General features: G+C 60.6%; 60 protein-coding genes, 3 tRNA genes, 1 other RNA gene and 1 pseudogene (1 of these 65 cut by a window edge). 41 read left to right on the top strand and 24 right to left on the bottom strand.

What is annotated here, in order from left to right; translation table 11 throughout:
- The 10 genes and pseudogenes from AB3Y40_RS12015 to AB3Y40_RS11970 all read left to right on the top strand — a co-directional run.
- Nucleotides 1-714, top strand: partial view of a LysR family transcriptional regulator gene (locus AB3Y40_RS12015; protein WP_369439025.1) — the 3' portion only. Its footprint begins 111 nt before the window's first position; only the last 714 of its 825 coding nucleotides appear in the window; its start codon lies off the left edge, out of view; it ends in the stop codon at nt 712-714.
- A gap of 410 nt (nt 715-1,124) precedes the next feature.
- Complete coding sequence (locus AB3Y40_RS12010; protein WP_369439024.1) at nt 1,125-2,114, top strand: taurine ABC transporter substrate-binding protein; 990 nt, start codon at nt 1,125-1,127, stop codon at nt 2,112-2,114.
- A 92-nt stretch (nt 2,115-2,206) separates the two neighbouring features.
- Nucleotides 2,207-3,013, top strand: a complete 807-nt coding sequence (locus tag AB3Y40_RS12005) for a taurine ABC transporter ATP-binding protein (protein ID WP_369439023.1) — start codon at nt 2,207-2,209, stop codon at nt 3,011-3,013.
- Between the two features lie 5 nt (nt 3,014-3,018).
- Entirely contained in the window at nt 3,019-4,320 is a 1,302-nt protein-coding gene (locus AB3Y40_RS12000; protein WP_459553993.1) for an ABC transporter permease, read from the top strand.
- A 395-nt stretch (nt 4,321-4,715) separates the two neighbouring features.
- Nucleotides 4,716-5,078 (top strand): hypothetical protein, encoded by a 363-nt coding sequence (locus AB3Y40_RS11995; RefSeq protein WP_369439021.1) that lies wholly within the window; start codon nt 4,716-4,718, stop codon nt 5,076-5,078.
- 117 nt (nt 5,079-5,195) lie between these two features.
- Nucleotides 5,196-5,375, top strand: a pseudogene (locus AB3Y40_RS11990) (IS5/IS1182 family transposase); the annotation flags it as partial.
- 231 nt (nt 5,376-5,606) lie between these two features.
- A tRNA-Gly gene (locus AB3Y40_RS11985) sits at nt 5,607-5,680 on the top strand.
- A gap of 100 nt (nt 5,681-5,780) precedes the next feature.
- Entirely contained in the window at nt 5,781-7,574 is a 1,794-nt protein-coding gene (locus AB3Y40_RS11980; protein WP_369439020.1) for an ABC transporter transmembrane domain-containing protein, read from the top strand.
- Nucleotides 7,575-7,594: 20 nt separating this feature from the next.
- Nucleotides 7,595-8,311, top strand: coding sequence for an alpha/beta fold hydrolase (locus AB3Y40_RS11975; RefSeq protein ID WP_369439019.1), 717 nt, complete (start codon nt 7,595-7,597; stop codon nt 8,309-8,311).
- A gap of 123 nt (nt 8,312-8,434) precedes the next feature.
- Nucleotides 8,435-10,333 (top strand): acyl-CoA synthetase, encoded by a 1,899-nt coding sequence (locus AB3Y40_RS11970; protein ID WP_369439018.1) that lies wholly within the window; start codon nt 8,435-8,437, stop codon nt 10,331-10,333.
- Nucleotides 10,334-10,409: 76 nt separating this feature from the next.
- Here the strand turns inward: AB3Y40_RS11970 and AB3Y40_RS11965 are convergent, their stop codons facing one another.
- Entirely contained in the window at nt 10,410-10,904 is a 495-nt protein-coding gene (locus AB3Y40_RS11965) for a ClbS/DfsB family four-helix bundle protein (RefSeq protein ID WP_369439017.1), read from the bottom strand.
- 344 nt (nt 10,905-11,248) lie between these two features.
- Here AB3Y40_RS11965 and AB3Y40_RS11960 point away from each other — a divergent pair, with 344 nt between their 5' ends.
- Genes AB3Y40_RS11960 through AB3Y40_RS11945 form a run of 4 tightly spaced genes read left to right on the top strand, consistent with a single transcriptional unit; the run spans nt 11,249 to nt 15,029 of the window.
- Nucleotides 11,249-12,568: a reverse transcriptase family protein gene (locus AB3Y40_RS11960; RefSeq protein ID WP_369439016.1), complete on the top strand. Its 1,320-nt coding sequence runs from the start codon at nt 11,249-11,251 to the stop codon at nt 12,566-12,568.
- 18 nt (nt 12,569-12,586) lie between these two features.
- Nucleotides 12,587-12,991, top strand: a complete 405-nt coding sequence (locus AB3Y40_RS11955) for a thiol-disulfide oxidoreductase DCC family protein (RefSeq protein WP_369439015.1) — start codon at nt 12,587-12,589, stop codon at nt 12,989-12,991.
- Nucleotides 12,988-14,589 (top strand): DUF4166 domain-containing protein, encoded by a 1,602-nt coding sequence (locus tag AB3Y40_RS11950; RefSeq protein WP_369439014.1) that lies wholly within the window; start codon nt 12,988-12,990, stop codon nt 14,587-14,589. Before AB3Y40_RS11955 ends, AB3Y40_RS11950 begins: the two co-directional genes overlap by 4 nt.
- Nucleotides 14,586-15,029: a hypothetical protein gene (locus tag AB3Y40_RS11945; protein WP_369439013.1), complete on the top strand. Its 444-nt coding sequence runs from the start codon at nt 14,586-14,588 to the stop codon at nt 15,027-15,029. The genes AB3Y40_RS11950 and AB3Y40_RS11945 overlap by 4 nt, the downstream gene beginning before the upstream one ends.
- Before the next feature lie 10 nt (nt 15,030-15,039).
- Here AB3Y40_RS11945 and mnhG read toward each other — a convergent pair whose 3' ends face one another.
- The 7 genes from mnhG to AB3Y40_RS11910 form a co-directional block, all read right to left on the bottom strand.
- Nucleotides 15,040-15,414, bottom strand: a complete 375-nt coding sequence (mnhG, locus tag AB3Y40_RS11940) for a monovalent cation/H(+) antiporter subunit G (RefSeq protein WP_369439012.1) — start codon at nt 15,412-15,414, stop codon at nt 15,040-15,042.
- The gene (locus AB3Y40_RS11935) at nt 15,411-15,695 is read right to left on the bottom strand and encodes a K+/H+ antiporter subunit F (protein ID WP_369439011.1); all 285 of its coding nucleotides are present in this window, start codon (nt 15,693-15,695) and stop codon (nt 15,411-15,413) included. The genes mnhG and AB3Y40_RS11935 overlap by 4 nt, the downstream gene beginning before the upstream one ends.
- Nucleotides 15,692-16,192 (bottom strand): Na+/H+ antiporter subunit E, encoded by a 501-nt coding sequence (locus AB3Y40_RS11930; protein WP_369439010.1) that lies wholly within the window; start codon nt 16,190-16,192, stop codon nt 15,692-15,694. The genes AB3Y40_RS11935 and AB3Y40_RS11930 overlap by 4 nt, the downstream gene beginning before the upstream one ends.
- 1 nt (nt 16,193) lies before the next feature.
- Nucleotides 16,194-17,744, bottom strand: a complete 1,551-nt coding sequence (locus tag AB3Y40_RS11925) for a monovalent cation/H+ antiporter subunit D (protein WP_369439009.1) — start codon at nt 17,742-17,744, stop codon at nt 16,194-16,196.
- Nucleotides 17,741-18,097 (bottom strand): Na+/H+ antiporter subunit C, encoded by a 357-nt coding sequence (locus tag AB3Y40_RS11920; protein ID WP_369439008.1) that lies wholly within the window; start codon nt 18,095-18,097, stop codon nt 17,741-17,743. Before AB3Y40_RS11920 ends, AB3Y40_RS11925 begins: the two co-directional genes overlap by 4 nt.
- 2 nt (nt 18,098-18,099) lie before the next feature.
- Nucleotides 18,100-20,979, bottom strand: coding sequence for a monovalent cation/H+ antiporter subunit A (locus tag AB3Y40_RS11915; protein WP_369439007.1), 2,880 nt, complete (start codon nt 20,977-20,979; stop codon nt 18,100-18,102).
- A 502-nt stretch (nt 20,980-21,481) separates the two neighbouring features.
- Nucleotides 21,482-21,556, bottom strand: a tRNA-Thr gene (locus tag AB3Y40_RS11910).
- Nucleotides 21,557-21,642: 86 nt separating this feature from the next.
- Here AB3Y40_RS11910 and AB3Y40_RS11905 point away from each other — a divergent pair.
- The 9 genes from AB3Y40_RS11905 to AB3Y40_RS11865 all read left to right on the top strand — a co-directional run bounded on the left by AB3Y40_RS11905 (nt 21,643) and on the right by AB3Y40_RS11865 (nt 27,972).
- Nucleotides 21,643-21,819: a hypothetical protein gene (locus AB3Y40_RS11905; protein ID WP_369439006.1), complete on the top strand. Its 177-nt coding sequence runs from the start codon at nt 21,643-21,645 to the stop codon at nt 21,817-21,819.
- Nucleotides 21,820-21,824: 5 nt separating this feature from the next.
- Nucleotides 21,825-23,093: a UDP-N-acetylglucosamine 1-carboxyvinyltransferase gene (murA, locus tag AB3Y40_RS11900; protein ID WP_369439005.1), complete on the top strand. Its 1,269-nt coding sequence runs from the start codon at nt 21,825-21,827 to the stop codon at nt 23,091-23,093.
- Nucleotides 23,090-23,563, top strand: a complete 474-nt coding sequence (locus AB3Y40_RS11895) for a DUF2948 family protein (protein ID WP_369439004.1) — start codon at nt 23,090-23,092, stop codon at nt 23,561-23,563. Before murA ends, AB3Y40_RS11895 begins: the two co-directional genes overlap by 4 nt.
- 198 nt (nt 23,564-23,761) lie before the next feature.
- Nucleotides 23,762-25,075: a histidinol dehydrogenase gene (hisD, locus tag AB3Y40_RS11890; protein ID WP_369439003.1), complete on the top strand. Its 1,314-nt coding sequence runs from the start codon at nt 23,762-23,764 to the stop codon at nt 25,073-25,075.
- Nucleotides 25,072-25,551, top strand: a complete 480-nt coding sequence (locus AB3Y40_RS11885; protein WP_369439002.1) for a UPF0262 family protein — start codon at nt 25,072-25,074, stop codon at nt 25,549-25,551. The genes hisD and AB3Y40_RS11885 overlap by 4 nt, the downstream gene beginning before the upstream one ends.
- Nucleotides 25,552-25,553: 2 nt before the next feature.
- Nucleotides 25,554-26,027, top strand: coding sequence for an arsenate-mycothiol transferase ArsC (locus AB3Y40_RS11880; protein ID WP_369439001.1), 474 nt, complete (start codon nt 25,554-25,556; stop codon nt 26,025-26,027).
- Nucleotides 26,028-26,030: 3 nt separating this feature from the next.
- The gene (locus AB3Y40_RS11875; RefSeq protein ID WP_369439000.1) at nt 26,031-26,429 is read left to right on the top strand and encodes a nuclear transport factor 2 family protein; all 399 of its coding nucleotides are present in this window, start codon (nt 26,031-26,033) and stop codon (nt 26,427-26,429) included.
- Nucleotides 26,426-27,013, top strand: a complete 588-nt coding sequence (locus tag AB3Y40_RS11870; RefSeq protein WP_369438999.1) for a GNAT family N-acetyltransferase — start codon at nt 26,426-26,428, stop codon at nt 27,011-27,013. Before AB3Y40_RS11875 ends, AB3Y40_RS11870 begins: the two co-directional genes overlap by 4 nt.
- 86 nt (nt 27,014-27,099) lie before the next feature.
- Nucleotides 27,100-27,972 carry a carbon-nitrogen hydrolase family protein gene (locus tag AB3Y40_RS11865; RefSeq protein WP_369438998.1) on the top strand — a complete coding sequence of 291 codons (873 nt, stop codon included), beginning with the start codon at nt 27,100-27,102 and terminating at the stop codon, nt 27,970-27,972.
- Here the strand turns inward: AB3Y40_RS11865 and AB3Y40_RS11860 are convergent, their stop codons facing one another.
- On the bottom strand, nt 27,973-28,815 hold the full coding sequence (locus AB3Y40_RS11860) for a DUF5765 domain-containing protein (protein WP_369438997.1): 843 nt from the start codon (nt 28,813-28,815) through the stop codon (nt 27,973-27,975). It lies immediately after the preceding gene.
- A 44-nt stretch (nt 28,816-28,859) separates the two neighbouring features.
- Here AB3Y40_RS11860 and infA point away from each other — a divergent pair, with 44 nt between their 5' ends.
- The 9 genes from infA (at nt 28,860) to AB3Y40_RS11815 (ending at nt 36,940) form a co-directional block, all read left to right on the top strand.
- Complete coding sequence (gene infA / locus AB3Y40_RS11855; protein ID WP_010137880.1) at nt 28,860-29,078, top strand: translation initiation factor IF-1; 219 nt, start codon at nt 28,860-28,862, stop codon at nt 29,076-29,078.
- A 125-nt stretch (nt 29,079-29,203) separates the two neighbouring features.
- Nucleotides 29,204-29,809 (top strand): Maf family protein, encoded by a 606-nt coding sequence (locus tag AB3Y40_RS11850; protein ID WP_369438996.1) that lies wholly within the window; start codon nt 29,204-29,206, stop codon nt 29,807-29,809.
- The gene (locus AB3Y40_RS11845; RefSeq protein WP_369438995.1) at nt 29,806-30,828 is read left to right on the top strand and encodes a ribonuclease E/G; all 1,023 of its coding nucleotides are present in this window, start codon (nt 29,806-29,808) and stop codon (nt 30,826-30,828) included. The genes AB3Y40_RS11850 and AB3Y40_RS11845 overlap by 4 nt, the downstream gene beginning before the upstream one ends.
- Nucleotides 30,828-31,010: a DNA gyrase inhibitor YacG gene (locus AB3Y40_RS11840; protein WP_369438994.1), complete on the top strand. Its 183-nt coding sequence runs from the start codon at nt 30,828-30,830 to the stop codon at nt 31,008-31,010. The genes AB3Y40_RS11845 and AB3Y40_RS11840 overlap by 1 nt, the downstream gene beginning before the upstream one ends.
- Before the next feature lie 193 nt (nt 31,011-31,203).
- Nucleotides 31,204-32,430 (top strand): aminopeptidase P family protein, encoded by a 1,227-nt coding sequence (locus tag AB3Y40_RS11835; protein WP_369438993.1) that lies wholly within the window; start codon nt 31,204-31,206, stop codon nt 32,428-32,430.
- A 244-nt stretch (nt 32,431-32,674) separates the two neighbouring features.
- Nucleotides 32,675-32,749: transfer RNA gene (locus AB3Y40_RS11830), tRNA-Phe, on the top strand.
- A gap of 258 nt (nt 32,750-33,007) precedes the next feature.
- Nucleotides 33,008-34,036: an AraC family transcriptional regulator gene (locus AB3Y40_RS11825; protein ID WP_369438992.1), complete on the top strand. Its 1,029-nt coding sequence runs from the start codon at nt 33,008-33,010 to the stop codon at nt 34,034-34,036.
- Nucleotides 34,037-34,204: 168 nt separating this feature from the next.
- The gene (locus AB3Y40_RS11820) at nt 34,205-35,410 is read left to right on the top strand and encodes an acyl-CoA dehydrogenase family protein (protein WP_369438991.1); all 1,206 of its coding nucleotides are present in this window, start codon (nt 34,205-34,207) and stop codon (nt 35,408-35,410) included.
- Between the two features lie 516 nt (nt 35,411-35,926).
- On the top strand, nt 35,927-36,940 hold the full coding sequence (locus tag AB3Y40_RS11815) for a LacI family DNA-binding transcriptional regulator (RefSeq protein ID WP_369438990.1): 1,014 nt from the start codon (nt 35,927-35,929) through the stop codon (nt 36,938-36,940).
- Nucleotides 36,941-37,037: 97 nt separating this feature from the next.
- On the opposite strand, the gene AB3Y40_RS11810 is transcribed toward AB3Y40_RS11815, so the two are convergent.
- From AB3Y40_RS11810 to AB3Y40_RS11745, 14 genes are all read right to left on the bottom strand, one after another.
- Nucleotides 37,038-37,514 carry a CAP domain-containing protein gene (locus AB3Y40_RS11810; protein ID WP_369438989.1) on the bottom strand — a complete coding sequence of 159 codons (477 nt, stop codon included), beginning with the start codon at nt 37,512-37,514 and terminating at the stop codon, nt 37,038-37,040.
- 155 nt (nt 37,515-37,669) lie between these two features.
- Nucleotides 37,670-38,113 carry a D-aminoacyl-tRNA deacylase gene (gene dtd / locus AB3Y40_RS11805; protein WP_369438988.1) on the bottom strand — a complete coding sequence of 148 codons (444 nt, stop codon included), beginning with the start codon at nt 38,111-38,113 and terminating at the stop codon, nt 37,670-37,672.
- Nucleotides 38,110-39,015 (bottom strand): carbohydrate kinase family protein, encoded by a 906-nt coding sequence (locus tag AB3Y40_RS11800; RefSeq protein WP_369438987.1) that lies wholly within the window; start codon nt 39,013-39,015, stop codon nt 38,110-38,112. Before AB3Y40_RS11800 ends, dtd begins: the two co-directional genes overlap by 4 nt.
- Before the next feature lie 19 nt (nt 39,016-39,034).
- A complete protein-coding gene (locus tag AB3Y40_RS11795; protein WP_369438986.1) occupies nt 39,035-40,126 on the bottom strand; it encodes a TFIIB-type zinc ribbon-containing protein in 1,092 nt (363 codons plus the stop codon).
- Nucleotides 40,127-40,156: 30 nt separating this feature from the next.
- Nucleotides 40,157-40,723, bottom strand: a complete 567-nt coding sequence (locus AB3Y40_RS11790; RefSeq protein ID WP_369438985.1) for a cytochrome b/b6 domain-containing protein — start codon at nt 40,721-40,723, stop codon at nt 40,157-40,159.
- Nucleotides 40,724-40,782: 59 nt separating this feature from the next.
- The gene (locus tag AB3Y40_RS11785) at nt 40,783-41,256 is read right to left on the bottom strand and encodes a GNAT family N-acetyltransferase (RefSeq protein WP_369438984.1); all 474 of its coding nucleotides are present in this window, start codon (nt 41,254-41,256) and stop codon (nt 40,783-40,785) included.
- 15 nt (nt 41,257-41,271) lie between these two features.
- Nucleotides 41,272-42,363: an SPFH domain-containing protein gene (locus tag AB3Y40_RS11780; RefSeq protein ID WP_369438983.1), complete on the bottom strand. Its 1,092-nt coding sequence runs from the start codon at nt 42,361-42,363 to the stop codon at nt 41,272-41,274.
- A gap of 20 nt (nt 42,364-42,383) precedes the next feature.
- The gene (locus AB3Y40_RS11775; protein ID WP_369438982.1) at nt 42,384-43,319 is read right to left on the bottom strand and encodes a DUF2927 domain-containing protein; all 936 of its coding nucleotides are present in this window, start codon (nt 43,317-43,319) and stop codon (nt 42,384-42,386) included.
- A gap of 24 nt (nt 43,320-43,343) precedes the next feature.
- A complete protein-coding gene (locus AB3Y40_RS11770) occupies nt 43,344-44,531 on the bottom strand; it encodes a toxic anion resistance protein (protein ID WP_369438981.1) in 1,188 nt (395 codons plus the stop codon).
- 12 nt (nt 44,532-44,543) lie between these two features.
- Entirely contained in the window at nt 44,544-45,413 is an 870-nt protein-coding gene (locus AB3Y40_RS11765) for a 5-bromo-4-chloroindolyl phosphate hydrolysis family protein (protein WP_369438980.1), read from the bottom strand.
- Nucleotides 45,413-45,616 carry a hypothetical protein gene (locus tag AB3Y40_RS11760; protein WP_369438979.1) on the bottom strand — a complete coding sequence of 68 codons (204 nt, stop codon included), beginning with the start codon at nt 45,614-45,616 and terminating at the stop codon, nt 45,413-45,415. The genes AB3Y40_RS11765 and AB3Y40_RS11760 overlap by 1 nt, the downstream gene beginning before the upstream one ends.
- 44 nt (nt 45,617-45,660) lie before the next feature.
- A complete protein-coding gene (locus AB3Y40_RS11755) occupies nt 45,661-46,506 on the bottom strand; it encodes a TerC family protein (protein ID WP_369438978.1) in 846 nt (281 codons plus the stop codon).
- Nucleotides 46,507-46,659: 153 nt separating this feature from the next.
- A complete protein-coding gene (locus AB3Y40_RS11750; protein ID WP_369438977.1) occupies nt 46,660-47,439 on the bottom strand; it encodes a pseudouridine synthase in 780 nt (259 codons plus the stop codon).
- Nucleotides 47,440-47,448: 9 nt separating this feature from the next.
- The gene (locus AB3Y40_RS11745) at nt 47,449-48,231 is read right to left on the bottom strand and encodes a class I SAM-dependent methyltransferase (protein ID WP_369438976.1); all 783 of its coding nucleotides are present in this window, start codon (nt 48,229-48,231) and stop codon (nt 47,449-47,451) included.
- A 63-nt stretch (nt 48,232-48,294) separates the two neighbouring features.
- Between AB3Y40_RS11745 and AB3Y40_RS11740 the strand changes: the two genes are divergently transcribed.
- Genes AB3Y40_RS11740 through AB3Y40_RS11730 form a run of 3 tightly spaced genes read left to right on the top strand, consistent with a single transcriptional unit; the run spans nt 48,295 to nt 49,825 of the window.
- Nucleotides 48,295-48,744, top strand: a complete 450-nt coding sequence (locus AB3Y40_RS11740; protein ID WP_369438975.1) for a nucleoside deaminase — start codon at nt 48,295-48,297, stop codon at nt 48,742-48,744.
- A 56-nt stretch (nt 48,745-48,800) separates the two neighbouring features.
- On the top strand, nt 48,801-49,424 hold the full coding sequence (locus AB3Y40_RS11735) for a DUF5671 domain-containing protein (RefSeq protein WP_369438974.1): 624 nt from the start codon (nt 48,801-48,803) through the stop codon (nt 49,422-49,424).
- Nucleotides 49,421-49,825 carry a hypothetical protein gene (locus tag AB3Y40_RS11730; RefSeq protein WP_369438973.1) on the top strand — a complete coding sequence of 135 codons (405 nt, stop codon included), beginning with the start codon at nt 49,421-49,423 and terminating at the stop codon, nt 49,823-49,825. Before AB3Y40_RS11735 ends, AB3Y40_RS11730 begins: the two co-directional genes overlap by 4 nt.
- Here the strand turns inward: AB3Y40_RS11730 and AB3Y40_RS11725 are convergent.
- On the bottom strand, nt 49,812-50,501 hold the full coding sequence (locus tag AB3Y40_RS11725) for a metal-dependent hydrolase (RefSeq protein ID WP_369438972.1): 690 nt from the start codon (nt 50,499-50,501) through the stop codon (nt 49,812-49,814). The two genes, AB3Y40_RS11730 and AB3Y40_RS11725, sit on opposite strands and share 14 nt — an antisense overlap.
- A 56-nt stretch (nt 50,502-50,557) precedes the next feature.
- On the opposite strand from AB3Y40_RS11725, the gene AB3Y40_RS11720 reads away from it, so the two are divergent.
- From AB3Y40_RS11720 to rnpB, 6 genes are all read left to right on the top strand, one after another.
- A complete protein-coding gene (locus AB3Y40_RS11720; protein WP_369438971.1) occupies nt 50,558-51,214 on the top strand; it encodes a ceramidase domain-containing protein in 657 nt (218 codons plus the stop codon).
- Nucleotides 51,215-51,249: 35 nt separating this feature from the next.
- A complete protein-coding gene (gatC, locus tag AB3Y40_RS11715) occupies nt 51,250-51,537 on the top strand; it encodes an Asp-tRNA(Asn)/Glu-tRNA(Gln) amidotransferase subunit GatC (RefSeq protein WP_369438970.1) in 288 nt (95 codons plus the stop codon).
- Nucleotides 51,537-53,006, top strand: a complete 1,470-nt coding sequence (gene gatA / locus AB3Y40_RS11710) for an Asp-tRNA(Asn)/Glu-tRNA(Gln) amidotransferase subunit GatA (protein WP_369438969.1) — start codon at nt 51,537-51,539, stop codon at nt 53,004-53,006. The genes gatC and gatA overlap by 1 nt, the downstream gene beginning before the upstream one ends.
- A 24-nt stretch (nt 53,007-53,030) precedes the next feature.
- Nucleotides 53,031-53,777 (top strand): hypothetical protein, encoded by a 747-nt coding sequence (locus tag AB3Y40_RS11705; protein ID WP_369438968.1) that lies wholly within the window; start codon nt 53,031-53,033, stop codon nt 53,775-53,777.
- Complete coding sequence (locus AB3Y40_RS11700; RefSeq protein ID WP_459553981.1) at nt 53,738-54,457, top strand: N-acetylmuramoyl-L-alanine amidase; 720 nt, start codon at nt 53,738-53,740, stop codon at nt 54,455-54,457. The genes AB3Y40_RS11705 and AB3Y40_RS11700 overlap by 40 nt, the downstream gene beginning before the upstream one ends.
- A 12-nt stretch (nt 54,458-54,469) precedes the next feature.
- An RNA gene (gene rnpB / locus AB3Y40_RS11695) (RNase P RNA component class A) lies at nt 54,470-54,847 on the top strand.
- Nucleotides 54,848-55,020: the final 173 nt, after the last annotated feature.

The raw sequence follows: 55,020 nt of genomic DNA, 5'->3' as shown, positions 1-55,020 counted from the left end.
GCGCTGGAACGCATGTTTGGAACCCGCCTTATCGAGCGGGTGGGACAAACGGTCAGACCGACTGCCGCGGCACAGAGGATGGTGCCGCGTCTACAGCGGATTGTTGAGGACACGCGGCGGCTTACCTCGGACTTGGATGCCTCGGGCCTAAGCGGACCCTACCGGCTAAGTTCGATCGCGACGGCGCTGGCCGACCACGCAACCAACATCGTAAGCCACTTGGCGGATCGGGCGCCTGAATGTGCGCTCACCATCACACCGGGCGACTCGCGGTCGCTACTTCGCAGTCTGGAAGCCGATGAGACCGACGCGGCGATCGTCGTTCGTCCGCCTAGTGGCGGCCCCAAGTCAATCCAGATGACACCCATCGCTGCTCAACCCTTCGTCATGGTCGCGTCAGATCAGGCTGATAGTCCGGAAGGCCTGATCCTCTATGACCGGTCGACATGTTGTGGACGGTTGGCTTGGAAGTGGATCGCCAACGCGATACCTAATGTGAAGATCGTCTGCGAAATGGATGACCCACAAAGCATCGCCGTCCTTGCCGCATCTGGCCTCGGCCGCGCGGTACTGCCGAAGTGGCGGGCACTGGAAGATATTGCTGGCCTGCAGGCGACGCAGATTGATGACGCGCCATGTCGCGAGGTCGTACTCGCAACAAAGGGCGGACCGAGCGCAATAGATCAATTGGTCGTAGAGGCGACGAAGCGATAGCAAGAGGGGTAATCGCGTGTTCGATGAACGACGTTGATGCGTGCCCTTCTATCGGTGGACAAACACCGAAGTCTGAAAGCAATAGGCAACGGCGTGTGGTGTCAGCGATTTTGTGCCTTTCAGCTTCGACGCACACCACCCAAATCAACCCACGGCCAAAGTGGACTGATCACAAGCTCAAACTGGACTGATCGATTCGGGGGGCTAAAGGTGTATGACAGCAGGAGTTCACGCACATCGCATGAGCGGAGCGCGCTTGAACGTATCGTTCGGATGTATGAGGCTTACTGCGAAGAAAACAATTGACGAACAAGCCGACTTATCCACTCTTGTTACGTGATAAAAAAAGAGTTTCGCCATGTGGAGTTTCAACTCCATGCAGGCGTGACTTAACTACTAGGGAGAACACAATGAAATCTACTATCCTGGGAACGGTCCTCGGCGTTGCCGCAGCACTGTCCACAACCTCCGCCATGGCAGACGGCCACGGCGAAATCACTGTTGCCTACTTCTTGGAGTGGCCGATGCCGTTCCAGTTTGCCAAAGAAACCGGCATGTACGAAGAAGCAATGGGCACAAAAATCAACTGGGTCAGCTTCGACACAGGAACAGCGATGTCCGCAGCGATGGCCTCTGGTGACGTTCAGCTGTCAGTCTCTCAGGGTATTCCGCCCTTCGTTGTTGCAACCTCCGCAGGTCAGGACCTTCAGGTTGTTGACGTTGCTGTGTCCTATGCTGACAACGACAACTGCGTTGTGCGTGCAGACCTCGAGATTGACAAAGACAGCGCAGCTGAGTTGGCAGGCAAGAAAGTTGCTGTTCCACTCGGAACTGCTGCGCACTACGGCTTCCTCAAGCAGATGGACCACTTCGGTGTTGACGTCGGCAGCCTGGAAGTAGTCGACATGGCACCTGCCGAGGGCGAAGCTGCTCTGAGCCAAGGCGCTGTGGACATGGCTTGCGGTTGGGGAGGTGCTCTGCGCCGTATGCTCGATTCCGGTAACGTGCTCCTGACAGGTGCAGAAAAGACCGAGCTGGGCATCCTGGTGTTCGACGCAACAACAGCGCCGACAGCCTTCGTGGCCGAGAACAGCGACATGGTTGCAAAGTTCCTCGAAGTGACAGCGAACGCAAACGCGATGTGGGCGGATGAATCCAACCACGCGAAAATGCTGCCAGTGATCGCGCAGGACGCGGGTATGTCTGAAGAAGACGCAGCCTCCACACTGTCCACATTCGTGTTCCCGACAGTGGAAGAGCAGCTGTCCGAAGCATGGATGGGCGGCAACGCGGCAGAATTCATGAAAGGCGTTGCAGACGTCTTCGTGGCAGCCGGTTCCATCGACGCAGCCAAAGCCTCTTATGAGGACAACGTGAACACCGGACCTCTGTCCAACTAAGTCACGTAAAAGGACGGGCCGCCTGCAGGTGGCCCGTTCTCTTTTTCGCCTGCCAGCCAGCAGGCGCGCACCCAGACAAGAGGGGGAACCAAGTGTCCGGGCTTCTTATAGATGACATTTCGATGCGGTTTGACCTGCCCAATGGCGGGCATGTTCAGGCTTTGCAGAACGTGACGCTGGATATCAAATCCGGTGAACTCATGAGCGTTCTTGGTCCCTCGGGCTGCGGTAAGACAACGCTCCTCAATATTGTCGCTGGTTTTCTGGCCCCCACCGAAGGCCGGATCATTCTGAATGATCAGGTCGTCGACGGCCCCAGCCCCGAACGCGGGATGGTGTTTCAGCAAGGCGCGCTTTTTGAGTGGATGAACGTCCGCGACAACGTCTCTTTTGGCCCTGATATGAAGGGCGTGAGCCGGGCCGAAAGCAAAGAGAAGGTCGAACATCTTCTCGAGGTCGTCGGCCTTCAGGACTTCAAGGAGAAAGCGATCTATGAGCTGTCTGGCGGCATGCAGCAGCGTGTGGCCTTGGCCCGCTGCCTTGCCAATGACCCGGACGTGATCTTGATGGACGAGCCGCTGGGTGCCTTGGACGCGCTGACACGGGAAAAGATGCAAAGCCTTGTGCTGGATCTGTGGAAAGAAACCGGCAAAACGATCATCCTGATTACCCACTCGGTGGAAGAGGCTTTGTTGTTGGGCGAACGCTTGCTTGTCATGGCGCCCCGCCCAGGTCGCGTCCACAAAGAGTATCGTTTGCCGTTCGCGGACCTCGGGGTTGGCGCTGATCTGCGCGAAGTCAAAAAGCACAAAGACTACTCATCGACCCGCGAAGAAATTCTCGAAATGATCTGGAACATGGAAGAAGAAATCATGGGCCGGACGGAGGAAAGCGCATGACCGGTATTCTCGTACTTGCCCTCTATTTGGGCGCCTTTTTCGGCTCATTTGTGATTGCGAAACGCCTGTTCAAAAGCGCCTTCGAGAAGAAGGGCTTCAACAAGCTGAAGACCGTGACGTTCGGCGATGAGAGCGCGATCACAGCGAACCGTGTCGCGTCTGTTGTCTCGGTGATCACCGTGTTTTGGCTTTGGGTGGCCTTCACCAACTCGGCCATTCCGCTCCCTAAGTTTCCCGGTCCGTTTTCAGGTGACATGACGTTCACCTACACGGCGCAGCTGGAAGACGGCACCACGGATGACGCGACGGTCACAATGCGGGTCTACCGCGAAGACATTCAGCAAACCTTGGATGCAGAGGGCAATCCCGGCCGCGAACCTCCAGCTGTCGAAATTGAGCCCGGTGAAGGATTTGCCAAGAACGATAGCCTCACGGTTGCGCGCTATGGCTTCAAGGTTATCAACGTCTGGCAAAACGATGAGGTGTCCAAGAGCGATGGCTCCACCATTGTTGCGATCAACGGGCAGCCCGTTGAGCCGGGGCAAAAGTTCTCTGTGCCCGAAGGCGAGGTTGGTCTGACAGACAAGGGCACCCCCACATTTGCGCCGGCAACAGGATTGCGGATGGCACGTCTTTATCTGCCCGCACCTGAGGTTGTGTTCAATCGCTTCATCCGGCTGAACGTCGAGGGCTATCAGGGCTATACCCTGTGGGAGCACACACGCTACTCTTTGCAGCGGGTGTTGCTGGGCTTCTTCATCGGTGCGCTGATCGGTGTGCCAATCGGTTACGCCATGGGCCTGACCGGATGGGCGCGCGGCTGGTTCGATCCCATCGTTGAGTTCATGCGCCCAATCCCACCTCTTGCGTTGATCCCGTTGATCATCATCTGGTTTGGCATCGGCGAGCTTGGAAAGGTGGTTCTGCTCTTCTTGGCTGCCCTATGGATCATGATTATCGCGGCCCGGTCAGGTGTGTCGGGTGTGGCGATTTCCAAGGTTCACGCTGCCTACTCGCTGGGCGCGTCTAAGTGGCAAATCCTGAGCAAGGTGATTGTTCCAAACTCGTTACCAGACATCTTTACAGGGGCGCGGGTTGCAATGGGTGTCTGTTGGGGAACCGTTGTTGCGGCGGAGCTTGTTGCCGCGAACGTCGGGCTTGGCAAGATGATCGTGACCGCATCGAAATTCCAGCTCACAGATATCATTATCGTCGGTATCATCGTGATCGGCATCATCGGTTTTGCGATCGAAGTAGGCATGCGCAAACTGGAAAGCTGGCTCATCCCATGGAAAGGCAAAGTCTAGTCGCGTGAAATTCCCAATCATGAAATCAAGGCCCTTTCGAGGGCCTTTTTTTCTGGTCAAACTGCGATCCAATTTTCCTCAGGCTGTCTTGTTCGCGCTAAGGCGCGTTTCGCAAAAACAGCCAATTTTTGCCTGTCTTCCCCCAGGTCCAACCTTGCGTGCGCGTTCCGTCACCACCATTTGCATGGAAATGGTGACGTGCTGCTCAAACGTAAGGCGGAGTGTGGATTGGTATCGTAGTGGCAGTACTCGTCGCCAAGGATTACTTCTTTGGGTGAACCAAAACAGGGTTTGTGCGACGGTTATTCGCACGTTGCACGTCCTTGGGTGCTTACGTGGTTTTCCTCAATGGTCCTTGTCTCCAGCGTAGATTTACTCGCGATTAGAGGTGCAGAATGAGCTTATCGGTCCTTTATTGCTTGATAATTTTTGGGGTTATCGGCTTTCAGGTTGCGCTGATTTTCGGCGCACCTTGGGGCAGGCTGACGCAGGGCGGACAGACGCAAGGTCCACTACCAACATCCGGTCGATTGATCGCGGCAGCCTCTATTCTCCTGTTGCTTGGCATGGCGTTTGCGGTTCTTTCCGCAGACGGCAGTTGGCCGCGCTGGCCTTCTTGGACGATGTGGGGTGCTCTTGGCGTGAATGGATTGAGTATGATGCTCAATTGGATCACGCCATCGAAAGATGAACGCAAGCTGTGGGCACCGATCACCACAGTCATGTTCCTGCTGGCTCTTGCCGTCTTTTGGCTTTGATTGCTTGTCGACCACATGGGTCGTGCTTGATTTAGAAATCAAAGCCTCTTGACGACCGCAGACGTTTGCGCAGGGCGCTGCATCTTACACTTTTCGGTTCGATGCGGACGTTGGCGCAAACTGAAGAAAGTTGAGATGTATCTTGTGCATTTGAAACGGATCCTGAACCTGTCCGGGTTGCAATAACGAATATCCAACGGGGCCAAGGACAAGTACCTGCTAGCCGCCATCGCTCAGAACCTCAGAAAACGCGCCAAGCTCAGGCCCAAGGTTGTCCAAACGGAGGGCATGGCATGATCTTTTCGATCATATCGACCAATTGGGCGATGCCGGGAACAGAATTCAGAGCAAGGAGGACGCGCAGTCGCTTCCAGAACGATTTCGCAGTCATTTGCCTCGAGTTCCTCAACAGAATACGCCGATCTTCTCATCCAGTGCAGCTGAGGCTTCTGTTGTGCCATCTGACAGGCAGATCTAGTCTTCACTTCTTGACCATTTTTATTGCTTGGCCTAAGCACCAGATCGAGCGCGGGCGTTGTGTAATGGTAAGACCTCAGCCTTCCAAGCTGATGATACGGGTTCGATTCCCGTCGCCCGCTCCAAGCTTTTCCAGAAACGCTGATGCAAGAACGCAGGCCCGCACCCTTGTTCCTTGGGATGACCGGATTTATGTGACCCGGTAACACCGAAAAGGGACCCAACATGGCCGACACCCCAAAAGCACAAGAGGCAGAGCGCGCCGGGTCCAAGGATATCGGGGCGCTGCAAGCGCTTTGGCCGTTTGTGGCACCCTACAAGCTGATGCTGGCGCTGGCCGGGTTTGCGCTGATCCTCACCGCCTTGGTCAGCCTTGTGCTGCCGCTGGCGGTGCGTCGGGTCATCGACAACTTCAACTCCGATCAGCTGGACCTGTTGCAAAGCTATTTTGCCGCAGCCATCGGCATTGCGGCGCTTTTGGCCGCTGGCACGGCCATGCGCTATTACCTTGTGACGCGGCTGGGCGAACGGGTTGTGGCCGACATCCGGGTGGCAGTCTTTGACCGGATGATCGGGATGAGCCCCGCGTTCTACGAGAAAATCATGACCGGCGAGGTGCTGAGCCGGATCACCACCGACACCACGTTGATCCTGTCGGTCATCGGCTCGTCCGTCTCTGTGGCGCTGCGCAACTGTCTGATCCTGGTGGGCGGGATCGGGCTGATGCTGTTCACCAGCGTGAAAATGTCGCTGCTGGTACTCTGGCCGATCCCGGTGATCCTGTTGCCGATCATCGTGCTGGGCCGCCGGGTGCGGCAGTTGTCCAAGGAAAATCAGGACTGGATCGCGGCATCCTCTGGCGATGCATCAGAACAATTGTTGTCAGCGCAAACCGTGCAGGCCTTCACCCACGAAGGGCTGAGCCGCCAAAAATTCGCTGATGTGACCGAACACTCCTTTATCGCTGCGCGCCGCCGGATCGCGACCCGCGCGGTGTTGACCGCAATTGTCATCTTCATCGCCTTCTCCGGCGTGGTCGGGTTCTTGTGGATGGGGGCCAATGACGTACGCTCTGGTGCGATCACCGTGGGCGAATTGGTGCAATTCCTGATCTACACGGTGATGGTCGCAGGCGCTGTGGCTGCGCTGACCGAAATCTGGGGCGAGTTGCAGCGCGCCGCGGGCGCCACCGAACGTCTGGTCGAGCTGTTGAACGCAAAGGACAGCGTCCAAGACCCCGTCAAGGCAGATCACCTGCCGGCCAAGGTTGCGGGCGAGATTTCGTTCGAGAACGTCAAGTTTTCCTACCCCGCACGACCATCGATTGCGGCCCTTGATGGGGTCTCACTGTCGGTGAAACCGGGTGAGACGGTCGCCCTTGTCGGCCCGTCAGGTGCGGGCAAGACCACGATCATCCAGCTTCTGCTGCGGTTCTATGATCCGCAGTCCGGGGTCATCCGCCTTGACGGGCAGGACCTGACAAAGCTTGACCGCGCCGCGTTCCGCCACCACATCGCCTTGGTGCCGCAGGACCCGGTCATCTTTGCGGACACCGCGCGTGAAAATATCCGCTTTGGTCGCCCCGATGCCTCCGACGCAGAGGTCGAGGCGGCGGCCCGTGCAGCCGCCGCGCATGACTTTCTGACCGCACTGCCGGATGGCTATGACAGCGATGTGGGCGAACGCGGCATGATGCTGTCAGGCGGGCAAAAGCAACGCATCGCCATTGCACGTGCGATCCTGCGTGACGCGCCAGTGTTGTTGCTGGATGAAGCGACCAGCGCGCTGGACGCAGAATCCGAAGCCGCCGTGCAACAGGCGGTCGAGGCTTTGGCAGAGGACCGCACCACCCTGATCGTCGCCCACCGCCTTGCGACGGTGAAAAAGGCCGACCGCATCATCGTCTTTGAGGCGGGCAAGATCGTTGCCACCGGCACCCATGACGAACTGGTCGCCCAAGGCGGGCTTTATGCACGGCTGGCGCGATTGCAGTTCACTGCCGGACTGGCGGCAGAGTGATCCTTGGCCCATAGTAGGCTATGACCACCTTCTTTGTGCATGGGGTGCCTGACACCCACCGACTTTGGGACCCGCTGATCGCGGAACTTGGAACGGGCGACTGGCGTGTCTTGTCGCTGCCGGGGTTTGGCACTGCGCCGCCGCCGGGCTTTGACAGCCATATGGACAGCTATGCTGAATGGCTGATTGATCAGGTCACGCAAGTGGGCGGGCCTGTGCACATCGTGGGGCACGACTGGGGCGGTCTGCTGACCTTGCGCGTGGCCCATCTGCGGCCAGACCTTTTTGCATCATGGAGCGTGCTGAACGCATCACTTTATCCGGGGCTGAAATGGCACCGGCTGGCGCGGCTGTGGCAGACCCCTTGGAAGGGTGAACTTGCCATGATGCTGATGCGGGGCAGGCGGGCGGAAAAGCTGTTGGGGCGTGCGGGCATGCCGCCTGCGCTGCTGCGGACAGAGCTGCCGCTGATCAACAGCCACATGAAGCGCAGCATCCTGCGGCTCTACCGGTCGGCCACGGACATCGGCGCGGACTGGGGCGACGATCTGGGAGGGCTACCCGCGCAGGGCATGGTGATCGCCGCAGAAAGTGACCCTTTTGTACCGGTGCGGGTTTGCGAGCGGCTGGCGGAAAGTGCCGATGTCCCGCTGAAGGTGCTGCCCGGGGGTCATTGGGCGGTCTACAGCCATCCGGCCCCAATTTCCGCTGCGTTACAGGCGCATTGGGCCTTATGACGTTTGGTCGTTTGAAACGCATCGCCCTTGCGCGATAGACCCTTTTTTCCCATCGTGGGCACCAAGGGAGAGACGGATCACCTTGCGTGATCCGAAAAAAGAAGAGTTTATGGGAGGAACCGCATGACCTATGCCAATATGGCTGACCGGAATGCAATCGAGGCTGAAACCGCGTGGGACGCGCGTGATCTGCCCACAACCACATTTGAATTGCTCAGCCGGACCGCAGATGCACACGGGTCGCGCAAGGCGTTGTCGTTTCAGCTGCAGTCGGGGCCAACGGACCCTTGCGAGACGCTGACCTGGAACGAGCTGCGCGATCAGGCGACGCAGGTCGCCAATATGTTCCGCCAGCTTGGCATCGGCGAAAACGACGTTGTGGCCTATATGATGCCCAACGCCAATGAAAGTGTGCTGACCTATCTGGGTGGCCAGATTGCAGGCATCGTCAACCCGATCAACCCGCTGCTGGAACCCGAACAGATCGGCGCCATTCTGCGCGAAACCAATGCCAAGGTGCTGGTCACCCTGCGTAGCTTTCCCAAGACCGATCTTGCGCAAAAGGCAGGCGAGGCGGTCAAACTCGCGCCGAATGTGGAAACCGTGCTTGAGGTGGACCTGCACCGCTATCTGACCGGCATCAAGAAGCTGATCGTCCCGCTGATCCGGCCCAAGAATCCGGTCACGCATTCCGCCAAGGTGCTGAATTTCCGCACCGAGATGGAAAAGCAGCCCAAGACGCTGGCTTTTGCCGACAGCGGCGTGGACCGGGTGGCGGCCTATTTCCACACCGGCGGAACCACGGGCATGCCCAAGGTGGCACAGCACCGCTATTCCGGCATCGTCTATAACGCCTGGCTGGGCGCGCGGCTTTTGTTCACCGAAGAGGACGTGCAAATCTGCCCGCTGCCGATGTTCCATGTCTTTGCGGCCATCGTGTCGCTGGGCGCATCGCTCGGCTCTGGTGCGCAGATCGTCTTTCCGACACCGCAGGGCTACCGCGGGGATGGCGTCTTTGACAATTTCTGGAAGCTGATCGAGCGTCACAAGGTGACGTTCATGATCACCGTGCCCACGGCCATGTCGGCCCTGATGCAGCGCAAGGTCGATGCCGATATCTCGTCCCTCAAGCTGGCGTTCTGTGGCTCTGCCCCGCTGCCGCTGGAACTTTACCGCCGCTTTGAAGAGGCCGCAGGCGTGAACATCTGCGAAGGCTACGGCCTGACAGAGGCGACATGTCTGGTGTCGATCAACCCGCCTGACGGTGAAAAGAAGGTCGGCTCGATCGGTATACCGTTCCCCTATACGCAGGTGCGGATTGTGGATGTGGCCACGCAAGTTGATGTCGAACCAAATGCAATTGGCGAGATTTGCGTCAGCTCTCCGGGGGTCTATGACGGGCAGACCTATACTGAGGCTGCCAAGAACAAGGACCTGTTCTATCCCGGTGAGGACAGCCCGCTGCAAGCCAATCGCCAGTTCCTGCGCACCGGCGATCTGGGGCGCATCGACGAAGACGGCTATCTTTGGATCACCGGGCGCGCCAAGGATCTGATCATCCGGGGTGGTCACAACATCGACCCCGCCGAGATCGAAGAGGCGCTGGCCGGACACCCTGCCGTCGCCTTTGCCGGGGCCATTGGTCAGCCCGATGCCCACGCGGGTGAAATCCCATGCGCTTTTGTTGAATTGGTCGACGGCGCGGATATTTCCGTGGACGAACTGATGACATACGCCAAAGACAAGATCCACGAACGCGCAGCACACCCCAAGCATCTGGAAATTCTGGATGAATTGCCCAAGACCGCTGTCGGCAAGGTGTTCAAACCCGACCTGCGCAAATCCGCAATCACGCGGGTCTTCAATGAAGCCTTGGACAAGGCTGGCGTCGCAGCCCATGTGACAAGCGTGACAGAGGACAAAAAGCGCGGTCTTGTTGCCCATATCGCCGGTGACGCAGGCGAAGAGGACGTCAAGAAGGTCTTGTCGAACTACGCCAACGCCTGGGACATGGCCGACTAAGGCGCATACGTGATCAGCCGCACCCCTGCGGCGCGGCTGATTGACAGTATAAAGCGGCGGCGGGGCCGCATCGGGATCAATCTGCCGTCTTCAGCGTCATGCGGATGTATTTTCCTGCGGATCGGTAATGGCTGGGGCCGGCCGCCTCGGCCCAACGGCCCGGTGTCCATGCATTACGCGCACCTTTCATCGGTCCGCCAAAAAGGGCGGCATTGTCCTGCGTTTGCAGGAACGACATCAACCGGTCGTGGTTCTTTTGCAGCAGCGACCGGGCCGCCGCCCAGTCAAGATCGGCCTGCCGCGCCCGCAGGTCAGCATTGTATCGCTTCAGGTCATTCCATTTGTATCCCGGGGCCGGGAAATGGACGGTCTTGCCCGCCTGACCGTCGGCATACCAGCCAAGAAACAAGTTGATCCAATGGGCACGATGGGCGACCACATCCTTGATCGAAGTGTCGTCGTCGCGCTTCATCTCAGCGGTGGCGGCGTCGATCCCGCCGATCAGGGCGCTGAGTTTCGCAAACTCCTTTTCGGTGATTTTCATCAGTCCTGACTTGTCTGTCGCAGGCATGTGATTGGGTCCTCAAATCGCTGGTGCCTCTGACCTTAGACATTCTTGCCGGACGGACATTGCGCTGGATCAAGCCTGTTGCGGATACCTCGCGGCCTGCGACGCTTGACCCCAGATCACGGGCGGGCCCAAAGGCGGCCTTGTCTCATCACCCTCCCCGGGGCATTCTGACAGGCGCAACGGCGGTTTCTGGATGCAGGGTGCACGCCATCCTGTGGGGCGGGGTATCCCCGTCTGACGAACTGACTTGTGACTACACGGCCTCACCGTCGTTGGGTTGCACCCAAGGCCGGTGCGGCAGGACACGATTGGCAGGAACCGTGCGTTGCACCACCTGATGACAGATGAACCATAAGGCGTTAGCAGGCATTTTGGCTGTCTCTCTGACCCGTGGTGCGTGGGATCGGGCGACAGTGCGGGACCGGCTGCAACAGCGGCTTCCCGTCGCGATACGCAACCTCGCCACGCCCATCGCGGATGACCTGATCGCGGCAATGCCGGGCCCCTATGCCCCGCAGCCCCGGCATGTTGCTGCCGCACTTGTGGCGACGCCGGGCTTTCGCAAGGTGGCGACCCATTGCGCGAAACACGATGTCTGGCCCGCGCCCGATCTGTCGCCGCCGCACATGGCCCCAATCCCGGCCTTTACCGCCTGCGCGCTGCCTGCGCTGACCACACCGCAGGCGCTGGCCGATTGGCTGCTGGTTGATCCCGCGCAGCTTGATTATCTGGCCGACCCCGAAGGACGCCACGAACGTCACGGCGATATGGCCGTGAACCACTACCACGCGCGTGTCGTCCCCAAACGGCGGGGCGGCGCGCGGCTGATCGAGGCACCAAAGGCCCGGCTCAAGGCGCTGCAACGCATGCTTTTGGACGGGCTTCTCAGCAGGGTTCCTGTCCATGATGCCAGTTTTGGCTTTGTCGCCGGGCGGTCCTGTCGGGATGCGGCACAGCGCCATGCAGGCGAAGACATGGTGATCTCTTTTGACTTGGCGGATTACTTTGCGCGGCTCGGCTGGGGCCGCGTCTTTGGGCTCTATCGTCGTCTGGGATATCCCGCGCCAGTTGCCCGCCTGCTGTCGGGCCTTTGCACCACATGCACCCCGCCGCGTGTGCGCGACCGGATGCCGCTTGCGGCGCGCGATGACCTGCGCGTCGCCCATCTGCCGCAGGGCGCGCCAACCTCACCGATGCTGGCCAACGTGCTGACCTTCGGGTTGGACATCCGGTTGGCAGGGCTCGCCCGGACGCTGGGTGCACGTTACACGCGGTATGCCGATGATCTGACCTTCTCAGGTGCCACCACGATCCTCGCCCCAGTTCTGAATGCGGTGCCGGACATCGTGCGCGATGCGGGCTTTGCGCTGAACCCTGCCAAGACCCGCGCCATGCCAGCCCAGACCCGGCAAAGCGTGACTGGAATCGTCGTCAATCAACATTGCAACGTCGCACGCCGTGACTTTGACCAGCTCAAGGCGGTGATCCACGCCTGCGGCAACCCTGCTGATCCCCGGCTACGCGATCCCGCCTTTTGTGCAACGCTTGCGGGGCAGATCGGCTGGGTGCGATCGGTCAATCCGCAACGCGGGGCGAAACTCGACCGGCTCTTGAACCTTGCGCTGGAACGCCGCATTGAAGCGTCGGCCACAGTGAATATCTAGGGCTTGAAGGGAAACGACATGCACCCCCAAGCTCCCGTTGCCGTGATGGACAGCACCTGCGCGCTTTGCAGTTTCGGCGCGCGGATGATCCATCGTCTGGACCGTAGCCAAAGCATCCGTATCTGCCCGATCCAGACCGAGATGGGCCGGCAGCTACTGGCTGCCAACGGACTTGACCCAATTGACCCCGACAGTTGGCTTTTCATCGAGAACGGGACCGTCTGGCGCGACTTTGATGCGCTGATCCGCGTGGGCGAGCGTTCAGGCGGCTGGGGGCGCGCCTTGTCGCTGCTGCGGTTGATCCCGGCCCGGCCGCGCGGCTGGCTCTATGCCCGGATCGCGCGCAATCGCTATGCACTGTTCGGGCGCGGCGACATGTGCGCGATCCCTGATCCGGCCCTGCGCGCAAGGTTGATCGGATGAAGGTGGTGGTGATCGGCGGCGCCGGGGTCTTTGGCGCACGACTGGCAGAACTATTGCTGCGCGACGGTCACGTGGTGGTCGTCGCAGGACGGCGCGCAGCCCCTTTGCAGGCCTTGACCGCGCGGATCGGCGGCACCCACCTGTGCCTTGATCGCACCGGCGATCTGTCGCCCCTCTGGGCGCTGAAACCAGATGTGGTGGTCGATGCCGCTGGCCCGTTTCACGCCTATGGCAAGGACCCCTACGCGCTGGCCCGTGCGGCCATTGGCAAGGGTGTGAACTACCTCGACCTAGCTGATGATGCCGATTTCTGCGCAGGCATTTCAGCACTGAATGACGCGGCCGCCGCGGCGGGCGTCTTTGCGCTTTCGGGTGTCTCATCGGTGCCTGCGCTGTCTTCGGCTATCGTGGCTGATCTGGCAGCCGATACGCCGATTGACGCGATCCACACCGCCATTCTACCCGGCAACCGCGCGCCACGTGGACGCGCGGTGGTCGAAAGCATTCTGCATCAGGCAGGCACACCCATGCAGCACCAGATTGATGGCGCGCAGGTGACGCTCCGGTCGTGGACTCAGCGCCGCATGTTTCATCTGGGGCAGGGGGTGCGGCGCGCAGGCTATGCGATCCGTGTCCCGGATCAGACGCTGTTCCCGGCGTTCTTTGGCGCCCGCACCGTGACGTTCCATGCCGGTCTGGAACTCGGGCTGATGAACCGGGGGCTGGCGGTGCTGTCGTGGATGCGCCATCACCTGACCTTTCCGATGCCTGTGGCCGCGATCTATCACGCGGCCAAGCTGCTGGGGCCCTTTGGCACTGATGTTGGCGGCATGGCGGTGCGCGTGGTGACGGATGACGGCACCCGCCACGACTGGCGGCTGCTGGTGCGCAAGGGCGAGGGGCCATTTGTCCCCGGCATCGCCGCACGCGCCGTGCTGCGCGCACCTGACAGCATCCGTTCCGGCGCGCGGCCCGCCTTGGCAGAGGTATCGCGTGATGCGATCACCGACGCGCTGTCCGATCTGGCCGCAGTGACAGAAGTTGCCTCATCACCGCCCGCACCGCTGTTCCAACGCGTGCTGGGCGAAGCATTCGCAACACTTCCGCAAGTGGTGCAAGACAGCCACCAGACCCATGCGCCACGCCGCCTGATCGGACAGGCGCGCGTGGATCGCGGCAAAGGGCTCTGGCCCCGGCTGATCGCCGCCGTGGTGGGGTTTCCGCCCGCCAGCGACGCGATCCCTGTGACAGTGACCAAATCACCCGTTGCTGGCAAAGAGGTCTGGCAGCGCGACTTCGGTGGGCGCGTCTTTCGCTCTGTTATGGCGGCGCGGCAAGGGCACATGACCGAAAAGTTCGGGCCGCTGACCTTCGATCTCGCCTTGCGGGTTGCTGCCGACGGGCTGCATTTCCCCGTGTCGGCAGGGCGCTTTCTTGGTATGCCGATGCCCAGTTGGGTGCTGCCGAAAAGCGTGGCGGTCGAGACCGCGCAGGACGGCCAGTTCCGGTTTGACGTGGCACTTTATGCGCCGCTGACGGGGCAGTTGATTGTGCGGTATCGGGGGCATCTGGCCAGGGCCGCAACGGAAAGGGTATGATGCGTATGTTTGCCTGGTTTGCACTGGCGTGCACCTTGGGGGCCTGTACGGACCGCAGGCCGCCTCCCACCACGGAACCTTACGTAATCCGCCGCGATGGCGGTGGTCAGTTGATCAGCGCCGAAGCGGACCGCGCCATGCTGCTGGCCTGGGGTGGGCGTGTCGAAATCCGCAACTACTGCCACTCCGCCTGCGTGATCTTCATCTCTTTACCCAATGCCTGTCTGGGGCCTTACACGCAGATCGGGTTCCACGGCTCGAACGTGAATGTCGGTCCCATCGGCAACCAGCAGATGGCGCGCTACATGCGCGGCGGGATCAAGCGTAAGTATCTGCAGGAATGGCAGTTCATTCCGCCGACAGAAATCCACCGGATTTCCGCGCAGGAATTCATCCGCCTCGATCCGCGCGCCAAGCTGTGTGAACCGCCCCGGAACTGACTGCGTGGGCTTAGGCGTTGTCCTGCGGCGCGTCGGGCGAGGTAAGCGTCGACCACGTAGCATCCCGGGGTGGGGCAGGTGGCGTGTCGCAGGTCCGCTTGTGAATGTTCACTTTGGCAATGAAATTTGCCGAAATCGGTGCGGTCACAAATAGGAACGCCATGATCAGCAGCTCGTGAAACGACCCGTCCCTCATGATAAAGGCGTGCAACATTGCGGCCAGCAACAGCATGCCAATCCCCATCGTGCCAACCTTGGTTGGCGCGTGCAGGCGGGTCATTGGGTCGTTGAACTTCAGCAGGCCAATCACGCCCACCAGCACAAAGCCGGAACCCACAAACAGGAACAGTGCCGCGACAATCAGACCAATCGTTTCAAGTATCATTCGATGATGTCCCCCCGCAGAATAAACCGCGCCAGCGCCACGGTCGACACAAAGCCCAGCATGGCGATCAGCATCGCGACCTCAAAGTAGATCTCGACCCCCTGATGGATGCCCAGCAGGATCACCAGCCCCAGCGCGTTGATCACCATGGTGTCCAGCGCCAGAATGCGGTCACCGACCGTTGGCCCAAGCACCAGCCGCACCATCGACAAGATTTGCCCAAGGGCCAGTACGCAAAAGGCCACGATCAGGGCGAGGTCAAACAATCCTGCGGCGCTCATACAAAGATCTCCTTCAGGCGGCTTTCATAGCGGGTCTTGATGTCATCGCGCACCGCATCGGGGTCATCGGTGTGCAGCACATGCACCAGCAGGCTGTGGCCTTCGTCCGACAAATCAGCCGAGACGGTGCCAGGCGTCAGGGTAATGGTGCCAGCTAGCACGGTGATCGCCTCGGGTTGAACCAGATCAAGCGGGATCGCGATCCACGCAGGCTTTAGCTTGTCGTTCGGCACGGTCAGCACGATCCATGCGACCTGCACGTTGGCGACAATGATGTCCCAGATCACCACCAGCGCATAGCTGAACATCCGGCCCAGCCGGAACCCGGTGGGTCTGTCAGGCCACCAGTTTGCCGTAGCGCGCGGGATGATCACACCCAGGATCAGGCCAAAAACCACCATCCCGGCGGACACCTGATTCTGCAAAAGCACCCAGACCACCGCCAGAAGCAGCGTCAGAAATGGATGCGGCAACAGCCAGTTGAGCGCGCGGGTCATGTCAGTGATCCTCTTTCGGGGTGCTCAGCTTGCCGGGGGTGTCCAGCACGGTTGAAACATAGGGCTCTGGTGCGAACAATTGCGCGGCAATGGTCGTGGTATAGCCGTGGACCTGACCGGCAAAGACGGTATGTCCGACCAACATGGTCACCATGCCACCCACGGCCACATAGGACAGGATCGCGGGGGCTGCGGGTGGGGCAAGCTCCGGGTCGGTCTCGGGCGGGTCGATGCTGTGAGCCTTCCAGAACAGGATGCTGCCCGCGCGGGCAAAGCCCAGAATGCTGATCAGGCTGGACCCCAGCACAATCGCCCAGATCCAGGGCATCAGGTCGTCGTTAAAGGCGGCATCCAGCACCAGAAGTTTTCCCAAAAACCCCGACAGCGGCGGCAAGCCTGCCATCGCGATCGCGCCCAAAAAGAACATCCCCGCCGTCAGCGCCGTGCCTGCCATCGCATGTTGCGGCGTCAGCACCAGACTGCCCCGGCCTGCGCGCACCAGATCTACGATCAGGAACAGCGTGGCCCCGGCCAGCGTCGAATGCACGATATAGTAAAGCGCCGCCGCGATCCCGGTTGGGGTAAACAGCGCCGTTGCCACCATCACCATGCCCATCGACCCAATCACCGAAAAGGCCACCAGCCGGTCCAGCCGCTTGGCCGCCAGCACCCCGATCATGCCAATCGCAAGCGAGATCAGCGCCGCAGGCAGCAGCCAAACGTCGTGCAACCCTGCGGTTGCGTCCACATCGGGTGGAAAGACCAACGTATAGACCCGGATGATCGCATAGGCTCCGACCTTGGTCATGATCGCAAACAGGGCTGCGACCGGGGCAGGGGCCTCTGCATAGCTGGCAGGCAACCAAAAGTGCAGCGGCACAACGGCGGCCTTGATTGCAAAGACCAGCAGCAGCAACACTGCCGCCACGCGAATGCCTACCGTTGCCTCTGGCCCGATAAGGTCAACGCGATTGGCCAGATCAGCCATGTTCAGCGTGCCGGTCTCGGCATAGATCGAGCCAAGCGCGAACAGAAACAACGTAGAGCCGATCAGGTTGAACAGCACGTATTGCACGCCCGCGCGCAGCCGCGCATTGCCACCTGCGTGGATCATCAAGCCATAGCTTGCGATCAGCAGAACCTCGAAGAACACAAAAAGGTTGAAAAGGTCACCGGTCAGGAACGCGCCCATGATACCCATCAGCTGGAACTGGAACAGTGCATGGAAATGCCGCCCGCGTTGGTCCCAATCGGACCCGATGGCAAAAAGCAACACGAAGAACGCCAGCACCGCCGTCAGCAACACCATCATCGTCGACAGACGGTCGCCTACGACCACAATACCAAAGGGCGCGGCCCAATCGCCCAGTTGGTACAGCAGCACCGTGCCGTCAGCGGTCTGCCAGGCAAGGCTCGCTGCAATGGCGATCAGTGCGGTCACACCGGCCACGGAAAACGCCCGCTGAATGCCAATGTGATAGCGCGCGGCCAGCACAATGAATGGCGCCAGCAAAGCGGGCAGGATGACGGGGGTGATGATCCAATGGGTCATACCGCATCCTCCGCATCTGTCTTGGGCGCGTCAGGCTGATCATCCACGTGATCATCGTCAGACCCCAGAAAGGCACCGAGCGCGATCATCACAACCACCGCCGTCATCCCGAATGAGATCACGATGGCCGTCAGCACCAGCGCCTGCGGCAACGGGTCGGCATAGGCGGTCACGTCATCGCGCAGCACAGGGGCCGCACCAATGGTCAGGCGGCCAGAAGCGAACAGGAATACGTTGACCGCATAGGTCAGCAGCGACATTCCCAAGATCACCGGGAAAGTCCTCAGGCGAAGCACCAGGTAAAGACCACCTGCGGTCATCACACCAATGGCAGAGGCAACAAGCAGTTCCATTGCTACACCTCCTGTCCGGCGTCAGAGCCGCCGACAGGGGCCGCCGTTTGTCTGGAGGGATTAATATCCATCGGGTAATCAGGGTCCTGCACATTGGCGCGCCGCGCCAGTCGAGAGAAGCTTTCCAGCGACAACATCACCGCACCCACCACAGCAAGGAAGACGCCGACGTCGAACAATGCAGCCGTTGCAAGCTCGAACTTTTCAAAGGGCGGGATGCGCACATAGGTAAAGTCAGAGGTCAGGAAGGGCTTGGCGACAAACCATGACCCGATCCCGGTAAAGCCTGCGATCAATACGCCGGCACCGATGATCCCGTGATAGGGATAGCGTTGTCGGGCAGAGGCCCAGGCAAAGCCGCTGGCCATATATTGCATCACCACTGCGATCGACACGATCAGACCGGCGATGAACCCGCCGCCCGGTTCATTGTGGCCGCGCAGGAAGATATAGAAGCCCACCATCAGCACCACAGGCATGATCACGCGGGTCAGGACGACCATCATCATCGGATGCATATCGCCCGCGCGCTCTTGGTCAGGCTCTCGGTTTAGCAACCGCCGCCGCACGGGGCCATCCAGCAGTGTCTCGGTCAGCGCATAGATCAGCAGCGCCGCGATCCCCAGCACGATGATCTCGCCGTAGGTGTCAAAGCCCCGGAAATCGACAAGGATCACGTTGACCACATTGGTGCCGCCGCCGCCTTTGTAGGAATTCGCCAGATGGAATTCTGAAATCGGGGCGGTTACCGCGTCGCGCAGCAGATAGTGATAGGCCAGCGCAAAGGTCGCAAGCCCGCCCGCAACGGCCACGCCCGCGTCGCGGACCCGCCGCAGGACAGAGCTTTCGACAGGCGTTGCTTTGGGCAGAAAGTTCAGCGCCAGCAGAAGCAGGATGATGGTGACCACCTCTACGGTGAATTGGGTCATTGCCAGATCAGGCGCGCTCAGGAAGACAAACCCGATCGAGACCATCAGCCCCACGATGCCGATAAAGATCAGCGACAGCAGGCGGTTGCGGTGCAGGAATACCAGCCCCACGGTGGCCGCGACCAGCATCAGCCACCCGGCAATCGGCACGGGGCCTGCGGCCTGTGGCGTGCGGGTCGGCGCGCTGATTGTGCCGGTGCTCCAGGCGTGGAACCCGGCTGCCAGAATCGTCACCGCACCAATCGCCGCATAGCGCGAAAAGGCGCCATTGTGCAGCGGCAGGATCAGGCGCTGGGCCAGCGATACCGCAGTGGCCACGATGGCCTCAAAAATGGTCTTGGCTTCAGGGCGGGGGGCGGCATCCCATGCGCGCAACAACGGCTTGTAAATCGCCATCAGCAGCAGGCCTCCAACGACCGCTGCGATCGACATGAAAAGGGCGGGCACCAGCCCGTGCCATATCTTGATGTACTTCACTTCAAGCGTATCAACGCCGCCGATCACGGCCTTGGCGACAAAAATCACGAAGTCCTGCGCAAGGAACGGTGCCACACCGATCACGACAACCAGCACCACCAGAATTGCAGGCGGCAGCCACAAGCCGGGGCCGGGGTCATGCGGTGTTGCGGGGTAGTCGTCGCGCACCGGCCCAAGGAACACATGCCCGATCAAACGGAAGCAATAGGCAGCCGAAAAGAGCGACCCGACTGTCGCCAGCGCCGGCACCAGCCACCAGACGCCAAAGAGCGTCGTGTGCGTGGTCTCTTCCAGCATCATTTCCTTGGACAAAAAGCCGTTCAGGAACGGGATGCCCGCCATCGACAAGGCCGCCAGCGTCACAATCACAAAGGTCACCGGCATCAGGTGCCGCAGCCCGCCAAGGCGGCGAATGTCGCGTGTATGCGCCTCGTGATCGACAATGCCTGCGGACATGAAAAGCGCGGCCTTGAACGTCGCGTGGTTGAGGATGTGGAACACCGCAGCAAAAGCCCCAAAGGTCGTGCCGGTGCCAAGCAGCATGGTGATCAGCCCCAGATGACTGACGGTCGAAAAGGCCAACAACGCCTTGAGGTCATGCTTGAAGATCGCAATCAGCGCACCCAGCACCATGGTTATCAGACCCGCTGAGGTCACGATCACAAACCATTCCGGCGTGCCCGACAGCACCGGCCACATCCGCGCCATCAGGAAGATGCCCGCTTTGACCATCGTGGCAGAGTGCAAATAGGCGCTGACCGGGGTGGGGGCCGCCATCGCGTGCGGCAACCAGAAATGGAACGGGAACTGCGCGGATTTGGTAAAGCACCCCAGCAAGATCAGGATCAGCGCAGGCAGATACAGCGGATCGGCCTGAATAAGCTCGCGGTTTTGCAGGATGACGCTCAGATCATAGCTGCCAACGATCTGGCCGAGGATCAGCATCCCGCCAATCATCGCCAACCCGCCCATGCCGGTGACGGTCAGCGCCATGCGCGCGCCCTGACGGCCCTCGGGCAGGTGCTTCCAATAGCCGATCAGCAGGAACGATGATAGCGAGGTAAGCTCCCAGAAGACCAGCAAAAGCAGGATGTTATCGGACAGAACGATCCCCACCATCGCGCCCTGAAACAGCAGCAGATAGGTGAAGAATTCGCCCATATTGTCGTCGCGGCTGAGGTAATGGCGTGCATAAGCAATGATCAGCAGGCCAATGCCCAGGATCAGCAACGCAAAGAAAAAGCCCAAGCCGTCCAGCATCAGCGTAAAGTTCAGCCCCAGCACTGGCATCCAGTCGATCCGGGCCGTCAGCACCTCGCCGGTCAGAACCGTAGGCAGGTTTGATAGCAGGCCGACAAAGGCCAGCAGGCTAACGGTAAAGGTGACACCGGCACAGGCCGCACGGCCAGCCGACATCATCAACCCCGGCAGCAATGCACCAACAAAGGGGATGGCAAGAATCAGGAAAAGAGACACGCGAACTCCTCGGTCATGCGGGACAGGCAGTGAATTTCATGCAAGCAGGTGCCAATTTCCTCTCCTTGCGTCAATCGGTTTCGCTCTGCATTGCCCCAAAACAGTTTCGTCCACAGATGTGCCAAAATGTCCACTTTTCCAGCCCGTTGGTCGTAAAACGATACTTTTTCGATACCCGGAACGCCAGCCCCCGCGTTTTGATCTGCCGAAAAGTACGCGCGGCCGGACATCGAACCTGCCCAAACGGACTGAATACGAGGCTTCGAGGTCGGGGCGGATGGTGCTGTGAGAGAGGATTGAACTCTCGCACGCAGGGTGCGCGTCGCGTGCCCGTACGTCGAGACCGCTGGGTCGGTCTGGGTACCGTCGGAGTTTCGGGGATTGGGGCGGATGGTGCTGTGAGAGAGGATTGAACTCTCGCACGCAGGGTGCGTGGCGTGCCCGTACGTCGAGACCGCTGGGTCGGCTTAGGTGCCGTCGGAGTTTCGGGGATTGGGGCGGATGGTGCTGTGAGAGAGGATTGAACTCTCGACCTCACCCTTACCAAGGGTGTGCTCTGCCACTGAGCTACCACAGCATCCGTGGGCGGGGAATTAGACGTTTCCGGTGATGTGTGCAAGCCCTCTCTGGACGGTTTTTGGTGGTGCTGGTAACAGGGTCGGGATGACGCAGAACCCAAAGCCAAAGGGCGGCGATAAGGCCCCGCAAAGCCGCGAAGATCGCCTTAAGGCGGCGCTCAAGGCGAATATGGCAAAGCGCAAGGCACAGGCCCGCGCCCGGGCCGGTGCGGCAAGAGACAATGACACCCAAAAGGGTGCCGGAACAGAGCAGAAAGAGTAGGCAGTATGGATTCGATACGGGTGACGGGCGGCAAGCCGCTGAACGGCAAAATCAGCATCGCGGGGGCCAAGAATGCAGCGCTGACGCTGATGCCAGCGACGCTTTTGTCAGAGGAACCGCTGACGCTGACCAATGCGCCACGGCTCTCCGACATCAAGACGATGACCGCACTTTTGCAATCGCTGGGGGTCGAGGTGACCTCGATGCAGGACGGCAAGGTGCAGGTGTTGTCGAGCCATGCAATGACCTCGACCACTGCGGATTATGAGATTGTGCGCAAAATGCGGGCGTCCAACCTTGTGCTGGGCCCGCTTCTGGCGCGGCACCATGCGGCAACCGTGTCGCTGCCCGGGGGCTGCGCGATTGGCGCGCGTCCGATGGATATTCACGTCACCGCGCTCGAGGCGATGGGTGCCGAGATTGAACTGAAGGACGGCTACCTGCACGCCACAGCCAAAGGCGGGCTGAAAGGTGCAAAAGTGCCGCTGCGTTTTGCTTCTGTCGGGGCCACGGAAAACGTGCTGATGGCGGCGACGCTGGCCAAAGGGACGACCGTGATTGAAAACGCGGCACGCGAGCCCGAGATTGTCGATCTGGCGACCTGCTTGCGCAGCATGGGCGCGCAGATTTCCGGCGACGGGACATCGACCATCGAGGTGCAGGGTGTGGACAGGCTGGGGGCGGCGACGCACCCGGTGGTGACCGACCGGATCGAATTGGGCACCTACATGCTGGCCCCGGTGATTGCCGGGGGCGAGGTCACCTGCCTTGGCGGGCGGCTGTCACTGGTGCAAAGCTTTGTCGACAAGCTGGAACAGGCGGGTGTCTCGGTCACGGAAACGGCGGAGGGCCTGACCGTGAAACGGACCGGCGACCGGCCGCGCGCGGTTGATGTCACCACAGAGCCTTTCCCCGGCTTTCCCACCGATTTGCAGGCGCAGATGATGGCGATGCTGTGTCTGGCGGAGGGAACATCAGTGCTGGAAGAGAAAATCTTTGAGAACCGTTTCATGCACGCGCCAGAGCTGATCCGTATGGGAGCCGAAATTGAGGTGCAGGGTGGGACAGCGACTGTTACCGGGGTGGAACGCATGAAAGGCGCGCCGGTGATGGCGACCGATCTGCGTGCCTCGGTGTCGTTGATCCTCGCGGGGTTGGCTGCGGAAGGCGAGACGCAAGTGAACCGGGTCTATCACCTTGATCGTGGTTATGAGCATGTGGAAGAGAAACTGGGCGCTGTTGGCGCGCAGATTGAACGGGTGCCGGGATCATGAGTGACGCGCGGTTTGAAGACGGGGGCGAGGCCCCGCTGCGTCTGATTGCGCGGGATGCCGATGACCTGCAAGTGGTCTCTGCCCTTGTGCAGGACGCTGTGTTTCCAGGGTCCGAGATGCAGTTTGTCGCGCGCGAGCGGCGCTTTGCGATCCTGCTGAACCGGTTCCGCTGGGAAGATGCCGCAGGGGCGACCCGTCGCAGGCGCGATTACGAGCGGGTGCAGGCGGTGCTGATGATTAGCGATGTGCTGGGCGTGCGCAGCCAGGGTGTGCCGCGTGGTGACGCGGATACGGTACTGAGCCTTTTGTCGGTTGATTTCGAGGCGGGTGAAGACGGTGCGGGTGAGGTGGTGCTGACCTTGGCCGGTGACGGTGTGATTTCGGCCCGGGTTGAGGCGCTGGAGGTGATGCTGAAAGACGTCACCCGCCCCTATATCGCCCCCTCCCGTCGCGCCCCTGACCACGATTGACCTGATTGCGCGGCGTGCGCCGCACGACATGTTTTTGCGCGCGCCCGGTGGTGGTGTCGCGCGCAAGGGGCGGTTGGTGGTGTGGGTGTCACGGGCAGCGCCTCCGGCGGGGATATTTTTGGCCAGAAGAAGAATGGACCGGGCCCGCATTGCGGCAGCCCGGCGGGCCTTGTATGAGGCGGTCAAAGGAGAGGGTTCATGCCGCAGTTTCTGTCCACCGGGGATGCCGATTTTGAGGCGCAGTTTGGCGCATTGCTTGCCGCCAAGCGCGAGGACAGCCCGGATGTGGATGCGGTTGTGGCAGAAATCATTGCCGATGTGCGCGCCCGTGGGGATGCCGCCGTGCTGGACCTGACGGCGCGGTTCGACCGGGTTGAGATGAATGCCGCTGGCATGCGGTTTTCAGCGGCAGAGGTTGATGCGGCCAGTGCGGCAGTTGACCCCGCCGATCGGGAGGCGCTGGAAATGGCGGCCGCCCGAATCCGCGCCTATCACGCCCGTCAGATGCCCGAAGATGCCATGTGGAACGATGAAGCCGGTGCGCGGCTTGGCTGGCGTTGGACGCCAGTATCGGCGGCGGGGCTCTATGTGCCGGGCGGGCTTGCCACCTATCCGTCCTCCGTGCTGATGAATGCGATCCCGGCCAAGGTGGCGGGCGTTGGACGGTTGGCGATGGTTGTGCCAACGCCGGATGGGGTCGTGAACCCGCTGGTGCTGCTGGCGGCTCGGATTTCCGGGGTGGACGAGATCTACCGCATTGGCGGCGCGCAGGCGGTGGCCGCGCTGGCCTATGGTACGCAGACAATTCCACCAGTCGACAAGATCACAGGCCCCGGCAATGCCTATGTGGCAGCTGCCAAGCGGCGGGTCTTTGGCAAGGTCGGCATTGATATGATTGCCGGCCCGTCAGAGATTCTGGTGATTGCCGACAGATACAATGATCCTGACTGGATCGCACTTGATCTGCTGAGCCAGGCCGAGCACGACGAAAGCGCGCAGTCCATCCTGATCACCGATGACGCAGGCTTTGGCCGGGCGGTGGCCGCAGCGGTCGATGTGCGGCTGGAAACGCTCGACCGGCGCACCATTGCGGGCGCCAGTTGGCGTGACTTTGGCGCGGTGATCACGGTGGCGGATATGGACGAGGCGGTGGCCCTGTCAGACCGGATCGCGCCTGAGCATCTGGAGCTTTGCACCGGTGACGCCGAAGCGCTGGCCGGTCGGATCACCCATGCAGGCGCCATCTTTATTGGCGGCTTTACGCCCGAGGCAATCGGTGACTACATTGGCGGTCCCAACCACGTGCTGCCCACGGCCCGGTCGGCGCGGTTTTCCAGCGGTTTGTCAGTGATGGATTTTGTAAAACGCACCACCCTGTCGCAAATGACGCCCGAGGCGCTGGCCGCCATCGGCCCTGCTGCGGTGCGCTTGGCCAATTCTGAAAGCCTGCAGGCGCATGGGTTGTCGGTGCAGGCGCGGCTGGACCGCTTGAACAAGGGTCAGTCGACATGAGCCGGATTGCCGAGATCAAACTTGATGACGCGGGCCTGCCCGTGCCCACGCCAGAGATCGAACAGGAACGCCGCGTGGCGATGTTTGATCTGCTGGAAGACAACACATTTGCTATGATCGCGCGGGACGGGCGCGAAGTCCCACCGGGGCCCTACACCCTTGATCTGTCAATCCGTGACCGGCGGCTGGTGTTCGATCTGCGCGATGTGGACAGTGGCGTCGACGGCGCCTTTCATCTGTCGCTTGGTCCGTTTCGGCAGGTCGTCAAAGACTATTTTCAAATCTGCGAAAGCTACTTTGACGCGGTCAAATCCCTGCCGCCCAGCCAGATTGAGACGATCGACATGGCCCGCCGCGGCATCCACAACGAAGGCGCGCGCGTGCTTCAGGAACGGCTAGAGGGCAAGGCAGAAGTCGATATCGACACCGCCCGCCGCCTGTTTACGTTGATCTGCGTGCTGCACTTCGGGGGCTAAGCATGAAAGAGACGCCCGCAACCATTCAGCCCCTGCCGCAGTCGGTGCTGTTTTGTTGCGACCACAATGCTGTCCGCTCGCCAATGGCCGAAGGCATCATGAAGCAGCTTTATGGGATGCGGTCCTATATTCAGTCGGTGGGCGTCAAGAACGATCTGGAAATCGACGGCTTTGCCATCGCTGTCTGTCAGGAAATCGGCGTCGAACTGGCCCGCCACCGCAGCCGCAGCTTTGACGAGATGGAAGATTGGGGCGATGACCTGTCATCCTTTGATCTGGTGTTGGCACTCTCGCCCGCCAGTCAGCGCCGTGCGCTTGATCTGACGCAGTTTTATCACCTCGAGGTGGAATACTGGCCGATCCTTGACCCCACCGGCATGGGGGATAACCGCGACGCGCGGCTGGCTCTTTATCGGCAGGCCCGCGACCAGATCCGCAACCGGCTCATCGCCCGTTTCGGCCCGGCAATGGAGTGACAGATGGACGCCAGATCAACCTTGGAACGCTACTTTGCGGCCTTTAACGCAGGCGATGTGGATGGGATGCTGACCTGTCTGACGGACGATGTGGCGCATCACGTGAACGAAGGCGCTGTGCGCGTCGGGCGGGACCAATTTGCCGCGTTCTGCATCCATATGAATCGCTGCTACCGCGAAGAACTGACCGAGATGGTGCTGTTTTCGACGGATGATGGCACGCGCGGTGCGGCAGAATTCATGGTCAACGGCACCTATCTGGAAACCGATGACGGCCTGCCGCCCGCGCACGGCCAGACCTACCGGCTGCCGGGTGCCTCGCTGATGACGCTGCGCGACGGGCTGATTTGCCGGGTCACCACCTATTACAACCTAGCGGACTGGCTGAAACAGGTGTCATGACCCTGACCTATCAGACGGTGACTGGCGAGGGGATCGCCGCATTGGTGCCAGATCTGGCAGCACTTCGGATCGCTGTATTTCGGGACTGGCCCTATCTTTATGCCGGATCACAGCAGAACGAGGAGCGGTATCTGGCAAGTTATGCCACCGCGCGCGCTGGCGTGATCGTCGTGGCGCGCGACGAAGGCAGGATTGTCGGTGCGGCGTCGGGCATGGCGCTGGAAGATCACGCAGATGACTTTGGCGCGGCGCTGCCGGATGTGGACCCGGCGGACGTCTTCTATTGCGCGGAAAGCGTGCTGTTGTTGCCTTATCGCGGGCAGGGGGCCGGGCTGCGTTTCTTTGCAGAACGCGAGGCACAGGCGCGCGCCGCAGGTCGGCGTTATGCGATGTTCTGCGCGGTGATGCGGCCCGCTGACCATCCCGCGCGCCCCGATGATTATGTGCCACTTGATGCATTCTGGCGCAGACGTGGCTATGCCCCTGTAGAAGGGGCTGTGGCGCAATTCGCGTGGCACGATGTGGGCGCAGATGAAGAGACGACAAAGCCCTTGCAAGTCTGGCTCAAGGATTTGACGGCGTGAAGCGGCCAGTGTTGCTGGCCGTTCTTTTGGGGTTGGCTGTGATCATGTTGGGCTGGCCCCTACTGGGCTGGATGGGAGCACTTTAGATGAAACTTGCCGTAGCAGCCTACACCCCCGAATGGCACCTGGCGTGGGACGCGCTTGCGGCCAAGCTGGACGCATGGGTTGCCGAGGCATCGGCGCAGGGCGCTGATCTGGCGGTCTTTCCTGAATATGCCGGGGCAGAGGTTGCGCTTATTGGCGCGCCGGGGGCGGACCCCGGCCCGGTGGCGTGGCGCGATGCGATGGCGGCCAAGGCGGACGATTGGGTCGCACTCAACAGCGCGTTGGCTCAACGCCACCAGATCACGCTGCTGGCAGGCTCAATTGCGCAGGGTAGTGGCGGCGGTGTCGTCAATGCTGCACACCTTTGCTTGCCCAGCGGGGCCATTGGCACCCAGCCCAAGATCATCCCAACGCCATACGAGCGCATTGAAATGCAGGTCACCGGGGGCAGGGGATTGACCCTCTTCGACACGCCCCTTGGCCGGATCGGAATCTTGATCTGCTATGACAGCGAATTCCCAATGCTGGCGCGCGCGCTGATCGCCGCAGGCGCGGATATGATCCTTGTCCCGTCCTGCACCGAATTCCCCGCTGGTCAGACCCGCGTGCGGCAATCCGCCCGCGCCCGCGCGATCGAGGGGCAATGCCTGATCGTGCAAGCACCGCTTGTGGGTGATGTGCCGGGGTGTGATGTGGTCAGCGCCAACACTGGGCGCGCGGGCGTGTTTTGCCCGCCGGATTACGGCCTGCCCTCTGACGGGATCATCGCCCAAGGTGAAACCGATGCCCCCGGATGGACCTTTGCCGATGTTGACCCCGCCCAGATCGCGGCTGCACGCACGACGGGGCAGGTGGGCAATTTCGCCGATTGGCCGCTGCAAGACGGCATCGCGGCCACGCTCACGCCATTGTAATCACGCGGCCCACCGCATCCAGATGGGCGCGCGTTTGACCGTGAACCACGGCCAGACCTTGGGTGTCAGCAGAATGATCAGCATGGCAATCGACAGCAGGCACCAGATCGCGGGCTGCTCGTCGAGGTTATCGGTCAGGAATTGCACCAGAAATGGCCCGGTGACGTAGAAATAGAGCGCCAGCCGCCACGCCCCATAGATCATCGGCATAAAGAAGAACGCAGCCTGATAGGCGATGAACCCGTCCTCTGCGATCCACAGGAACCAATGATCCCGGTACCCGTTGCCCCAGCCGTTGAACGGCAACTCCCAGGCAAGATGCCATTCGCCCATATAGGTGCACATCCGGCGCGCGCACATCATGCGCTCATCGTCACATAAGCCTGCCGATTCAAGGGGATAGAGCATCGCAAGCGATCCTGCCGCCGACACCAGACACAGCGCAAAAACCGGCCAGCGGATGCGCTGGGCATAGGCCACCGGCAACGCAAACAGGCATAGGATGTTGAAGAACAGTGGCTGAAACGCGATGTGGACATAGCCCAGCAGGGTCACTAATTGGTTTGACCGCAAGCTACACTGATCGACCACCGGATAGGACAGGGCCTGCAAGATCTCCATGCCGGTGAAATAGGCCACCGGCAGCCACATCGGCGCAGGTTTGCCCTTGGCGATCAGGTACCCCGTCGCGGCGATCCCTACCGCCGACATCCCAACTGATGCCCCCATCGACCAACACATGCGCCGCCCCTCGTCGTCCTTTGCGTTACCCTGCGGCGTTTGGCCGGGCAAAAAAACCCCAAAGCTGCCTTTGCCCTTGATATTTTCGCGCGTCAGGCGCATTTAGACCGCGCGCAACAGGCGCAGGAACATGAACAGGAGACCACATGGCCAAGGAAGATATTCTCGAATTCCCCGGTGTCGTGAAGGAACTTCTGCCGAACGCGACATTTCGGGTCGAACTTGAGAACGGCCATGAGATCATCGCGCATACGGCAGGCAAGATGCGCAAGAACCGCATCCGGGTTCTGGCTGGCGACAAGGTGCAGGTCGAAATGACCCCCTATGATTTGACCAAAGGTCGGATCAACTATCGGTTTAAGTAGGGTCAAGCCGTGCTTGACCCAGTGCGGGTAAGCGGTTTGCCAAAGGCGAACTGCGGCCGTCACCCGCTGGCAATGCGGGTGCCCGCGCGAAGAGGGACGGCAGGACCGATGAGCGGCGCGCCCCGATGACAACCCTCACCCCCGATCCCAGCCTCAAACTGATCCTCGGCTCTGGCTCGCCCCGGCGGCTGGAATTGCTGGCGCAGATCGGCGTCACCCCACACGCTATCCGCCCCCCCGACATTGACGAGGATCCGGCCAAAGGCGAAGTGCCGCGCGACTACGTCAACCGGATCGCCGCTGAAAAGGCCGCTGCCGTTGCCATCACAGATGATGAACTGGTGCTCTGCGCCGATACCACCGTGGCCCTTGGCCGCCGCATCTTGGGCAAACCCGCCGACGCGGACGAGGCGCATGCCTTTCTGACCCTGCTCTCGGGCCGTCGCCACAAGGTGATCACCGCCATGGCTGTCAAACGTGGCGACCGCATCTGGCAAAAGGACGTGCAGTCCACTGTCGCCGTCAAACGCCTGTCTGCGGCGGAAATCGACTGGTACCTCGCAACCGGCGACTGGCAGGGCAAGGCAGGCGGCTATGCCATCCAAGGGCCGGCCTCGGCCTTTATCCCGTGGATCAACGGGTCTTTTCACGCGGTCATGGGCCTGCCGCTGCCCGAAACCGCCGGGCTCTTGACCGCCGCAGGCTTCCCGCTTTTCAAAGGTGACACATGAAGGGCCGCACAATTGTTCTGGACCATCTGAACGGGGTCGAGGCTGCGGCCCGCCTTCTTGACGGCAAGCTTGATGACCTGTTGGTCGATGCGCCCGACGCCCCGCGCCCCGGCGCGATCTTTCGCGGCATCTGTGACCGGCCCTTGAAGGGGCAGGGCGGCATGATGCTCCGCCTGCCCGATGGCGACACGGCGTTCCTGCGGCAGGGCAAGGGGCTGCGCCCCGGCCAACCACTGCTGGTGCAGGTCACTGGCTACGCCGAAGGCGGCAAAGCCGTGCCGGTGACCGATCGCGTGTTGTTCAAAAGCCGCTATGCCATCGTCACGCCGGGCAAACCCGGCGCCAATATCAGCCGCCAGATCGCTGATGATGATGAAATTGACCGCCTGCGCCTGTTGATCAATGAAACCTATGATGCCGAACACGGTCTGATCCTGCGGTCGTCTTGCGCTGGCGCCGACGAAGAAGCAATCGTCGACGATATCAACGCCATGCTGGCCCTCGCAGATGCCGTCTTGGCCGATGCCACCGGCACCGACCCCGAAGCACTGACCGAAGGCGATGGCCCGCATCTTGTGGCTTGGCGCGAATGGGTGGCACCCGCCGATGTGGTGACCGAGCCAGGCAGTTTTGACCACCTTGGCGTGCTCGACCAGATCGAGGCGCTCAGCAATCCGATGGTGCCTTTGGACGATGGCACCATGTATGTCGAACCGACCCGCGCGCTGGTCGCGGTGGATGTGAATACCGGCGGCGATACCTCGCCAGCCGCGGCGCTCAAGGCGAACCTTGCCGCCGCCCGCGCCCTGCCGCGTGCCTTGCGCCTACGCGGGCTTGGCGGCCAGATCACCGTTGATTTCGCGCCGATGTCCAAGGCCCACCGCAAGCAGTTGGAACAATCGCTGCGTGCCGTGTTCAAGGCTGATGGCATCGAAACCTCGCTTGTGGGCTGGACCCCGATGGGCTGCTTTGAATTGCAGCGCAAGCGCGAACGCCGCCCGTTCAAAGGGATCGCGTGATGGCCGATTGCCCGATTTGTGCCCGCCCCACAGATGCCAAATACCGCCCGTTCTGTTCCAAACGCTGCGCGGATGTGGACCTCGCCAAATGGCTGACTGGTGGCTATGCAATCCCGGCGGCTGACAGCGATGACCCTGACGATGCACCGCCGCTGCCGCCGACCGACGACACTGCGCACTAACGCTTGAAAACGCCGCTGACCCCGTGCAAAATATGGGCGCGGGCAGGCGATGGCGTCGCCGATACCCTCTGGTGGTCCCCCCGTATTTCCCATCCTGAACGCCGGGATCTTGCTTTGCCGTTTGCGCGGTGGGGGAAGGTGCCGACATGCGCGCCGTCTTTGCCCCGCGCGCGGCCTGAACAGGAGTCATCCGATGGACGGAACATCCAACCGCACAACACGCCCCGAGTTCTACCGCTTTCACCAGGGCGAAAAGACACTGCCATTTGCCAACACCGAGTATGAGGCACGCCTGACCGGCTTGCGCGCGATCATGGCCGACAAGGGGGTAGAGGCTTGCGTGCTGACCTCCATGCATAACGTCGCCTACTACTCCGGCTTTCTCTATTGCGCCTTCGGGCGGCCCTATGCGCAGGTGGTCACGGCAACCGATACGGTAACTTTCAGCGCAGGCATTGATGCAGCCCAGCCGTGGCGGCGGTGTTACGGCGACAACATTACCTATACCGACTGGCAACGGAACAACTACTGGCGCGCAATCCTGTCCGTGACAGGTCCGGGCAAAGTCATCGGTTTCGAGGGCGATCATCTCTCTGTCGCGCAAATGGCTCTCTTGGAGGATTTCCTGTCACCCGCAGCCACGGTTGATATCGCGCCCGCCACCATGACCCAACGGATGCACAAATCCACAGCAGAGCTAGACCTGATCCGGGCAGGGGCCGCTACCGCAGACGTCGGCGGCTATGCCATCCGTGACGCGATCAAGGTCGGCGCACGCGAGATTGACATCGCCATGGCGGGCCGCGACGCGATGGAGCTTGAAATCGCCCGCCGGTTTCCAGATGCCGAATACCGCGACACATGGGTCTGGTTCCAATCGGGTCTCAACTCCGATGGCGCGCATAACCCGGTGACCAGTCGCCGGTTGGAACGTGGCGACATCCTCAGCCTCAATACCTTTCCGATGATCTCTGGCTACTACACGGCGCTGGAACGCACGCTGTTTGTCGGGGACGTGGATCCGGCGTCGCTGCGGGTTTGGGAAGCGAACGTTGCCGCCCACGAACTGGGCATGCGCCTGCTCAAACCCGGCGCGTCCTGCGCCGAGGTCACCAACCAGATCAATGCGTTTTTTGCTGAACGCGATCTGCTGCAATATCGCACCTTTGGCTACGGCCATTCGTTCGGTGTGCTCAGCCACTACTACGGGCGTGAAGCGGGGTTGGAACTGCGCGAAGATATCGACACCGTGTTGGAACCGGGCATGGTCATCTCAATGGAACCGATGCTGACCATCCCAGTGGACGAGCCGGGCGCCGGCGGCTACCGCGAGCATGACATCCTGATCATCACCGAAGATGGTAACCAGAACATTACTGGCTTCCCCTTTGGACCGCAGTCCAACGTGATCGGTTCTTAGGCCGGGCAGGGCGCATAGCCCTTTGGTGGTGGCGTCAAGCGAACAGGTGTTGCACCGCACGGTAAACACCTGTTTAGACCTTTTGCGGCCCGCAATGGGTATGGTTTGTGCATCGGTTCTGCATCCACCGTTCGGTGCTATTCCGTTTCCTGACGCACGGGTGGAAATTTCATCCATTTGGCGCTGGACACCCCTGATATGTCCCACTAAAACCCCGCTACCCGATGGCCTTAGCCATCCCCGTGCCCGGGTAGCTCAGGGGTAGAGCAGTGGATTGAAAATCCTCGTGTCGGTGGTTCGATTCCGCCCCCGGGCACCACTTAACAATCTGATATGGTTTAATTTTCTGCGCGTGAACGGTCCTCGTTGCGGACAGACCCGACACTTTTCAACCGCCATCGGCCCTTCTTTGGCCCACGCAGCCACGGTCTGACCGCGGATATCAGGTCGTAGCGAGCGGCAGGCAGGGGTCAGTCAAACCTTCCCCAACCCATGGCGGGGCCGCCCAAAACCGGTTCAAAACAAGTCGCTTAAGCTGTTTTGCACTGTGCCGCGCGATGATAAACACGGGCGCAGCATGATCAAAGATACATCGCCTCTGATATCGACGGTTTCAGGTCAATTTGTTGCCGATTGGCTAGATGCGCTGCGTCCTCTTTGTGCCGATGATCACTTTCATTCACTTTTGGATCGCGCAGATCTGCAACCGGACCATCATAATCCCCATGGCCGGGTGACGCTTGACCAGATCGTCCGACTTTACCAGTTGGCTGCCGTTGAAACGGGTGATGAGATGATGGGGCTTTGGTCACGTCCTATTCGCCCGCGGGCCCTGCAACACCTTCTGACCTCGGTTCGCGAAGCGACATCGCTGGCCTCTGCGCTGTACCGGTTTTCAACGTTTTGGAACCTGTTGTTGGATGACTATCAATGCGCACTGATCGAAACAGAGGATGCGTTGACGCTGAAGCTTAATCCGCAAGCGGACCATGCAGTCCAACGGTTTGGGCATATGCTGATCCTAAAGCTTGCCCACGGTCTGCTGTCCTGGCTAGCGCGGCATGAAGTGGCTGTCAAAGGCGTGGGCTTTGCCTTTGCGCGCCCGGACTTCGAAGAAGACTATGCTGTGATCTTTCCTTCGCAAGTCCAATTTGGCCAACCGGTCACATCGCTTTCGTTTTCGTTTGATGCCCTGGGGCCTGTTCAGGTGCGAAGTACGGCTGATTTGGACCGGTTTCTGGAAAAAGCACCGCGCGACTGGATCTTTACGCGATCCCAAGAACACACGCAGTCATTGCGCGTCCGCACCTACCTGAGCCAGGCAGGATGGGACAGTGCAAACCTGACCGAGGCAGCGAACGCCATGCACATGACGCCGCGCACGCTGATCCGAAAGTTAGAGGCCGACGGCACAACGTTTCAGGCGATCAAGGACGCCTTGCGCCGCGATATCGCGATCCGCCATTTGCAAACAGGGCTCTACTCGATCGAGGCCATCGCACATGAGGTCGGGTTCTCATCGGCGGCCAATTTGCACAAGGCATTTCAAAGATGGACCGGCAACACACCCAGTTCGTATCGGCGTAAACCATCCGTCGATGCATAGGGTTGTCACTTTTCGACAATAGGCTGTCATTTCGCGAGATGGCGAAAGAAGTCTCAAACTGTTAATTCATTGCTAGAAACGTCAATTCAACTTCATTGACCTGCAACTGTACCGCATTGCGGAAACGGCAAAATGCGACAGTGCGCGTCTCTCACAAGGAATAGCTCGATGTCAGATAAACTGGACACCATTCTCGCGGCCGCGCACGCGCACGCGATGGATGTCATCGCCCCAAACGTGGACGCGTGGAACGCTGCGAAGTCGTGGCCACGCGATGCATCGGATCAGGCAGGTGCTGCCGGTCTGACCGGGCTTTATGCGCCTGAAGAATGGGGCGGTCAGGGCTTGCCATTGTCTGAAGGCATTCAGGTTTACGAACAATTGGGTCTGGGCGACGGGGCTTATGCCTTTGCCCTGTCGATGCACAATATCTGCACCTTCGCAGGCTGCGGATACGGGACCGACGCGTTCAAGGCAAAATGGGCGCGTGACCTGACCTCGGGCCGCAAGCTGGCGAACTTCGCGTTGACAGAGCCGCAATCCGGCTCTGACCCAATGAAGATGTACACGCGCGCGCACATCAATGACGATGGCACGTGGACGATCAGTGGATCAAAGGCCTGGGTCAGTCTGGCGACCGAGGCGGATATCTACTTCACCGTCGTCAAAACCAGCGACGCACCGGGCCACAAAGACATGGCGATGATCGCCATTCCGGCAGATGCACCGGGGGTCAGCTTTGGCCCGCGCTATGATACCGCGTCCTACAACTTTCTGCCGTTGTCCGAGATGTACCTCGACAATGTTGTGGTCAGCGAAGACAACATCATTCTTCCCGTTGGTCAGGGCCTGCAAGGATCGCTGATGGCAATTGATATTGCGCGGGTTTCCATCGCGTCAGGGTGCTGTGGTCTTATGCAAGCGGCCCTTGATGCCGCACTTTCCTATTCAAAGAATCGGAAGATGTTTGGTGGGAAAAACCTCGATCTCGATGGGATTCAGTGGATGCTTGGTGAAGTGGCGACTGACCTGGAAGCGTCGAAGTTGCTCTACCGCAAAGCCGCCGAGGCGCTTGGCACCCCAGAAGGTCCCTTGATGGCTGCCCATGCAAAGCGGTTTGTGCCGGACGCAGCGGTGAAAGCTGCCAATACCTGCACGCAAGTTCTGGGTGGGATGGGGCTTTTGCAGCCCTATGGTTTGGATCGCCTGTCGCGTCTTGCGCAGATGCTTCGGATCGTCGACGGCACGACAGAGATCAGCCGCGTCGTCATCGGGCGCGCCCTTCAAAAGCGTGCAGCAACCTTGCCAGACCTGCCAGTACCCAAAGGGTTTGGCGAGACGGCGGAAGGCGCAGCCTCGGTTGCCGCCGAGTAATCGGCAGTCATTTGCGAAACGACTTTGCGGCCGCTCATCCTTTGTGATGGGCGGCCGTTTTGCGTCCGGCGGGGCCCACAACCTTCATGCAAATTGGTCAATGCCCAAAGCGCGGGGGGAGTGTCCGCCGATGCCCAGACTTAACAGATTGTCTAAGAAGAAGGGTGCTTTGACGATGTCTGACGGGGTGTGTGTGGAGAGTGTCAGACACCGCCAAAGCTGTATTCACGTGATGTCCAGAGTGTGGACCTGTGAGTAGTGATGTGATTACGTCAGACTGTGACGCAATGCAATCACGATATCTCTGCCCGCCAGTCTAAATTGGTCGTGCTAGTCATGCAAAAACCTGCATTGGTTGCGGCATTTCATCCTGTTTCCAGCGGAACCCGCTGACAATATGATTAAATCGTGATGCTTTTGTCTCAAATTTCCCCGCGACCCCCTATGCGTTCCATGTTTGAAGGGAACGTATCAGTTGCGCTGGGTTCGGTCTGACTGATGGCAAAAGGGGGGAGAATGACGAACAACCGGGCACGCATGGGTGATGTCGCCGCATTAAGCGGCCTCTCGCGGTCCACGGTCGACCGGGTTTTGAATGGTCGGGCCGGTGTCCGCGCGGAAACCGTGGCGCGGGTTGAGGCAGCAATGCGGTCTCTGGGCTATGCGCCTTCATCCCTGTCGGCCCGCAAGGTCGTTGCCCACAAGAACGTCGCACTTGTCCTGCCGGAAGGCACCAACCCGTTTTTTGATGTGGTCTTTCGCAGCGCGGGCCAAATCTCGGGCCTTGACGCTTTTGTCGGGCATACATTCCACAGCCACCGCTATGATACCTATGCACCGGACAGCGTGATCCCGGTGCTGCAATCGCTGCCACCCGAGACGGATGCGCTGGTAATTGTGGGTGTCGACAATGATGATGTGACCGATGCGCTCAGCGGGCTGAGCGCGCGCGGCGTGCGGGTGATCACCATCATCTCGGATGCCCCGCGCGCGCAGCGATTTGCTTATGTCGGACAGGATAATTTTGCCACCGGGTGCACCGCTGCACGCCTGCTGGCGACAATGATACCCCAAGGCGCGGGCGAAGTGGCACTTTTGCTGGGGCACCTGCAGTTTCGGCACCTGCTGGACCGCATGTCAGGTTTTCGTCAAACGCTGGGGTTGTCGCGCCCAGATCTGACCGTCATCCAGCCCGCAGCCTATGGCAGTGACCCGGCCATGACCGGCCAGGTCGTGGCAGAGCTTGCCGCGCGAGGTGATGCACTGCGCGGGGTCTATCTGGCCGGTGGGGGACAGCCGTCACTGATTGATGCCTTTGCCGATGGCTGTCCAGCACCGCTAAAGATTATCGGGCACGAGATAACACCCTATACCCGCAAGGCCTTGAATGAAGGACGTTTTCAGGCCGTATTGGCCCATGACATGGACCGTGTGATGCAGCAGGCGCTTGAAGTGGCTCTTGATCTCCGCAGCCCCGAAGACGTGCATTGCGCGATCAATATCTTCGTCCGTGACAACTTGCCGGACTAGGCACAGGACAACGTTTCCCTGCGCCGCTGGTGAAATACCTGCGACACATCGGTGGTTTCGCGGGCACCAGTCGATGCCGGATGAACGTGTATTCAGCCTAGCAGCCGCGCGCGACCACCAGCACCCAGTTTGGCCCTTTTGGCCCTTGGGTGATCGCCACACCGAACTCGGCGGCGCGGGGGTGCAGCATGTTGCTGCGGTGCCCGGCAGAATTCATCCAGCCAGAGATGATCTGCTGTGAAGTGGGATAGCCCCAGGCAAGGTTTTCAGCCACCAGACAGTCACGGTACCCGGCCTGACGCACACGCGCTTGGCTATTGGAACCATCGGTGCCGCGGTGCCCGAAGAACCCGTTTACGGCCATGTCGCAGGCATGTTTCATCGCGGCCTGAGACAGGCGGCGGTTGTAGGATAGGCTTGACTGGCCATAAGCGCGGCGGTTGGCGTTAACGCCTGCTGCGATCTCATTGGCCATGGCATTGACGTTGGGCGGGGTGACGCAGGCGTTTGATGCAGCCGCCGCACCGGCGGTCAGGGACAGGGCACAGGCGATCATCAGGGTGCGCAGAAACATGGGGCGGCCTTTCATCTGGTGCAGAACAGGCCTTAGAAGTGGCGCACAATTCCGGCAATCAGATGGCGCGCAGGGGTCACTGACGCGGCAATTCCCTGCCGTTTAAGGTGATGTTTCGGCTGATTGTCGCCAGTCGTGATGGGCGGCTGGTTGGCCTATTCGGCGGTGTCCAGCCAGACCGTGACCGGGCCGTCATTGGTCAGGCTCACAGCCATATCGGCCCCAAATGTGCCGGTTGCGGTGGGCACATCTAGGGCGGCCATATCCGCAACAAAGCGTTCATAAAGCGCGCGGCCCACGTCCGGCGGGGCCGCGCGTGAAAAGCCGGGGCGATTGCCGCGTGCGGTGTCGGCGGCCAGCGTGAACTGGCTGACGATCAGGGCGGACCCGCCCGTCTGGATCAGGCTTTGGTTCATCTTGCCCGCGTCATCGGCAAAGATACGCAGTTTGCTGATCTTGGACGCCAGCGGTGCGGTCACTGCATCGGTATCGTCCTGCATCGCGCAGACAAGGATCAAAAGGCCCGGCCCAATCTCTCCGATCACATTTCCATCGACGCGCACCGCAGCTGCGGTGACCCGTTGCAGCAATGCTCTCACAGTTCGGACTGCCAGGGCGGGTTGGCACCTGCGCGGCTGACAGTGATCGCAGCAGCCGCAGCGCCAAGCTTTGCCGCCTTCACAAGTTCATCCATCGCCGCCGTTTTAAGCGCGGGCTTGGTTAGCAGGCCGGCCCGGCGCAACCCGGCCAGAAAACCCGCATTGAAGGTATCGCCTGCGCCGACGGTATCGACGACCTGCGCCTTTTGCGCGGCCACATGGGCCTGACCGTCGCGGGTGTGGATCGTGACACCTTCGGCCCCACGTGTCAGCAGGATCACCCGCGCGGCGGTGGCCGCAAACAAGGCCGGGATGTCGTGCTGTCCGGTCAGCCAATCCAGATCTTCGTCACTGGTCTTGATGACATCTGCGGCAGCCATCATCGCAGACAGCCGAGCGCGATACGCGGCTTCGTCCTTGATGAACCCGGGCCGGATGTTGGGGTCAATCATCGTCAGCTTGCCGGGGGCTTCGCGCAGCATCAGCGCCTGATAGGCCGAGGCGCAGGGTTCTACCACCAAAGAGATGCCGCCAAAAAACAGTGCCTCTGCCGTGACATCGGGCAGGTCGGACACGGTCAGCATCCGTCCGGCGGTGTTTTCGTCGTAAAATGCGTACTCTGCATGTCCGTCGGTCAGTTTGACAAAGGCCAGCGTGGTGGGTCGGTCGCTCACGTGGCTGGGGCTGGCATCCACACCGCTGGCGGCCAGCCCCGCGCGCAGCACATCGCCAAACAGATCAGACGACAGACCGGTGAACATCTGCGCATCCTCGCCCAGCCGTCCCAGCGCAATTGCCGTGTTGAACACAGCACCACCCGCATGGGGCGCAAAGGCCGGTTCATCCGCCGTGCTTTGACGCGGCAGCATATCAATCAGGGCTTCACCACAGCACAGGATCATGTCGGCACCTCTCAGATGTTTATTGGCTGTTAGCGATAACAAAGCCCGCAATCAAGGCGATGATCAGGCCGAGTATGACGGCAAAGGTGATTTTCCAAGCCGAATAGGGCCGTTCGCCCTGCACCCGGCCTGTGCGCCCGTTGACGACAAAGCGGAATGTGCGGCCCCGGTATTTGTAGGCGGCGAGCCATACGGGCAGCAGCACGTGCTTGAACGTCACATCGCTGATCTGCGTGTTGACATTGCTGACCCGCTGCCGGTCACCGCCGATGTCATATTTGACGTCGCGCAGGATCATCCGGTCCATATAGGCGCGGGCCTGCGTGAATCCGTCGGCCAGTTCGATCTGATACCCCTCAGCCCGGAACCCGGCCAGGTATTCGGGGTTGTAGGGTTCAAGCTCTGACAAATCCCATGGTTCCAACCCGTCGGTGTATTTCTTGGGCAAGGATTGCGAGGCAAGCACGAGCACATCATCAAAGAACCGCGCAACCCGGCCCCGTGCGGCGCGCCAGCGGGTCTTGCGCACGCGCACCTGTTTACGCTTGCCGTTGCGGGTGACGGTCTTGGTTTCAAAGTAATCGTCGCCGCGCTGTCCGGTGTAGCTTGATTTGGTGTCTGCATCGAAGGTCCAGTAGGGCACATAGATGCCGTTCATCGCACGGCCCTTGCGCGCATAATCCTGCACCCCGCCCGGGGCAAACCATAGGCTGCCAAGCCAGCCGGTCAGAGCCGCGCGCGCCTGACCTTCGTCCAGCGCAAAGGGAAGCAAACCGCGCGGTTTGATATGGCGGTGTGTGCCGGTATCGGTGACCACGGGAGTTGCACAAAACGGGCATTCGGCGGCATGGGTGTCGGGGTCAAATTCAGTCGTGGCACTGCAATTGGGGCAGGTGACGACACGGGTCTCTTCAATCTCGGCCTCAGACAGGGTGTTGTTGACCGCGGCGCGAAAATCCAGCTCGCGCAGGCCGCCCGCCGCCACACGGTCGGTTTCAATCGCCTGGCTGTTGCCGCAATGGTCGCAAGTCAGTTGATCGGCACCGGGATCATACCGCAGATCGGACCCGCAGGTGTCGCAAGGAAAATGGTGGTCGGCCAGTGCTGTCATGCCGCATGGATAGCAAGCCCTGCGGGGTTGTCACAGGTATTTATGCAGTCTTTTTGGGGCCATGATCCGCAGGGCATTGTCGCGCACTGCCAGATGTCGCCAGATATGAAACCCCGCATGGATCGCAACGATCCCACCCAGAAGATAGAATTCGTAGATGTGAAATGTACCAATGATCTCATTGGCTTGCGGCAGGCCCAGCGGCGGCGCAATAGGTAGAAAGCCGCCCGCTTTCAACATCCGCTCTGACGTGAGCCCCAGCAGGAAACCGGTGATCGCCACACCAAAGAGGCCCCAGATGATCGCGGTGTTCAGGACCTTGTGCAGCACCCGGGCCTTTGGCCCCAGTTTTGGCCCCGGACGCCCAGCCAACCCTCTGCGGACATAGTCGGCCATCCAGATCAGCGACAAGGTGACAAAGACCAGCGCAAGGATGGAATGAAACTGAAACGCCATCGGGCCTATCGGCACCACATCTTCTGGCGTCACAACAATGAACCAGATCAACAGCGGGATCATCGCGGCATGCATTGCCTTGAGCCAGCTGCGGCGATGCGGCAGGCGCTGCATCACTCGCGCAAAAATGGATCCGGGCACTTTCATGTCAGAACACACGTCGCCCCTTTGCAAATAGTTTCAACCTCAGTCCGGTTGGGTCAATCCGGCCTAGACAGGGCTTTTGCCAAGACAACCTCGCCTTCGTCGATTTGTCCGGTTTTGGCATAGCCCGCGCGTTCGTAAAACGGGATCGCCGAACCCGACCCGGGCACAGCACTGGTCACGACTTTGATCCGGCCACGGTCGCGGGCGATCTGGTCAAAAAGACCAAGGGCGGCCGCCCCATGTCCGCGCTTTTGGTGCGCCTGATCAACCATGAAGCGCCACAGATACAGGCTGTCGGGCGTATCGCGCTCTTCCAGCTCTGCGTCGGGATGCGACATGTCTATGAACGCCATCAGACCGACCGGGGCGTCACCGTCGTAGATGCCATAAATCTCGGCGGCCTTGTCGAACATGGCTTGGGCAATCGTCACCGCATTGGGTGCAACAAAACCGGTTTGGTCGGGCCGCACCGCCAGATCAATCAGCGGTACGACCGTGTCAGCATCAATCTTGCGCACCGTTGTCATGACGGCCCTCGACCCTTATGCGCCCGGTGGCGGCGGTGGCATCACGGTGAAAAGCTGGGCAAGTTCGGCCACATCCTCTGCGGGTTGCCAGCCGTCCTGGCCCTGGGTCCAGACCATGCTGTCGCGTGTGAATTTGCCGTCCGTGACCATCCGGCCCAAAGCGGCCTTGGAAAACGGGCCTGTGACCTCTCCTGCGGCGGCGATATGCCAGACGTGTTCAACCGGCGGCGGTGGCGGTGGCGGCGGGGCCATAGACGGGGCGGCACCCCAAGGCCCTTGCGCCATCTGCATCCCCATGCCGGCACCCAGACCCATGCCCATCGCCTGACCCGTGCTTGACCCTTGCATGGTCATTGATTCCGCAGCCTTCCACTTGAGATGCTCATCCAAATTGCCAGCCAACCCGCGCGAGGTGCGGGCATCGAGCGCTTTTTCCACCGTTTCGGGCAGGCTGATGTTCTCGATATAAAGCTCTGGGATCGCCAGCCCGTATTCAGCGATTGTGCTGTCAATGGCGCTGGCGACATGCTTGCCCAGATCAGCCGTATTCGCCGCCATATCCAGCACTGGAATGCCCGACGCGGCGATGACGCGTGAGAATTCCTGCACGATGATGTTGCGGATCTGATAGCTGATTTCATCCATCGTGAATTCGCCATCGGTGCCGACGATTTCGCGCAGGAACACGGCCGGGTCGCGGACCTTGATGGTATATGTGCCAAAGGCGCGCAGCCGGGTTGGTCCAAACTCCGGGTCGCGGATCATGATCGGGTTCTTGGTCCCCCACTTGAGGTCCGAAAACCGCGTCGTGTTCACATAGTAGATTTCCGATTTGAACGGGCTTTTGAACCCGTGATCCCAATGCTGAAGCGTGGTCATAATCGGCATGTTGTTGGTCTCGAGCATATAGAGCCCGGGGCTGAACACATCCGCCAGCTGCCCTTCATGCACAAAGACCGCCGCTTGCCCCTCGCGCACGGTTAGCTTGGCGCCATACTTGATCTCATGGCCCTCGCGTTCAAACCGCCAGACCATCGTGTCGCGGGTGTCATCGGTCCAGTGAATGACGTCGATGAACTGGCCGGAAAGAAAATCCAAGATACCCATCGGGTCTCTCCTTTTTGTCGTTAGCTGGGGCCAGAGGCCATGATCTCGCGCGCGATCTGACGGGCGATAGGGGCGGCCTCTGCGGGGGCCATGCCGGTGCGCAGGCGCGGATCGTAAAGCATCTGCAGCAGCAATTCGTCATGATTGGTCAACAGGCCAAATTCTTCGTCATCGTTAAAGATCGACGGACGCGCCTGTGGGCTGTCGTTGGCAAGGCCGAGACCCTGCGCCAGTTCTTCGTGGATGCAAGAGGTCCGCAAAAGCGGGGGATGTTCGCCCCGGATCACCGCAACGGCCTTGGAATAGCTGGCCGTGCCACCCTCAGAAAACGCCACCACAATGCACAGCTGGTCGCGTGGCAGATTCAGGATGGCATTCAGCGAACCCGTTGAAATGCCTGGCACAATCTCGCGCAGGCGGTTGCCATATGCGCGGCGGTCATCTTCGTTCAGGATCAGCACGTGGAAATTGGGCGCGCTATCGCTCAGCCGGATGGACTGGCCCGTTACCCGCGCCAGACGCGCGGCATAAGACGAGACACTCGCCCGGTCGCGGATTCGCTGATCGGACGGCACAGAGGGGCCAAATTCGACCATCATGCGCACCGGCTGATCCCAGCGGCGGAGACGCGACAGCGTGGCTTGCGGACGCAGAAAATCACCGTCGGTGACATATTCATCAAATAGCGCAATGCGCACGAAATTCCGCGCCAGCATCGTATCGGTAAAGGCCGTGTCCTGCCCGCCGCCATCGCCGCGCAACAGCCCTTGGGCCAGCAGGTCGTTCTGCAGCCGGCGGTAGTACAGCGCCAGCGCCTCGCTTTCCGCACTTGGGGCAGGGGGCGCCGTTGTGGGCAGCACCCCGCGCGACTGCGGTCGCGGCTCTGGCGGGGCGGTGTTGGGCAGCTCTTCGGTGCAGGCGGCAAGGGTCGTCAGGGCCGCAAGACCCAGCGCCATCCAACCCTTGCGCAATCCCACCATTCAGCCAGCAGCCGTGCCGAGGTTGTCGCCGGTGCCGGTTTTTAGCGCCTTGGCGCTGGCCAGCGTGTCTTTCAACTCTTGCTCCATCTTTTGCAGATCAGCCTCGGCTTCGGCCCGTTTGCGCTTGCCTTCGTCTGCAATTTCAAGGCTTTCGTTGATCGTAGCGATCAGGTCGGCGTTGGCCTGTTTCACCGCGTTGATATCAAACACGCCACGTTCCATTTCGGTGCGGATTACCTTGTTGGCGTCGCGCAGGTTCTTGGCGTTGGCGGTCAAAAGCTCGTTCGTCAAATCATTAGCGTCGCGCACGGCCTCTGCTGCTTCTGCGCTGCGCTGGATGGTGACGGCTTGCGCCAGTTGCGTTTCCCACAGCGGCACGGTGTTCACGAGGGTGGAGTTGATCTTGGTCACCAGTGACTTGTCATTTTCCTGCACCAGCCGGATTGAAGGCAGGGATTGCATCGTCACCTGGCGGGTCAGTTTCAGGTCATGCACGCGGCGTTCCAGATCATCGCGGGCGGCACGGATGTCGCGCAATTCTTGCGCTTTCATCACGCCCTGTTCTTCGGGGGCGGCCTGCACCTCTGCTTCTTTTGCGGGGATTGTGGTGCTGTCCAACTCGGCCAGTTTGGCCTCACCCGCTGCGATATAAAGCGCCAGTTCATCGTAGAATTCCAGCGTCTTGTCATACAGCACGTCAAGGCTTTCGATGTCTTTCAGCAGCACATGTTCGTGGCGTAGCAGATCATCAGTGATATTGTCGATCTGGCCCTGAACGTCTTCAAAACGCGCAACAAATTTCGCCATCGGTGCCGCACGCCCCAATAGCCGTTCCCACCAGGACCGCTTGCGCCGCACGTCCAGCTCGCTGACAGAAAACCCGCGAATGGTGCTGACGATGTTGCGCAGGCTGTCACCGGCTGGGCCCACGTCCTTGTTGCGGACACCGGCCAGCATGGATTGGCTGATCTCTTGCAACTCGGCCTGTGCGCCGGACCCGAAACGGACGATGGAATTGGTGTCTTCCATGTCAATTTCGGCCATGCGCGTGGTGATCTCGGCGCTTGTGGGCGCGTCTGCGGCCTCTAACGTGATCAGGTCGCCCTTGGGCTCAGCCAGCACAACGGCTGTCACTTTTTCAACTTCGGCAAGTGCGGCCTGCGCCTTGGCTTGGATGGTCTCGGACATGTGGGTCCCCCTTTATTTCAGGCTTACGCCTTCACGCTGCAGCCGGTCGCGCAGCACTTTGATTTCAATATCCATATCACTGCGGTCATCGCGCAGCAGCTTTTCGGTTTTGGCGGCGAAATTCTGCTCAAGATCGTCCAGCAGCGCCGCATAGGATGCGCGCGCCTCTGGATCGGTTTTGCGCTGGGCAAGATCCACGAACTTCACCGTCGCATCGCGGGCGCCCATCAGATAGACGCCCAGAAACTTGCGCGCTCCGGTCAGATCACGCGGGTCTTCTTCGACCGTGCGGATCATCCGCCGCGCAGCAGATTGAAAGCCCGCCACACGCGTCTCCAACTTGCGGTCGCGCAGCAGCGCGATCTGGCCTTTCATGACCTCCAAATGCGCCTCGGCCTCTTCCACGACGCGGGCAACACGCTCTTGCTGGAAGGTGTCCACACCTTCCATACGCTTGTTTTTCAACGGATCAACGCCAAAGGCCGCAACATGCAGGGCAAGCGCGACCACGCCATAAAGCAATGATCCGAAAATTCCGCTATCGCCAACATAGGCGGCCAATGCCACGCCTGAACCCGTCAACGCGCTGGCCAGCATCTTGCGCGGAATGGCCGGGCGGCGCGCGACCTTGCGCGCATCATAGGCCGCTTCGGCACGCAACCCTTCGCGCAGCAACCACGCGGCCAGTGTCAGATCGGCGGCGGCCACCAGCCCCAGCGCCAGCGACACTGGACCATTTCCAAAGGCGGTAAAGGCCACGATCAGGCCTGGAATGAACAGTATGTTGGCGCGCGCGCCTGCTGCATCGACGCGGCGGTCGTCCACGCTTTCGCGGCCGTCGCCCTGACCGGGGCTATATTTGCCACCAAACTTCTGCGCCATCAGGCCGCACCCAGCCAGCCGGTCGCCACACCGAACATCAGCACGATCAGCAACACATAGGCGATGGTCGAAAAGGTCTTTGGCATCGTGTCCCCCACAGCCCCTTTATCTTGCGGCGAAATGGCGCGCAGCGCCAGCGCGATTGCAGACAACGCCACGGCAAAGGCCGCAACCAGCAACACCAGTAAGATCAGTCGCCCCATCGTGGCCCCCTTTCGGTGTCACAGATATGTGCGGCAGCTGCATATTATGAGTGCTTCTGCCGGGCCGAACGTTCCGCATTCAGCTTGCGGGAATAGCCCGATTGAATGATCTCGACCGCCACCAGCACCACAACCGAGAAGTAGAAGGTCGATTTCGACATTGGCACGATTTCCTGCCCAAAGATCTTGAGTGCCAGTTCCTTGGCTTCTTCGTGAGGTACGCCCATCGCCTCGACGCCGTGAACCGCAGCTTGCCCGGCTTCACCCAGTAGAACGACACCGACGATCAGCAATATGAATAGGCCAAGAACTTCGTACATGCGGTTGTTTTCAAGGAATTTTGTCACCCCGTCCGCCAGCAGTAGCATTGCCAGACCCGACAGCAGGATCGCCGTGGCAAGCACCGGGAAGACATCTGTGATCGCAAGGGCAGAGAGCACTGAATCAAACGAAAAGATCAGGTTCATGAAGACGATCAGCATGACCACCTGCACCGCTGATTTGCCGCCTTTCCCTTCGATATCGTGGCCCAGATGGTCCATCGACAGCATATGCGCGATTTCCTTGACGGCCGTGTACATGATGAATGCGCCGCCAAAGACAAAAACCACCGTTGCAAAGTTCACCGCCCCGGTAATCACCCCGTCCCAGGTGAAAGTGTAGAAAGGCTCTGACAGAGCGTCGATCAGGCTGATCATCACAAACAGCAGCACAACCCGCAGCGCCACAGCAATCAGGATCCCCCACATTCGCACCGCCTTTTGCTGTGCAACGGGCGCGCGTTTGCTTTCGATCGAGATGTAAAGAAGGTTGTCGAACCCCAGCACGGCTTGCAAAAAGCACAGCACAAGCAGGTTCATCGCGTTTTCCAGCGTCAGTAAGTCGGCCATAAATCCAGTCCCAATTGGCGTTTGGGCTAACATGCCGAACCCTGCGGGACGGGGCAAGGTTCAACCACCGGGGAATTTCCCCCTGCGCGAATTCGCCGGTGTCACGGTATTCGAAGATCGGGCGCAGAACAGCTTGAAATAGTTTTGGTGGGGCTAGTCGTTACGCCGCGGCGGTTTGCGCTTGCGCTCGGGCTTGGGCCGCGGGTCGATACCCAATTGATCGCGGACCACCCGGCGCTTGACCTCTTCTACTTCGCCGGCCTTCAACTCGCCCAGCTGAAAAGGCCCGTAAGAGACGCGGATCAGCCGGTTCACCACCGCGCCAATCGCCTCCATCGCGCGGCGAATCTCGCGGTTCTTGCCTTCGCGCAGGCTGATCGTCAGCCAGGCATTGGCCCCTACCTGCCGATCAAAGGTCACGACCATGGGCTGGTATTGCAACCCGTCCACGGTGATCCCTTGGCGCAAGAGGTCAAGTTTGGCCTCGGACGCGGTGCCCTTGATCCGCACGCGGTAGCGGCGCAGCCAGCCGGTGCTGGGCAGTTCCAACCGGCGCTTGACCTCGCCATCGTTGGTCAGCAGCAGCAACCCTTCGGAATTCAGGTCCAAGCGCCCGACGGACATCACGCGCGGCATATCTTCGGGCAGGGAGGCAAAGACCGTTGGGCGGTCCTTTTCGTCCCGCTCGGTCGTCACAAGGCCTGCAGGCTTGTGATAAAGCCAGATGCGCGGCGGCTCTGGCTCGCCCACAGGCTTGCCATCAGCGGTGATCTTGTCCGCAGGCGTGACGTTCAGCGCGGGGCTGTCGATCACCTTGCCGTTCACCGTGATCCGTCCGTCAGCGATCATGCGTTCGGCTTCGCGCCGGGACGCGATGCCCGCGCGCGACAGGACTTTGGCGATGCGGTCGCCCTTGGGTGTGTTGTCAGTCATGACAGGGCTTTAGGCCGCAGGATCATGCGGCGCAACGGGCTTTGTGCCCGCAACAGAGGTGGCACATCCGAAAAAGTGCCGTTTGAGCGTGACGTTCAGGCCCGCATCCCGCAGCGCGCCCTGCATTTGGCTGCAATCCCCAAAATTGCGCGTATAGGTTCCGATCATCGAAAAGTCCTGCGCGCCCCGCAGGAACAGCCGTTCAAGCAGGGGCAGGGCGCGGTCCAGGTAAATCCGGTAAAGCGGCCGCAGCAGCCAGCCCTTTGGGTCCGACGCCTCGATCATCGCAAAGCTGCCGCCGGGGCGCAGGATACGGGCCACCTGTTGCGCCAGAACCGCCTGCTGTGCGGCGTCAAAGGTTTTGAGCCCAAAGGTCGCCACTAGCATATCCGCACTGTTCTCCGGCAGATCGGTGTCCAGCGCATTCGCTTGCAGGTGGGTGATCTTGTCGGCACGGGTGCCGTGCAGGCGTTCCACCGCTTCGGTGTGCATCCGGGCCGAGATATCAATCGCCGTGATCCTCGCGCGGGGGAAGGCAGACAAAAGATGCGGCCAGACTTCACCCGTGCCAGCCATCAGATCAACAACTTGCGGGGCAGGTGTGGCGGGCTGCCCAACCTTGCCCGCGCTGATCCGGCTGATTTGTTGTTGTCCGATCAACCGCGCAACGCATTGTTTGCGCCAAAGCCAGACGAAACCAAAGGAACTGACCGCGCTCCAGTTGCGATACCGGGCAGAGCAGCGATCAAACAGGGATGCAACGTAGTCCGGATCGTAGATATCTTCAGTCATGGCGCAACATGCCCGCTTGATGTCGGGGGTTGCAAGTCGGCGTGTTGCGCGACACCAAAAGATATGACGTTTCGCAGTTACATGGATGTGGCCTTGTCAGAGGCGCGCGCCGCCGCCGCACGGGGCGAGGTGCCGGTGGGCGCCTGCGTGGTTCAGGACGGTCAGGTGATTGCCCAGGACGGCAACCGAACGCGCGCGCTGAATGATCCCACCGCCCATGCCGAGGTGTTGGTGATCCGTGCAGCCTGTACTGCATTGGGGCAGGAACGGCTGACCGGCTGCGATCTTTACGTGACGCTGGAACCTTGCCCGATGTGCGCCGCGGCCATCAGCAATGCCCGTATCGCGCGGCTGTATTATGGTGCCGCAGACCCCAAATCCGGTGGCGTGGCGCAGGGGCCACGGGTGTTCAGCCACCCGCAATGCCACCACGCGCCAGAGGTCTACGATGGTCTGGCCGCCGAAGACTGCGCGGCATTGCTCTTGTCCTTTTTCTCGGCTCGTCGAACTTGACTGAACTGCGTTCATGAACTATGTTCAATTTTGTTGTCGCGAAATAGGACCATGACATGTCATCAAAACAAGATCTCAAGGAATTTGTCGGCTCCGCGCTTAGCGCCGGTCAGTCCCGACCTGATATCAAAGCCGCGCTGACGCAGGCCGGTTGGTCCGCCGATGAGGTGAATGATGCCCTGTCTGCATGGTCGGACGTGGCGTTTTCGCAACCGGTGCCAAGCCCGCAGTCTGTGGTCTCCGCGCGGGATTTCTTTGTGCATGGGCTGACATTTGCGCTGCTCTTTGGTGCAGCCATCTATTTGAATTGGCTTTGCTTTTCGATCATCGACCTTGTTCTGGCAGATGACCACCTTCCAAGATGGACCGTGCGCTCTATCCGCAATGCCATCGCCGGTTTGATCGCCACAGCGCCGCTTTTCGCCTATCTGACCTACCGCGAGGGTCAGCTAGAGGCCGCAAACCCCGGTCGCAGCCGTTCGGTCATCCGCAACTGGCTGACCTATCTGACACTTTTGGCGACAGCTTTGACCTTCCTTGGCAATTTCGGCTGGACGCTCGCGCAGTTCCTGAACGGTGAGCTGACCGATGTCACGATCTTGCGGACCTTGGTGGTCGCAGCGATTTCAGGGTCCATTTTTCTGTTTTACCGGCGGCAGGTCGGGAAGGGCATGTCATGAAAAAGGTCTTAGGCATCACCATGGCCGGCGTGGCCATCGCGGCGATCGCCGTGGGGCTGTTTGTGGCCGGCGGGCCCGGTGCAGCGCGCGCCGAGAAACGCGACGAACAGCGCCATGCCGATCTGCGGATCATCACCCGCGCCCTCTATTGTTCGGGCGGCACAGCTCCTGACGCCGTGCCCACCAATGGCGAAAGCTACTGCGACTCAGTTTTTGCGATCAAAGAGGATATTTCAGACGCTTTGGAAGACGGCACATATCGCTACACCGGCTTGGATGAACGGCGCTACACCCTTTGCGCGGACTTCGAAAGCGGCTTACCTGCAAGTCATTACCGCTATAGCCATTCAGCCTTCGACGAAGACACCGGTTGTCTGACCGCCACCATCAAAAGTCGATAGGGGCCATCACCTCGGGAGTTTGCACATCAACACCCGGAAGCCCGTCAATCAGCGCCTGCGCCGATTGTTCGAGCAGCGGGAAGGTCTTGTAATGGCAGGGAATAACCGTCTTGAAGTTGAAATAGCGTTTGGCCGCATAGGCAGCGCCTTTCATTCCCATCGTGTAGTGGCCGCCTGCACACAGGATGCCGATGTCGGGCTGATAAAAATCGCCCATCCAGTCCATATCCGCCATGATGTCGGTGTCGCCCGACACATAGATCATGTGGCCTTCGCCCCCGATCATGAATCCACTTTCGGTGCCGCTGTAGATGACCCCGTCAGCAGTTGGCATGGATGACGAATGCACCGCATTGACCATCGACACTTTGGCGCCCGCACAGTCAATCGTCCCACCCTTGTTCCAGTCGACCACCGTATGGCCCATCGCTTCGATCACACCGGCCATTTCCGGGATACAGCAGACTGTTGCCTTTGTTTCGGCCGCGATGTCGCTGATTTCAGCGGTATGATCAAAATGCCCATGGGTCAGCAGGATATGCGTTGCGCCCGCCAAGGCCTCAGCCCGGCGATCATCAGGAAAAGAGGGGTTTCCTGCCAGCCAGGGGTCGATCAGCAACACCGCCCCTTCAATTTCGATGCGAAAACTTGCATGTCCCAACCATGTGATCTTCATGACGCGCCCTTTCGGTTCATGGGGGGCAGTGTAATGACCTGAGGGTAAGGGGCAAGATGAACTGGACCGATCAAGTTGACGGATACTGCGAACGGGTCGATCTGACGCTCTGGTCAGAGCCGATCAACGCGGTGACCAATCTTGCGTTCTTGATTGCCGCCGTGGTGATGTGGCGGCGCACTGCGGGGGTGATCCCAGCGCGGGTGCTCTGCGTGATCCTGTTTGCAATTGGCATCGGCAGCGGGCTTTTCCATACCCATGCGACTGTTTGGGCTGCCTTGACCGACGTAGCCCCCATCGGGCTTTTCATCCTGACCTACCTCTTTTTGGTGCACCGCGATGTGCTGGGCCTGCCGCTGTGGATCGCACTGATCGCCACGGCGCTTTTTGTGCCCTACGCGGCCATCGTCGTCCCTATCCTAGATCAGATCCCCTTCGTGCAAATCTCGAACTTCTACTGGACAGTGCCGATCCTGCTGGTGGCCTACGGGGTGGGCCTGCGCCGCACACAGCCTGAAACGGCGCGCGGTTTCATGATTGGTGCCGCGATCCTTGTGACCTCGATCATCATGCGGTCACTGGATGAAATCGTCTGCCCCAGCCTGTCGATTGGCACACATTTTCTGTGGCATATCCTGAATGCGATCATGCTGGGCTATATGATCCATGTTTACACCGCACATGTCCTTGCAGGTCGCTGGGCGCGGCGGTAAACGCGACAGCAGCAAAAACCGACGAGAGAACGCCCATGTCGATTGACACCGAAACCGCCCGCCGCGTGGCGAAACTCGCCCGGATCAAGGTCGAAGACGACGCGCTGCCTGCGCTGGCGCAGGAATTTGGCGCGATCCTTGGGTTCATCGAGCAATTGAACGAGGTGGACGTTGACGGCGTGGAGCCGATGACATCGGTGACGCCGCAGCGGCTGAAGCGGCGCGACGATGTGGTCACCGACGGTGATCAGCAGGACGCTGTGTTGAAAAACGCGCCCGATGCGCGTGAGGGGTTCTTTGCCGTACCAAAGGTGGTTGAATAATGTCCGAGCTGTCCAAACTCACTATCGCTGCCGCCCGTGACGCCATGCGCAAGGGTGATCTGACCTCTGCTGAACTGACGGGCGCCTGTCTGGCCGAGGCAGAGGCCGCAGGCGCGCTGAACGCTTTTGTCCACCACACGCCTGATTTGGCGATGGAACAGGCCAAGGCGGCAGATGCCCGCGCCGGTGCAGATGCGCCCGCGCTCAACGGGATTCCGGTGGGGATCAAGGACCTCTTTTGCACCAAAGGTGTGGCGTCGCAGGCGGCCTCCAAAATTCTGGAAGGGTTCAAACCGGAATATGAATCCACCGTTACCACGCAGCTTTTTGATGCCGGTGCTGTGATGCTGGGCAAGCTGAACATGGACGAATTTGCCATGGGCTCGTCCAATGAAACCAGCGTCTATGGCAATGCGGTGAACCCTTGGAAGATTGACGCCGCATTGACACCGGGTGGTTCCTCTGGTGGCTCTGCGGCGGCTGTGGCGGCTGATCTGTGCCTTGCGGCCACAGGCACCGACACCGGCGGATCAATCCGCCAGCCAGCCGCCTTTACCGGCATCACAGGCATCAAGCCGACCTATGGTCGCGTCAGCCGCTGGGGCATTGTTGCCTTTGCCTCTTCGCTGGATCAGGCCGGGCCGATGACCAAGGACGTGCGCGACAGCGCCATCATGCTACAGGCCATGTGCGGCCACGATCCCAAGGACAGCACCAGCGCCGACATCGCTGTGCCGGATTTTGAGGCGGCGCTGACCGGCGACATCAAGGGCAAGACCATCGGTATCCCGAAAGAATACCGCATGGATGGGATGCCTGCCGAGATTGAAAAGCTTTGGGCCGATGGCACCGCGATGCTGAAGGATGCGGGCGCCAAGATCGTCGACATCACACTGCCGCACACCCAATATGCGCTGCCCGCCTATTATGTGATTGCCCCGGCAGAAGCCTCGTCAAACCTTGCCCGCTATGACGGCGTCCGCTTTGGCCACCGCGCCAAGCTGGAGCAGGGCGACGGCATCACCGAGATGTACGAGAAAACCCGCGCCGAAGGCTTCGGGGCAGAGGTGCAGCGCCGCGTCATGGTCGGCACCTATGTGCTGTCCGCAGGCTTCTACGACGCCTACTACAACCGCGCCCGCAAGGTCCGCGCCTTGATCAAGCGCGACTTTGAAACTGTGTTTGCCGATGGTGTTGACGCGATCCTGACGCCTGCGACACCTTCTGCCGCATTTGAACTGGGGGCCAATTTCGACCCGATTCAGATGTATCTCAACGACGTCTTTACGGTGACGGTGAACCTGGCCGGTCTGCCCGGCATCGCGATCCCTGCGGGTCTGGATGCCAAAGGGTTGCCCCTTGGCTTGCAGCTGATCGGAAAGCCATGGGAAGAGGCCGAATTGCTGAACGTCGCCTATTCACTGGAACGTGCAGCGGGATTTGTAGCCAAGCCCGCCAAGTGGTGGTAAATCCGTCAAAACGGCAAAATACGGGTGGCGGTCTTGTCCAAGGGTATCATTGTTCTGGCGCTTAGCGTTGTGGTCGCGGGCTGCGCGTCAAGCGTGCCAGAAAGCAACCGCGGTGTGGGCTTTGGCGATCCGATTGAGTTCGAACGCCAGCGCCTCGCGCGTGAGGCGGCGCTGACAGGGTCCGGGACGACGAACTTTGGCCCGCCGTCGGCTGTGCAAACCCAAGCGATCCCATCCTCCGATCTGGCTGCTGCGGGCATCGGACAAGGGGCCAGGCCGGGCGGACAAGTGGGCGCGCCGCTGTCCGCACTTGACCCCAGCCGCACGCAGGGTGTGCAGGCCAGCCCCACCAATGCTGCACCCGAACTGCAGAACAACCCCGGTATTTCGGACGAGCAGGATTTCAGCGCTGTCAGCAGCCGGGAATCAATTGAATCGGACGCGCAGCGCCGTGCGGCTCAAGCGGCACAGCGTGAGGTGATCGCACCGACCGCCCTACCGACCCGTCCCGCAGATACCGGCCCCAATATCGTGGAATTTGCGCTGAACGCGCCAAACCGCAAAGGGCAGGAATGGTATTCCCGCTCGATCCTGTCGGGGCAGGGTCGGTTCCAGCGCAATTGCGCCACCTATAATTCGCCCGATGCGGCGCAGCGCGATTTTCTGGCCCGCGGCGGGCCAGAGCGTGACCCGCGCGGTATTGACCCCGATGGCGATGGCTTTGCCTGCGGTTGGGATCCGGCGCCATTCCTTCTGGCGGCAGGCAACTGAGGCTGACGCGCCGCGATAGCCCCAATTGCGGGCCGCGCCGGGATGGTGCCACGCCTGACCTTGTTGTGATCCATTACACTGCAATGCAATCGGCAGCGGCGGCGTGTGACACGCTGTGCAATCCCAAGACCGAAGTATCGGCGCACTACCTCATCGCGGAAAATGGCGAAGTTGTCGCGCTTGTGCCGGAAGAACTCCGCGCCTGGCATGCCGGTGCGGGCCGCTGGGGCAGGGTGACCGACATCAACAGCCGGTCCATCGGGATCGAGCTTGCCAACCCCGGCGATTGCCCCTTTGCTGCGCCACAGATGGATGCGCTCGAGGAGCTGCTGGGCGGGATCACACAGCGCTGGGCGATCCGGCCCGAACGGGTGATCGGCCATTCGGATATGGCGCCGGGGCGCAAGATTGACCCCGGGCCCCGGTTTGACTGGCAGCGGCTGGCGCGTGCGGGGCTGTCTGTCTGGCCCTCATCGGTTGCTGGCGCGCCCTCTTCGGATTTTGACGCCGCGGCGCGCCGGTTTGGCTATACGGTGGAAGTCACGGACGACCTGCGCCTTGCGGCATTCCGTTTGCGGTTCCGGCCCCATCAAACAGGTCCCCTTGATGACATCGATCGCACGTTGATGGCGGACTTGGCAGGGCGCTTCCCCGTTGACGCAAGCGGCGTGACCGCCTAAGCCATCCGTCGCGCGGATGGCTGGATGATCGCGGGCGGGCAACCGTTCGAGGAAAGTCCGGACTCCATCAAAGCATGGTGCCGGGTAACGCCCGGCGGGGGTAACTCCAGGGAGAGCGCCACAGAGAACAGACAGGCCGGGTCCGCCCGGTTAATGGTGAAACGGTGGGGTAAGGCCCACCGCGCGGCTGGCAACAGACGCGGCACGGCAAGCCCCACCAGGAGCAATGCCAAATAGGGACCGCGTGCCGGGCAACCGGCGGGGAGGCTTGATCCCCAGCAGGTCCGGGTTGGCAGCTAGAGGGCCGTTGGCAACAGCGACCCCAGATGAATGGTCATCCATCCGTGGCAACACGGGGGACAGAATCCGGCTTATAGGCCATCCGCGCATTCATTGATCTATTACCACGTTGGGGTTGGGTAGAGGCATGACGTCACTTGCCCGTCCCCAATCTCCTGAAAGCTGGATCGCGCAGATATTCTCGGCCAAGTCCGCGATGTCTGGCGGCGTGGTCCGCCATGCCGGACCGATCAGCGTCCTGTTCTGACGCGAATTTTCGTCGA

The organism is Yoonia sp. R2331 (assembly GCF_041103235.1).
GTDB lineage: Bacteria > Pseudomonadota > Alphaproteobacteria > Rhodobacterales > Rhodobacteraceae > CANMYO01.
The sequence above is the reverse complement of the archived record's forward strand: the minus strand, read 5'-3'. Positions and strand labels throughout refer to the sequence as shown.

Bases quoted from the DNA above. Each gene is read 5' to 3' on its own strand.
- AB3Y40_RS11745 (WP_369438976.1), bottom strand. From the start codon at position 48,231: ATGACTGAAGATATCTACGATCCGGACTACGTTGCATCCCTGTTTGAT.
- AB3Y40_RS11770 (WP_369438981.1), bottom strand. From the start codon at position 44,531: ATGTCCGAGACCATCCAAGCCAAGGCGCAGGCCGCACTTGCCGAAGTT.
- AB3Y40_RS11880 (WP_369439001.1), top strand. From the start codon at position 25,554: ATGAAAGAGACGCCCGCAACCATTCAGCCCCTGCCGCAGTCGGTGCTG.
- AB3Y40_RS11795 (WP_369438986.1), bottom strand. From the start codon at position 40,126: ATGACAGCACTGGCCGACCACCATTTTCCTTGCGACACCTGCGGGTCC.
- AB3Y40_RS11780 (WP_369438983.1), bottom strand. From the start codon at position 42,363: ATGGGTATCTTGGATTTTCTTTCCGGCCAGTTCATCGACGTCATTCAC.
- AB3Y40_RS11850 (WP_369438996.1), top strand. From the start codon at position 29,204: ATGACAACCCTCACCCCCGATCCCAGCCTCAAACTGATCCTCGGCTCT.
- gatC (WP_369438970.1), top strand. From the start codon at position 51,250: ATGTCGATTGACACCGAAACCGCCCGCCGCGTGGCGAAACTCGCCCGG.
- AB3Y40_RS11965 (WP_369439017.1), bottom strand. From the start codon at position 10,904: ATGCCTGCGACAGACAAGTCAGGACTGATGAAAATCACCGAAAAGGAG.
- AB3Y40_RS11960 (WP_369439016.1), top strand. From the start codon at position 11,249: ATGAACCATAAGGCGTTAGCAGGCATTTTGGCTGTCTCTCTGACCCGT.
- AB3Y40_RS11775 (WP_369438982.1), bottom strand. From the start codon at position 43,319: ATGGCGCTGGGTCTTGCGGCCCTGACGACCCTTGCCGCCTGCACCGAA.
- AB3Y40_RS11930 (WP_369439010.1), bottom strand. From the start codon at position 16,192: ATGACCCGCGCGCTCAACTGGCTGTTGCCGCATCCATTTCTGACGCTG.
- AB3Y40_RS11860 (WP_369438997.1), bottom strand. From the start codon at position 28,815: ATGCGCCTGACGCGCGAAAATATCAAGGGCAAAGGCAGCTTTGGGGTT.
- AB3Y40_RS11765 (WP_369438980.1), bottom strand. From the start codon at position 45,413: ATGGCGCAGAAGTTTGGTGGCAAATATAGCCCCGGTCAGGGCGACGGC.
- AB3Y40_RS11725 (WP_369438972.1), bottom strand. From the start codon at position 50,501: ATGAAGATCACATGGTTGGGACATGCAAGTTTTCGCATCGAAATTGAA.
- AB3Y40_RS11825 (WP_369438992.1), top strand. From the start codon at position 33,008: ATGATCAAAGATACATCGCCTCTGATATCGACGGTTTCAGGTCAATTT.
- AB3Y40_RS11955 (WP_369439015.1), top strand. From the start codon at position 12,587: ATGCACCCCCAAGCTCCCGTTGCCGTGATGGACAGCACCTGCGCGCTT.
- AB3Y40_RS11760 (WP_369438979.1), bottom strand. From the start codon at position 45,616: ATGGGGCGACTGATCTTACTGGTGTTGCTGGTTGCGGCCTTTGCCGTG.
- AB3Y40_RS11730 (WP_369438973.1), top strand. From the start codon at position 49,421: ATGAAAAAGGTCTTAGGCATCACCATGGCCGGCGTGGCCATCGCGGCG.
- gatA (WP_369438969.1), top strand. From the start codon at position 51,537: ATGTCCGAGCTGTCCAAACTCACTATCGCTGCCGCCCGTGACGCCATG.
- murA (WP_369439005.1), top strand. From the start codon at position 21,825: ATGGATTCGATACGGGTGACGGGCGGCAAGCCGCTGAACGGCAAAATC.
- AB3Y40_RS11720 (WP_369438971.1), top strand. From the start codon at position 50,558: ATGAACTGGACCGATCAAGTTGACGGATACTGCGAACGGGTCGATCTG.
- AB3Y40_RS11820 (WP_369438991.1), top strand. From the start codon at position 34,205: ATGTCAGATAAACTGGACACCATTCTCGCGGCCGCGCACGCGCACGCG.
- AB3Y40_RS11895 (WP_369439004.1), top strand. From the start codon at position 23,090: ATGAGTGACGCGCGGTTTGAAGACGGGGGCGAGGCCCCGCTGCGTCTG.
- AB3Y40_RS11740 (WP_369438975.1), top strand. From the start codon at position 48,295: ATGACGTTTCGCAGTTACATGGATGTGGCCTTGTCAGAGGCGCGCGCC.
- AB3Y40_RS11835 (WP_369438993.1), top strand. From the start codon at position 31,204: ATGGACGGAACATCCAACCGCACAACACGCCCCGAGTTCTACCGCTTT.
- AB3Y40_RS12010 (WP_369439024.1), top strand. From the start codon at position 1,125: ATGAAATCTACTATCCTGGGAACGGTCCTCGGCGTTGCCGCAGCACTG.
- AB3Y40_RS11950 (WP_369439014.1), top strand. From the start codon at position 12,988: ATGAAGGTGGTGGTGATCGGCGGCGCCGGGGTCTTTGGCGCACGACTG.
- AB3Y40_RS11920 (WP_369439008.1), bottom strand. From the start codon at position 18,097: ATGGAACTGCTTGTTGCCTCTGCCATTGGTGTGATGACCGCAGGTGGT.
- AB3Y40_RS11815 (WP_369438990.1), top strand. From the start codon at position 35,927: ATGACGAACAACCGGGCACGCATGGGTGATGTCGCCGCATTAAGCGGC.
- AB3Y40_RS11870 (WP_369438999.1), top strand. From the start codon at position 26,426: ATGACCCTGACCTATCAGACGGTGACTGGCGAGGGGATCGCCGCATTG.
- AB3Y40_RS11925 (WP_369439009.1), bottom strand. From the start codon at position 17,744: ATGACCCATTGGATCATCACCCCCGTCATCCTGCCCGCTTTGCTGGCG.
- AB3Y40_RS11750 (WP_369438977.1), bottom strand. From the start codon at position 47,439: ATGACTGACAACACACCCAAGGGCGACCGCATCGCCAAAGTCCTGTCG.
- mnhG (WP_369439012.1), bottom strand. From the start codon at position 15,414: ATGATACTTGAAACGATTGGTCTGATTGTCGCGGCACTGTTCCTGTTT.
- AB3Y40_RS11885 (WP_369439002.1), top strand. From the start codon at position 25,072: ATGAGCCGGATTGCCGAGATCAAACTTGATGACGCGGGCCTGCCCGTG.
- AB3Y40_RS11785 (WP_369438984.1), bottom strand. From the start codon at position 41,256: ATGACAACGGTGCGCAAGATTGATGCTGACACGGTCGTACCGCTGATT.
- AB3Y40_RS11875 (WP_369439000.1), top strand. From the start codon at position 26,031: ATGGACGCCAGATCAACCTTGGAACGCTACTTTGCGGCCTTTAACGCA.
- infA (WP_010137880.1), top strand. From the start codon at position 28,860: ATGGCCAAGGAAGATATTCTCGAATTCCCCGGTGTCGTGAAGGAACTT.
- AB3Y40_RS11865 (WP_369438998.1), top strand. From the start codon at position 27,100: ATGAAACTTGCCGTAGCAGCCTACACCCCCGAATGGCACCTGGCGTGG.
- AB3Y40_RS11845 (WP_369438995.1), top strand. From the start codon at position 29,806: ATGAAGGGCCGCACAATTGTTCTGGACCATCTGAACGGGGTCGAGGCT.
- AB3Y40_RS11945 (WP_369439013.1), top strand. From the start codon at position 14,586: ATGATGCGTATGTTTGCCTGGTTTGCACTGGCGTGCACCTTGGGGGCC.
- AB3Y40_RS11980 (WP_369439020.1), top strand. From the start codon at position 5,781: ATGGCCGACACCCCAAAAGCACAAGAGGCAGAGCGCGCCGGGTCCAAG.
- hisD (WP_369439003.1), top strand. From the start codon at position 23,762: ATGCCGCAGTTTCTGTCCACCGGGGATGCCGATTTTGAGGCGCAGTTT.
- AB3Y40_RS11840 (WP_369438994.1), top strand. From the start codon at position 30,828: ATGGCCGATTGCCCGATTTGTGCCCGCCCCACAGATGCCAAATACCGC.
- AB3Y40_RS11995 (WP_369439021.1), top strand. From the start codon at position 4,716: ATGAGCTTATCGGTCCTTTATTGCTTGATAATTTTTGGGGTTATCGGC.
- AB3Y40_RS11800 (WP_369438987.1), bottom strand. From the start codon at position 39,015: ATGATCCTGTGCTGTGGTGAAGCCCTGATTGATATGCTGCCGCGTCAA.
- AB3Y40_RS11935 (WP_369439011.1), bottom strand. From the start codon at position 15,695: ATGAGCGCCGCAGGATTGTTTGACCTCGCCCTGATCGTGGCCTTTTGC.
- AB3Y40_RS11970 (WP_369439018.1), top strand. From the start codon at position 8,435: ATGACCTATGCCAATATGGCTGACCGGAATGCAATCGAGGCTGAAACC.
- AB3Y40_RS11810 (WP_369438989.1), bottom strand. From the start codon at position 37,514: ATGTTTCTGCGCACCCTGATGATCGCCTGTGCCCTGTCCCTGACCGCC.
- AB3Y40_RS11735 (WP_369438974.1), top strand. From the start codon at position 48,801: ATGTCATCAAAACAAGATCTCAAGGAATTTGTCGGCTCCGCGCTTAGC.
- AB3Y40_RS11905 (WP_369439006.1), top strand. From the start codon at position 21,643: ATGACGCAGAACCCAAAGCCAAAGGGCGGCGATAAGGCCCCGCAAAGC.
- AB3Y40_RS11755 (WP_369438978.1), bottom strand. From the start codon at position 46,506: ATGGCCGACTTACTGACGCTGGAAAACGCGATGAACCTGCTTGTGCTG.
- AB3Y40_RS11975 (WP_369439019.1), top strand. From the start codon at position 7,595: ATGACCACCTTCTTTGTGCATGGGGTGCCTGACACCCACCGACTTTGG.